A 56,754-nucleotide genomic window follows, 5' to 3' on the forward strand; every position below is an offset into this window, starting at 1 on the left:
GCCGAGACCGACGCGGCCGCCGCGCAGATGGCGGCGACGATGCCGGCGACCGGGAGCGTACTGACCAGGCTGCGCACGCACAGCAGCGGGTTCTTGGCGGTGTATTCGTGGACGAAGAGGATGATGATCAGCAGCAGCCCGCCGAGCAGCGGCCCGGACGCCCTGGCGTCGAGGAAGCGGTGGGTGAGCAGTTCCGAGGCGCCGAAGAAGGCGGCCACGCATCCGATGAGGGCCAGCCCGAGCGCGATGACGTCGACGGGGGCTTCCGGATTGGCCGGCGGGGTCTCCTGGAAGGTCAGCAGGGACAGGATGAGCGCCGCCACGGCGACCCCGGCGATGATCCAGAACAGCGGCCGCCATGCGTGGGAGTTCGCCTGGATGCCGCCGACCACCGGGCCGAGCGCGACCGCGCCGAAGATGCACACGTTCAGGACCACGGCGGTCTCGCGCAGCCGGGTCGCCGGATAGCCGATGATCAGCGGCGGCACGGCCGCGATGAGCAGCAGGCTGGTGCACAGGCCCTGGAGGATGTGCCCGACGATGAAGACAGCGGCGTCGGGCGCCGCCGCGGTGAGCACCGAGCCGATCACCAGCAGGGTGCCGTAGACGAGCAGCATCCGGCGCTGCGGCAGCCGCTGCGCGAACTGCACCGCCAGGACGGTGCCCACCGCGTAGCCGGCGTTGGCCATGCCCGTCGTCACGTCGATCGCCTGCCTGCTCATGTCCAGGTCATGGGCGATCTGCGGGGTGAGCGGGCCCAGGGCGGCGGAGAGTGCCAGGAAGGGCACCAGGGCGAAGACGACCATCGTCGCCACCACGGTGTAGCGCCCGGCGAGCGGACCTTGTCGCATGGGTCGGCTTCTCCTCATTTCGGCGGAAATAGCGTGTTGTCACAATGCTGGACCGCCGATGCCGCTCTTCCGCCAAGCGGAGCCGCTGAAGTCACCCGTTCGACGGTCGGCGAATGCGCGCCGTCTGGCGTATTCCGGCCCGCCGCGCCGGGGCGGGTGAGGTCACAGCTGCTGCTGCTTCACCCCCGGGGGCAGCAGGCAGGGGGTGAAGACGACGATGTGCCTGCCGCGGGCCTCAGCGCCGCGCGGCGGCGAGGCGCTGGACCTCCCGGGTGAGGAGGGCGGCCGGGAAGGGGGTCCGCCTGCCGACGTCCACCATGTCGAAGGCGGCGATGACGTCCCCGACCCGGACGACGACCCGGTCGGTGTACTTGACGTCCCCGTCTGGCAGGGTGGCCGCCTCCTGGAAGCGCACCGCCTGGTCGCCCGCCTTCGGGGCCGCCTCCCGGGCGATCGGGTCGGTGTAGCGGCTGCCGCCTGCGTCGACGCCGGAGACGGTACGGCACAGGGACAGGTCGGCGGTCAGCACGCGGAAGACACCGGCGGCGGTGCCGTGCGGGTAGGCGGTGAGGGTGGCGGCTCCCGGGAAGATGTCGGCCTTCCAGTTGATCAGCTGGCTGACGCCGGCCGGGGCGGCCTTGCCGTAGACGATGTCCCACACGTCCTGGCAGGCCGCCGGGGTGAGCGGCGGGCGCGTACGGGTCCCGGCCGCCTCCTTCGTCAGGGCTGTGACCGGCATGTCGTAAGTCCCGGGCGTGGCGCCGTCCTTGAAGGTGAGTGACGTCAGCGTCCGCACCGTGACCGCCGCCGCGGCCGTGAAGGTGGGCACCGGCACGGGCGGCGGGGCGGGGGCGGCCGCGGAGGCGGTGGCGGGTGCGCCCGCGCCGGCGGCAGTCGTGGCCGGGGACGTCGCCGGGCCGGCCTTCGTACCGCCCCCGCATCCGCTCACCACCGCGAGCACCGCGGACACGGCGGCGACAGCGCAGGCACGTCTCGTTCTGGTCATCCCGGTTCAACCCCCCTGGTGCCGGGCCCGGCTCGGGCCCGCTCCGGGCATTCTGGCGTGCACCATGGGCTGTATGGATACGAATTCCCCCACCGGACTCACCGGCAGGATCGCCCTCGTCGCCGGCGCCACCCGTGGAGCGGGGCGGGCGCTCGCCGTCGAGTTGGGGCGCGGCGGCGCCACCGTCTACGTCACCGGGCGCACCACCCGCGAGCGGGTCAGCGAGGTCGGGCGGCGCACGGAGACCATCGAGGAGACCGCGGAACTGGTCACCGCGGCCGGCGGCACCGGGATCGCCGTGCCGACCGACCACCTGGACGAGGACCGGGTACGCGATCTCGTCGCGCGGATCGACCGCGAGCAGGGGCGGCTCGACATCCTGGTGAACGACCTCTGGGGCGGTGAACACCTCGTCGCCGGCTCGGTCTTCGGCAAGAAGACCTGGGAGACGCCGCTCGCCGACGGCCTGCGCATCCTCGAACTCGGCGTGCGCTCCCATGTGATCACCGCCGCGCTCGTCCTCCCGCTGCTGATCCGCTCCGACGGCCCGCTGCTCGTCGAGGTCACCGACGGCACCGCGGCCACCAACCGCCGCTACCGCGAGAACCTCTTCTACGACCTCGCCAAGAACGCCCCGATCCGCATCGCCTTCGGCCTGGGTGAGGAGTTGGCGGAATACGGCGGCGCGGCGGTCGCCGTCACGCCCGGCTTCCTGCGCTCGGAGCAGATGCTCACCTACTTCGGTGTGACCGAGGACACCTGGCGCGACGCCGTCGCCCAGGAGCCGGACTTCGCCATCGCCGAGTCGCCGCACTACCTCGCCCGCGCGGTCGCCGCCCTCGCCGCCGACCCGGACCGGGCCGCCCGCTGGAACCGGAAGTCCACCTCCAGCGCGGAGCTGGCCCGCGCCTACGGTGTGCGGGACGTGGACGGCAGCAGGCCGGACGCGTGGGCGTACTTCGAGGACGTCCGCTACGGCGGCAAGGACGGCACGCCGGAGGACTACCGCTGACCTGCCCCTAGCGCATCTCGAAGACCGGTCCCCGCGGGCTGAAGGGCAGCCGGGCGCCGCGCGGCAGCAGGAAGGCGTGCTCGCGCCTGATCCGCAGCACGTCGCACTCGCCGTCGGTGATCAGCAGCACCGGGGCGCCAGGGGGGAAGTCGTCGGCGGCGAGGAGGAGTTCGACGCCGGGCTGCAGCACGGTGCCGCCGCGGCCGCGTACGCGCACCCGGGAGGCGATCTCGGTCGCCGGCAGGTAGCCCGCGTCGAAGGGCGCCGCGTCGCAGAAGACCACCCGGGCCGCGGGTACGTCGCGGGACTCGGCGTAGGAGGCGATGGCGCCCAGCGCCTTGCCGAGCAGGCGGCGGTCCATGGAGCCCGAGGTGTCCAGGACGACGCCGAAGGTGCAGCGCTCCAGCTCCTCGGGCGGGAAGTAGCGCCCCGCGCGCGGGATGTCGGGCGTCGAGGCCTGGCGGCGGGCGGGGCGGGCGAAGCTGCGCAGGGGCTGCGGCCGCGGCACGTACTCGTCGAACCAGCGGGCCAGCCGCACGTCCCAGGGCAGCGGCGGGTGCGCCAGGGCTGCGATCTCCTCGACCAGGCCGGCCGGCAGGGTGCCGCGGGTCCGGTCGTGCAGGTCGAAGCCCTGGAGCAGGCCGCGGCGGTAGAAGCCGTCCAGGTCGACGTAGTCCGCGGGCGCGGACGGGTGCGGCAGCGGCTCGCCCAGGATGTCGCCGCGGCCCTTGCCGCGCAGGGTCGCCAGCCGGCGCATGCGGCGCAGGTCGGTGGTGATGCGGTCGTAGACCTCCTCGGCGGACAGCCCGGCGAGCTCCGGGTCGTGGAGCAGGCCGGCGGGCATCGCGCCGACGCCCATCTCCAGCAGCCAGGCGTTGATGACGTAGTCGCAGGCGACGTTGAAGAGATACGGGTCGCGGGCGCCGCGCCGGTCGCCGTGGTGGAGGGCGGCGTGCAGCATCTCGTGGGCCAGGATGAACCGCCACTCGTCCTCGGTGTGCACGCGCAGCGGGTTCACGTAGATTTCGCCCGCGGCGGCGTTCACCGCGGCCACCAAGATGTGGTGGGCGCGGGCCAGGTCCGCGTCGGCGACCACCGTCATGCCGGCGGCGATACCGCCGAGCAGCGGATAGGACGACACGAACCAGTCGAGTGCCTTTGTCCACGGGCCCTTCGGGCGGTCGGGGGATCCGCCCGCGGCCGCCATCGCCTCGGACACCGTACGTGTCAGGGCGCGCGCGAAGGCCTCCTGCCAGTCCTCCGGGTCCCTTTCGTACCTCCACGGTTCGAGCCGCTGGTCCGGCTCCGAGCCGGCCGCGCCGCAGCGCGCGTACGCCTCCGGGATGCCGTCGCGCCGGAAGCGCTCGGCGAGTTGGGCCTCGTCGCCGCCCGGGAAGGACTCCGGCAGCTCGAACGGCGCGGTGCCCAGCGGGTGCGACTGCTGGAAGCGGTTCACCACCACGCAGCGCGCCGCCAGGTCGTAGCGGTCCGGCTGCGTGCGGTCGCCGCGGGCCGCGGGCAGGTGCCCGAAGCCCAGGTGCAGCACGCTGTGCGCCAACACCCAGGCCCACTCACCGGGTTCGGCCAGCCGCTTGGGGTTCACGTGCACGCAGCCGTCCGACTCCGCCAGCGCCCACCCCTCGCGGGGCGCGACCCGGCACGCCGAACGGCAGAAGCCCACGTCGAGCGCGCCCAGCGCGGGATCGGCCCGAACCATCTCCAGGCCGAGGTGGTAGTTGCGCGCGATGCGAGGGTCGGGCGGCGGTGGCTGCCGCTGCCCGCCCCCGCCGCGCCGCGTGCCGCTCACCGGCGGGCCTCCACCAGCCGGGGCATGTCCCTGGCGGCCTCGATCAGGAACCAGGCGGGCAGCACCGCGTTGCCGTCCTCGTCGTCCGCGATCACCGTCTGGGCCACCTCGACAGATATCTCGGCGAGCTGCACCAGCAGGGCCTGCGCGCGGTAGGCGGTCTGCCGCACCGACGGCGAGGCGTGCTCCTTGCTCGCCGGCAGCTCCTTGATCAGCCGCCCGCGGAAGGACTCGGCCAGGTAGTAGAGCAGGTCGCGGTCCTGGACCCGGTTGGGCCAGCGGGCGTCGCCCTTGATGACCGCGTCGATGCCGAACTCGCTGCGTACGACGCGGACATAGCCGCAGAAGGCGGCGGCGTGCGTCGGCGTGAGAGTGCCGTGCGCCAGCACCTTGAGCGTGTGCTCGTCCAGCGTCGGCCCGAAGGACCTGATCGCGTCCGACAGCATGTGCCACGAGCGCGGGGTGGAGAAGGGCTCCTCCGTCTTCGGCGGCTTGGACCACAGGTGGTGCGGCCGGTCGGTCAGGTAGTCCGTCACCCAGGGGTGGATGTCGGAACGCGCCGCCCACTTCAGCCAGTCGACGGCCGACGCCTCAAGATGCACGTGGGTGAGGCGGTTGACCAGTGCGGAAGCCAGCGGGCGGGCGAGCGCGCTGTCGGTGGCGCGGTTGCCCGCGCCGATGACGACGCTGCCCGCGGGCAGTTCGTAGTTCCCGATCCGCCGGTCCAGGATCAGCGAGTAGAAGGCCTTCTGCACGTCGGGCGTCGCCGCGTTCAGCTCGTCCAGGAACAGGCAGTACGGCTCGTCCCGCGCGATGGCCTCCGGCGGGCAGAAGACCGACCGCCCGTCCCGGATCTGCGGCACCCCGATGAGGTCCTCGGGGGCCAGCTGCGTGCCCAGCAGGCTCACGCACTCCAGGCCGAGTGCCTCGGCGAACTCCCGCACCAGGGACGACTTCCCGATACCAGGCGCACCCCACAGGAAGACCGGCCGGACGGTGGCCAGCCCGAGCAGCAGCTCGGACACCTGGGCCGGGCGGACGGTCACGGCAGCCTGCACGGAAGGATCAGCTCCTGAATCTGCGGAACGGCGGTCCGGGGGAACGTGGTCGGGCGGGCGGCCCTGACGGCGCACCGCCCGGCCTGCGTCCCGTCCGCATGGTCGCGCGACCCGGCGCGGGGGCGCACCTCGATTTCCGCGCGCCCGCGCCGGGTCGGCCGGTGTCGGAGTGCGGGGCTAGGGTGCGCCGCATGGGGAGACGTGCGGGGGCGACGTGCGGGTGCTGCGGGGGTGCCGTGCCGGGGGCGGTGCGGCGGGTCGATGTGCGGTTCGGATCGCCGGATCGGGTCGGGCCGCAGGGGGAGGTGCGGCATCCAGGCGGGCTGGGGGCCCTGGTGGAGGCCGACGGGGCGGGGTGCTTCGTAAGGTGCCTGCTGCCGGTCGCCCTCAGCGGGGGCACGGAGTTGGTCGTCGGGACGTGGGTGCGGGTCGGGGAGGCCGAGTTCGGCGCGGTGCAGGGGAGTTGGGAGTCCGCCGGGTACGACGGGCTGGCCTTCGGCGGGGCGCTGGGCAACGCGATCCCGCCCTGGGGCGAGGAGTTGCTCGACGCGCCCGTCGTCGTCGCGGTGCGGGACCGGGACGAGGTCCCGTACGTGACCGGGTCGGACCGGGCGGACGTGGCCGGGCTCCTCGCGACGACCTGGGACCGCGACCACGTCCTGAGCCGCTACGGCCACCCGCTGCCCGTGGCCGTACGCACCCTGGTCGGCGGCGGCCGCTGGTCCATCGAGCGCAGCGCCGGGCTCGCCGCCGCCGGCACGGGCGGGGGCGGCCACTGTTTCAGCGGCCCCGGCCGCACCGTCACCGCCGAGGAGGCCGCCGGGCCGGGGGCCGTGCCGCATGCCGGGTGGACCGCGGTGGTGCGCGGCGGGCGCGAGCGGTACGAATTCCGCGGCGTCGACGTCCTCCCGGGCGGCGCCGGGCTCTCGGTCGTCTGCACGGTCGACGACCGGGCCGACCTCGCGTGGGCCGGGCACGTATGGCGTTCGCTCAGCGCGGTGTGACGCGCGGCACCGGTCGGGTCGTCCGCCGGCCGCAGCAGCGGGTTGCGTCCCTCCGTCATGGCCGGAACGGCATCGGCCCGGCCGAAATCCCCTGCGGGCGCCGCCCGTTCGGACGCGGTCCCCCGGCGCGGCGGCACCGGTGGGCCGGGCGCGCAGCGCGAGGGGTGGGCGCCCGGGGCCGAACAACGGGGGGTCAGAAGCCGATGGCCTCGCGGAGGAGGAGGACGACACCGCGCCCGGGTACGGGCTCGGCGTTGAGGATGAGCAGCCGGTTCAACGCGCTGGGCTTGCCGTAGACGCCCTGCGCCCGGGTGTTCTCCAGAGGGAACGTGTGCTCTTCGAGGCGCCGCATCGCCGTCTCCAGGTCGGGAACGACCTTCTGCGCGCCGATGACCCAGATGGCGAGCCCGGCGCCGCCGGAGTACGGGGGCAACTGGCTGCCGCTCGCGGAGGCGACGAGCATGGAGCCGGTCTCGGTGACCGCGGCGACGCTGCCGATGACGACGTCGGGCGCGGCGAGCAGCTTGCGGATGTCGTGGCTCTGGGTGACGCGGTCCATGGCGACGACGACCGGCTTGAGGGCCTCGTAGCGACCGCTGGTGTTGATGTCCTGCTCGATGCCGGACAGGCGGGTGGTCTCACTGGCGGAGGTGTAGACGCTGGAGCCCTCGGGGACCAGCTCCTGCACGCGGGCGCGGGCGGCGGCGCCGTCGTCGAGGATCTCGACGATGAAGCCGTGGGACTTCAGCGCCGCAGCGGTCTGCTCCAGGCGCTCCTCGGACACGGGGTCGGCGAAGAGGGTGGCCGGGATCTGCGAGGTCATGATGTGTCTCCTGGACTGGTCGTCATGGGATGGGCCGTGCGCGGCGCACGCGGCGCCGGGGAGGGCGTCGTGGGCCGCTCGCGCGACCGGGCGCGGTCCGTACGGCCGGGCCCGCGGGGGGCGTTCAGGGAGCGGAGCGCGCTGGTCATCGTGCTGCTGGGCTTCCTGTTCGCTGGACGGCGGGGTTCCTCTCACCCAGTCCGACGACGCAGCCCAGCGGAATGTCAGGCGCCGCCCGTGTCACATTCGGGCGGGGGGAGTTGTCGTACGGACGAGGGCAGCCGGCCGCGAACGAGGGAGTCGTCACCGTCATGAGCACCCGACCCGGTTCGGGGTACGTCCGACACGACGCCGGCCCCGACCTGGACGCGATCATGAGCGAGCGGCGGCAGCTGCTCAATCTCGCCTACCGGCTGCTGGGTTCGCTGGCGGAGGCCGAGGACGCCGTACAGGAGACGTACACCCGGTGGTACGCGATGTCCCGGCAGCAGCAGGACGCGGTCGAGTCGCCGGGGGCGTGGCTGTCCCGGGTGGCCAGCCGTATCTGCCTCGACCTGCTCGGTTCCGCGCGGGCGCGGCGGGAGCGCTATGTGGGCGAGTGGATTCCCGAGCCGCTGCCCGCGCACACCGAGTGGGCGACCGTGCGGCCGGACGACGCGACGGCCGACCCGGCCGACCGGGTCACGCTGGACGAATCGGTCAACATGGCCTTCCTCGTCGTCCTGGAGTCGATGACGCCGGCCGAGCGGGTGGCCTTCATCCTGCACGACGTCTTCCGCTACCCCTTCGCCGAGATCGCCGAGATCACCGGCCGTACGGCGGGCGCCTGCCGCCAGTTGGCCTCCTCGGCACGCCGCCGGATCCGCTCGGCGCGGGCGTACGCGAACCCGGCGGCCCAACAGGCCGTCGTCGTACGCGACTTCATGCAGGCGTGGCAGGCCAAGGACATCGACGCCCTGGTCGGCCTCCTCGACCCCGACGCCACGATGACCGCCGACAGCGGCGGCCTGGTGGCCGCCGTCCTCCACCCGATCGACGGCGGCCCCCGGATAGCCAGGGCCCACATCGACATCGCCCACGCGGCCCCCGACCTGACCTTCGCCGAGACAACGGTCAACGGCCAACCCGGCCTGATCGCCCAGCGCGACGGCGTGACGGTCACGGTCTACGCCTTCCAGACCACGGCCCACCGCATCACCCACATCTGGGCAGTCCGCAACCCCGAAAAACTCCACCCCTGGACGTCCCGCTCCCCGGCCGTCCCCTGACCCATCGCATCCCCCGGGCCCTGGCCGCCGGCTGAGGTCCGGCGGGGCCCAGGGGCCGGGGAGCGGGGAGTGCTCACGCGGTGCTGGGTACGGACACCGCGCCGGCCGGCGGCGGCCGGAACTCCGACGTCGGCGGCCGCTGCGAGACCTTCGGCGGCTGAGCCGCACCCGCGCGGGTAGGGCCGGGGGCCGCTCGCGGCCCTACGCGCCGGTGAGCAGCGGGTCGTACGCCGTCGAATGGCGCCGGCCCGCCATGAAGGCGAGGAAGTCCTGCACGAACGCGCTGCGCGAATAGCGCCCTTCCGCGCCGGCGACCGTACGGCAGAAGCCGGTCCTGAACAGCGCCCGGTATTCGCCCGCGTCGATGGACTGGTCGCCGTCCGCGTCGGTGGCGTCGAAGAGGACCTCGGCGACCCTGATCAGCGCGGGCCCCGCGAGGGACGGGACGGCGGCCGCGTATTCCTCCTTGCTGACCCGGCCGTCGCCGTCGGCGTCCAGCGCCGTCTGCAACTCCCGCCACCAGTCGGCGAAGGCGGTGTAGAGCCGGGTCTCGGCCGGCTCGTCCAGGTCGAGCCGGGAGCACAACTCCCGGGCCATGGCGGCCAGGTCGGGCCACGACAGGAAGCCGTCGCCGGTCTGGTCGAGCACCTCGGTGAAGAACTCCTCCGCGCTGCGCCGCGGTTCGTCGCCCGCGCCCTCCGCGGAGCGCTGCGCGGGGAAGGGCGCGACCAGCCGGACGAAGGCACCGGCCCGCTTCATCCGCGCGCGCAGCGCGGTGATCGTGGCGAGCCGCGGGTCGTCGCTGTCCGGGGACAGCGACAGCATGCCGGTGAGGTAGTCGGTCTGGAGCCAGCCCTCGGGCAGGAAGCGGGCGAACCCGGCGGCGACGTAGGCGCTGTGCATCAGCGTCTGGGCGCCGGGGATCTCGGGCAGGCCGGCGCGCCGCCGGAAGGGCTCGGGCAGCGACGCCACGGTGATCGTGCCGATCGCGGGCCCGGCGAGCGCGCGCCCGGCCGCCCACACGGTGGGCAGGCCGCCGAGCAGCGGGGGCGCGGGGAGGTGGTCGAAGAGCCGGTAGAGGATGATGCGCAGCGCCTCGGTGCTCTCCAGCTCCTCGGCGACCATCCGGTCGTAGTAGGTCCAGAACTCCGGGAGCGTGGGCGGCAGATGGCCCGCCCGGTCCCCCAGGGCGCCCAGGAAGGCGCGGAATTCGGCGTAGAGCCGCTCCATCGTGGTGCGGTCCAGCGGCTGGCCGCTCAGCCGGCACATGGTGACGGAGCTCTCGAAGAGCGTCGCGACCACCCAGGCCCGCACCTGCGGGTCCATCGCGTCGTACGGCCGGTCCTGCTCGTCGGTGCCGCTGAGCCGTGAGTGCAGCCGGTTGAGCCGGGCGGCCTCCCGCTGCCGGGCGGCCTCGTCGGGGCCGAACATCCGCTGGAGGCTGACCAGGGTGTTGCGCAGCCGCCGCCAGGGGTGCGTCACGAAGGACGAGTTGTCGATCAGGGCCGCGCCGATCTGCGGGTGCGCGGCCTCCAGGACGGTGGCGCGCACCATCGCGAGCGCCCAGCGCGGGTCGTTGAAGAAGCGGTGGAACTGCGAGTCGGGTCCGAAGAGGGATTCCGGGGCGGCGGTCGTCGGGTCCGTCACGGGCGGGGGTCTCCGTTCGCGTGCGTCGGCACGCCGCCGAAGCGGCGGTCGCGTTGCTGGTAGGTGCGCAGGCATTCCATGAAGTGCGGGGCGCGGAAGTCCGGCCAGAGCACCGGCGGGAACATCCACTCGGCGTAGGCCACCTGCCAGAGCATGAAGTTCGAGATGCGCTGCTCGCCCGAGGTCCTGATGACGAGGTCGACGTCGGGGGTGTCGGGGAAGGGCAGGTGCGAGGCGAAGTGCCGCTCGTCGACGGCGTCGGCGGGCACCCCGCTGCGGATGAGGGAGCGGGCGGCCTCGACGATGTCCTGGCGCCCGCCGTGGTCGAAGGCCACGGTCAGCGTCATGCCGCGGTTCGCGTCGGTCAGCGTCATGAGGTCGGCGAAGTCGCGGGCGAGCGGGGCGGGGATGCGGGGGTCGGTCACGCCGAGGAAGCGGCAGCGGATGCCGCGCGCGTGCAGCAGCGGCGCGTGCTTGCGTACCACCCGGCGCACCAGGTGCATGAGGAAGTCGACCTCGGTGGTGGGGCGTTGCCAGTTCTCGGTGGAGAAGGCGTAGAGGCTCAGCCAGGTCACGCCGGCCGTGCGCGCGGCCTCGATGACGTCGATCACCGTCGTCTCGGCCGCCCGGTGGCCCGACGTGCGCGGGAGCGAACGCCGCTGGGCCCAGCGGCCGTTGCCGTCCATCACGCACGCGACATGGCGCGGCCGGGTACGTAACGAGGCTGCCGACACGGTCGCCCCTCCGTCCTGCTCCGGGGGGCCGGGCGGCGCCCCGCCAGGCAGCCTTCCGCGCCGGGGCGGCGGGCACGCGCGGAACCGGGCGGATTCACCCGTCGTACTTCCGTACGATTATCTGCCGGGCGCCGGACGTCTGACCGGTCCTCCCGCGGCAGGCCCCCGCTCAGGCCTTCGCGCAGGACGGGCAGAGCCCCCGGTAGGTGATCTCGGCGGCCGCCACGGCGAAGCCGAACCGCTCCTCGGCGGGCAGGTCGGTCAGCGGGTCCCGGTCCGGGTGGACGTCGCGGACGGTGCCGCAGCCGGAGCAGACCAGGTGGTGGTGGGGTCGGTGGGCGTTCGGGTCGTAGCGCCTGGCGCGGCCGTCGGTGGCCACTTCTATGACCTCGCCGAGCGAGACCAGCTCGCCCAGCGTGTTGTAGACCGTCGCCCGGGAGATCTCCGGCAGCAGCGCGGCCGCCCGCGCGTGCACCTCGTCCGCCGTGAGGTGAACATGGTCACCGTCGAGCACCTGCGCGACGACACGCCGCTGGGAGGTCATCCGCCAGCCGCGTCCTCGCAGTCTCTCCAGCAGGTCACTCATATCGGCTCACCTGTCACCTGTTCGTTCTCGCGCGTCACCAGGACTTTAGCAGCGGACATCCGTTTTTCGACGGTGTGTGCAGTTGGGCCGCTTCTTGACTTGGACTGTGTCCATTGTAGGATCGGTTCTGGCGGTAGCCAAGGGACAGGACGACTCCGGTACGGCGACCGCAGCCGACCCGCCTGGTCCGGAAGGATTTCCATGACTGAGAACCACGACGCAATCGTCACCGACCCGAAGACGGAGACGGAGGGCGCGGGGGGCTGCCCGGTCCCGCACGGAGCGCGGGCCCCGCACCCGACGAAGGGCGGCGGCAACCGCGGGTGGTGGCCCGAGCGCCTCAATCTCAAGATCCTCGCGAAGAACCCCGCCGTGTCCAACCCGCTCGGCGAGGACTTCGACTACGCCGCCGCCTTCAAGAGCCTCGACCTGCCGACGGTCAAGCGGGACATCGCCGAGGTGCTGACCACCTCGCAGGACTGGTGGCCGGCCGACTACGGCAACTACGGCCCGTTCATCATCCGCATGGCATGGCACAGCGCGGGCACCTACCGGATCAGCGACGGCCGCGGCGGCGCCGGTGCCGGGCAGCAGCGCTTCGCGCCGCTGAACAGCTGGCCCGACAACGCCAACCTCGACAAGGCCCGCCGCCTGCTGTGGCCGGTCAAGAAGAAGTACGGCCAGTCCCTGTCGTGGGCCGACCTGCTGGTGCTGGCCGGCAATGTGGCGCTCGAAGGCATGGGCTTCGAGACCTTCGGCTACGCCGGCGGCCGCGCGGACGTCTGGGAGCCCGAGGAGGACGTCTACTGGGGCCCCGAGACCACCTGGCTCGGTGACGAGCGCTACACCGGCGACCGCGAGCTGGAGAGCCCGCTCGGCGCCGTCCAGATGGGCCTGATCTACGTCAACCCCGAGGGCCCCAACGGCAACCCCGACCCGCTGGCCTCGGCCCGCGACATCCGCGAGACCTTCCGCCGGATGGCGATGAACGACGAGGAGACCGTCGCGCTGATCGCCGGCGGCCACACCTTCGGCAAGACCCACGGCGCCGGCCCGGCCGACAGCGTCGGCGACGACCCCGAGGCCGCCGCGCTGGAGGAGCAGGGCCTCGGCTGGCGCAACACGTACGGCACCGGCAAGGGCGGCGACACGATCACCAGCGGCCTCGAAGGCGCCTGGACCAACACGCCCACCACCTGGGACAACAGCTTCTTCGACATCCTCTTCGGCTACGAGTGGGAGCTGACGCAGAGCCCCGCGGGCGCCAACCAGTGGAAGCCGAAGGACGGCGGCGGCGCCGGCACCGTGCCGGACGCGCACGACCCGGCCAAGACCCACGCGCCGACGATGCTGACCACCGACCTGGCGCTGCGCGTCGACCCCGCCTACGAGCAGATCTCGCGCCGCTTCCACCAGAACCCGGCGGAATTCGCCGACGCCTTCGCCCGCGCGTGGTTCAAGCTGACCCACCGCGACATGGGCCCGGTCGTGCGCTACCTCGGCCCCGAGGTCCCGTCCGAGACGCTGGTGTGGCAGGACCCGGTGCCCGCCGTGGCGCACCCGCTGATCGACGCCGCCGACGCCGCCGTGCTCAAGGACCGGATCCTCGCGTCCGGCCTCACGGTGCCCCAGCTGGTCTCCACCGCCTGGGCGTCGGCTGCCAGCTTCCGCGGCAGCGACAAGCGCGGCGGCGCCAACGGCGCCCGTATCCGCCTTGAGCCGCAGAACGGCTGGGAGGTCAACGGGCCCGACGAGCTGGCCTCGGTGCTGCGCACCCTGGAGGGCGTCAAGGAGGCCTTCGACGCCGCGCAGACCGGCGGCAAGCGGGTCTCGCTCGCCGACCTGATCGTGCTGGCCGGCGGCGCGGGCGTCGAGGAGGCCGCGAAGAAGGCCGGCTTCGCCGTCGAGGTGCCCTTCACCCCGGGCCGCACCGACGCGTCGCAGGAGCAGACCGACGTGGAGTCCTTCGCGGCGATCGAGCCGACCTCGGACGGCTTCCGCAACTACGTCGGCAAGGACAGCCGGCTGCCGGCCGAGTACCTGCTGCTCGACCGCGCCAACCTGCTCACCCTGAGCGCCCCCGAGATGACCGTCCTGGTCGGCGGCCTGCGGGTGCTCGGCGCCAACCACGGCCAGTCGTCGCACGGCGTCCTGACCGCCACGCCGGGCACGCTGACGAACGACTTCTTCGTCAACCTGCTCGACCTGGGCACGACCTGGCAGCCCGCCGCGCAGGACAGCGGCGTCTTCGAGGCCCGCGACGCCGCGGGCGGCGCGGTCAAGTGGACCGGCACCCGCGCGGACCTGGTCTTCGGCTCGAACTCCGAGCTGCGCGCCCTCGCGGAGGTCTACGCGAGCGACGACGCGAAGGAGAAGTTCGTGCGCGACTTCGTCGCCGCCTGGACCAAGGTCATGGAGCTGGACCGCTTCGACCTGGTCTGATCCCGGCCCGAGCCACACACGCGGCCCCGCGGTTCACGGTGAACCGCGGGGCCGCGGTGCGCGTGCCGGATATCGGCGGCCGGCTTCGAGCAGCCGCACGCCGGTTTCCCTCCCGGCAGGCGGAACGAGCCGGACCAGCGCGGGACGACGCTCGTGCTCCGCGACGAGGAGGGCGACGGCGCCCCGCCCCGCTCCGAGGCCGACCTGGAGCAGGGGAAGGCGCTGATCCGCGTCGCGCGCCAGGACGGTCAGTAGCCGCCGTTCCCGCCGGTGCTGCTCCCGCCCGACTTGGTGATCGCCTTGCCGTCGGTGCCCAGGACGTACCACTTGGCGCCGAAGTTGTTCAGGCCCTGCCCGTTGACGTCGCCCGGCTTGCTGTCGCCGGCGAAGCGGTAGAGCGGGTGGCCGTTGTACGTCACCTGCATGCCGCCGCCGGAGCGCTTGGACGTGGACAGCAGCTTGCTCTGCACCCCGCCGGCCGCGGTCGGCTTCCCGGACGACGACACGGTCAGCGGCGGCCACGCGGCGGCGCAGGCGCCCGTGCAGGTCGAGGTCGACGTCTTGTCGGCCTGGAAGAGGTACAGGGTCATGTTCTTGTCGTTGACGAGGATCTTGCCCAGCGACACCGACTTGGTGGTGACCGTCGCGGTGGCCTTCGCCGCCTCCTGCAGCGCGACCGAGGCGGACGGGGACGCCGTGCTGTCGGCGGACGAGTTGGGGCTGCTGCTCCCTGAGCATGCGGTCGCCGCGGCGGCGGCGATCACCGTACCCGCGACGGCGGCGATGACTCGGACATGGGGCCTCACGGCGACTCCTCGGCTCTTCGGGTGTGTGGGGGCGGCGGCACGCCTCGTCGGTGCCGCAGGACCCACTACACGCTGCCGTCCACCCTCCGGCCACACGGGAGCGCCGTCCGGGTCACGCGGTCACGCGCGCGGCCGGGCGCGGACGTGCATGCGCTCGCCCTGCCGGCCGAAGAGGCTGAGGACCTCGGCGGGTTGGCCGCCGGCGCCGCTGAACCAGTGCGGCAGCCGGGTGTCGAACTCGGCCGCCTCCCCCGCCTCCAGCGTCAGGTCGTGGTCGGCGAGAACCAGCCGCAGCCGGCCGTGCAGCACGTACAGCCACTCGTAGCCCTCGTGCGTGCGCAGGTCGGGCTCGCTGCCGCGGTCCGGGACGATCATCTTGTACGCCTGGAGGGGCCCGGGTCCGCGGGACAGCGGGACGACGGTGCCGCCGTTCGGCAGGCTGCGCGGCGCCAGCCGCACCCGGGGGTCGCCCACCTCGGGCGCTCCGACCAGGTCGTCCAGCGGTACGCGGTAGGCGGCGGCCAGCGGCAGCAGCAGCTCCAGGCTGGGGCGGCGCCCGCCGGACTCCAGCCGGGAGAGGGTGCTCTTGGAGATGCCGGTGGTCTCGGAGAGCGCGGCCAGCGTGAGCTTGCGCTGGGCGCGCAGCCGCCTGAGCCGGGGGCCGACCTCGTCGAGCACGGCCTGGTGGGGCGCCGGGGTGTCGTCGTCCATACGGGTATTCCACAGGGCCGTCCCGGAAACGGCAACGTTTGTTGCCGTGGGCGCGAAGGCCGGTGCACGCTGCCCGGCATGAGCGCTGACGCACCGACCCACCCGCATGGTCACGGCCATGCCCACGGCAAGCACGACCACCACCACACCGACATCGACTGGGAGGCGATGGCCGACACCCTGGAGAACGCCGGTGACCTGCGCGTCCCGGTGCTGCGGGCGACCGCGGTCCGGCTGCGGGAGCTGCTCGCCCCCGGGCACGACGTCCGCCGCGTCCTGGACGTCGGCAGCGGCCCCGGCGTGATGACCTGCGTCCTGGCCGAGGAGTTCGCCGGAGCCGAGGCGGTCGCCGTCGACGGGACGCAGGCGCTGCTCGACCGCACCCTGGCCCGCGCCCGGCGCCTCGGCCTCGACGGCAGGGTCGGCGTCCGGCACGCCGAGCTGCCCGAGGGCCTGGACGACGCGCCCGGCAGCGCCGACCTGGTGTGGAGCAGCATGGCCGTCCACCACCTGGGCGACCAGCAGGGCGCGCTCGACGCCCTCGCGGGTGTGCTCCGCCCCGGCGGGGTGCTCGCGGTGGCCGAGGCCGTCCTGCCGACCCGCTTCCTGCCCCGCGACTTCGGCCTCGGCAGGCCCGGCCTCCAGGCCCGCCTCGACGCCGTCCAGGAGGAGTGGTTCGCGCTGATGCGCGCCGAGCTGCCCGGCTACGTGGCCGCGCCCGACGACTGGCCCGCGATGCTCACCCGGGCGGGCCTGACCGGCGTCACGGCCTTCACCACCCTGCTCGACATCCCGGCCCCGCTGCCCGCCCCGGCCCGCACCTACCTGCACGCCTTCCTGACCCGGCTCCGCGAGTCGATGAGCGAGTCCCTCCCGGCGGACGACCTGGCCACCCTGGACACCCTGCTCTCCCCGTCATCCCCGGACGGCGTCCTGCACCGCCCCGACGCCTTCCTGCTGGCGCCGACGACGGTCTTCGCGGGGGTGCGGCTGCCCGCGTAGTCCATCTCGCGGCGGCCCCGCCGGTGCTGGTTCCCGCCGACGCCGTCCCCGCTGGCGCGGTAGGCACCGCCGGCGCCGCCGCCGACGCCGACGCCGCCGACGCCGACGCCGTCCCCGCCGACGCCGTCCCCGCCGGCGCGGTGGTCCCCGCGGACGCGGGTCCGCACCGTCGATGCCGTCACGCTCGACACGGTCCTCACCCCCGACGCGGCCTCCTGCCCGTCATGGCCTCCGGACGACCCACTGCGGCCGGAGGCCATGCCGGGAGGGGGCCGCGTCTGCGCGCCCGCCTACCCGCCGCCGGTCCGCTGCCCGCCGAGTGGCGCCCTCCGGCCGGGGCCCCGGGTGGCGCTACCCGCCCTGCCCCCTCTGGGCGGCACCAGCGGCCCGGCGCCCGGCGCCCACCAGTGGCGCCCTCCGGCCGGGGCCCCGGCCGACCCCTTTCGGCCGACCCCTTCCGGCCGGCGCCGACCGGCGCCGACCGGGTGGTATCGGTCACGCCGCATCCATGTCACCGGCATATGCCGGAAAAATCTCGCCAGGTCGGCAGCACCGCGTGCCACGCCGGTGCTCCGCCGCCGCGATCATCCCCGCAGGCAGCGGCCGTTGGCGCGTGCACACCGCGAACGCGCCTGGCACGCGGTGCCGTTGATTCTCCCGCAGAGTCGATGCGCTACGCATTGTTACGCGTGACTCGCTCTCCGGCACCGCTACGATGTGCCCAACTGCCGGACTCCACACCGGAGATCACCCGAGCATGGCGCGGACCCCCCGGGGGTCCACGACTGCGTGGTCCCCGTTCAGTGGAAGAAGGGAGTTCCCTCCATGCCCGAGGACCGACAGGGCGATGGGGGTCGCAAGAAGCAGCAGTGGTGGGCACCGGCCGAACGGCGTATCGGTGCCGGCGTCCGGTTTCTGGTGGCGGTGCTGCGGGTCCTGAAGGACCTGCTCGACATCGCCGGATTCATCGGGCGCCACCTGTAGTGGTGTGGCCCCCACCGGGGTCACCCGGTAGGGGCCACATCTTGCGACCGGAAGCGCTTCGCCCTGTCTCAGGCGCCAACCAGCGGACGGGCGGGGCGCTTCCTCGCGTTTCGCGGGCGTGAGGTCGCGCGGTCGTGGACCGTTGTGATCTGCGTCACGTCACGAGGAGTTCGTCCCCATAGTGCCCTTTCCGTCACGCGATGCGCCACACGCTCGCGGCGGATCGGCGTTGGGCAGGGGCCGTACGCAGTGCCATCACCGCAGGCCGCGAGGGGGAGTTGTGACCGAGGTCACAACGAAAGAATGCCGTGAAGTCACCCGTCCGGTATCACCCGAACGGCAGAACTCCGTTGGCAGACCCCCTGGTCGAGGCCGACGAAGCATCATGATGCCAGCCCGCCGGGCGCGCTTCCAGGCCGCCCGGCACGGAAGACGTCCCGGCCGACCTGCGGAATTGCCGCAGGGGGTGACATTTCGCGGCCGCGGCGGCAATTGCGGATGCACGTGCAGCGGCTGTGACCTGCCGGTCGGCGGTTCGCGGCGCGGTGCCGCGCCGCGGGCAGGTGAAGTCGCGCGCCGTCCGGATGCTGGACGCCGGCCGGGCGCAGGGGCGCGCTACGAAGCCGCGTCGCCGCCCTCGTCAGCGGCGGCGGGCCCGCTGACATACGCGGTGATCCGGCCGGCGAGCGTGTCGTACTCGGACGCGGTCAGCCCGGCGCGGGCCTGCCGCAGGACGGCCTGCACCAGGTGCCACCGCTCGTCCACCCGGCTGCCCGGACCGCCGTCCCCGGTGTCGGCGCCCCGCCCGGCGGGTGCGGCCAGCTCCTCGGCCTCGGCCTCGCGCAGGGCGGCGGCCGCGCCGTCGCGCCCGGCCTCCTCCAGCTGCTCGGCCGTGACGCCGACCGCCCGCGCCATCCGCGCCAGCGTGTCGTCGGGGCTGCGGACCGGGACCTTCGCGCGGCTGACCACCTGGTAGCCCGACACCAGCTGCCGCCATCGCGTCTCGCTGATGTCCGCGCGCCGGGCGGCCTCCCGCTGGGAGAGCCGTGCGGCGGCTGCCGCGCGCTTGATCAACACACCCTCAGGCGGCGCTTCCAGACGCTCTGTCATGCGCCGAGCTTCGCACAACTACGCACTCTGCGTCCACCACTTCCAGGGAAGTGGAACCAGCGGCACCGCCCTCACCTGCACATATACGCGGCAGTACGCACTCGATATCGCGTAGTGCGCGCGTACTGCTTGTTTCACGCGCTACTACGCGCTACGTTTTCCTCATGGCACCACGCACCCGTTCCCGCCCCAGCAGGCTCCACCAGGAGCCCGAGGCGGTCACCTGGGCGCGGCAGAAAGCGGGCCTCACCAAGCGCGCCCTCGCCGACCGGATCGGCATCTCCGAGCAGTTGATGGGTGAGATCGAGTCCGGCTGGCGCAGCGCCACCCCGGCCAACCTCATCAAGATCGCCGCCGCGCTGAACTGCCCGATCGTCGTCCTGGAGCGCAAGCGGCCCACCGCCGAGGCCCCGGCGCCACCGTCCGCAGGCTGACCCCGCCGCCCCGCGGGCACACCCGCGCGAGGGGACGGTGGGGAAGAAGTGTCCCCTGACGGTGAACACCGGTGGGGGGCGGTACGTATCAGTGGCCGGCAGGCGTCCTCCGCCCAGCCGGCCGCCCGTGTGGGGCCGGGTCGTGGTTGGCCGCCGCCGACGCGTCCGTTCCCCCCACACCAAGGAGTGTCGTCATGGACACCGACAAGCGGCTCGATGCCGTACGCCCGTATGTCTTATCCGTCTTCCGCATGGTCGTCAGCCTGCTGTTCGCCTCGCACGGGGCGTCGACCGTGCTGGGAGTCCTCGGCGGGTCGTCGAACCCGGACCGGCCGTCTTTCGGGGTGTGGCCCGGATGGTGGGCCGGGCTGATCCAGCTGGTCTGCGGGATCCTGGTCTTCGTCGGGATCGGCGAGACGGGCACCAGGCTCGCGGCCCTCGCGGGGTCGGGCTCGATGGCCTACGCCTACTTCACCGTGCACCAGAAGCGCGCCCTGTGGCCGATCGAGAACGGCGGCGAGGGCGCGGCGATGTTCTGCTGGAGCCTGCTGCTGGTCGCCGTGATGGGCCAGGGCGCCTGGTCGCTCGCGCAGGTGGTCGCCAGGCGCTTCCAGCCGCTGGAAGCGGGAGCCGGCGAGCCGGAGCCCGAGGTGACCTGACCGGATGGGATAGCCCGGGGGCGGCCCGTCGAACGGGCCGCCCCCGGAGGGCGCCGAGGAGGTCGCAGGACGACCGGGCGGCCCGCGGCGCCGCTCGCACCCGACGAGCAGCCGACGCCCGGCATCCGGTCGGTGGCGGCGCCGCTGCGGGACGGCTCGGGGCAGTGATCGCCGGGGCCGACGTCGACTGCCACGCGGCGGAGACGACGGTGGACCGTCTGCTGGAGCACCGTCTGCTGCTCCAGGCGGCGGGCGGCATCAGCGCGGACTTCGCCCGGGTGCAGGACGTGCCGCACGTGGGCGTGCTCGCCGGGCCTTCGGACAGGCCCTGGCGGCTCATGTGACGGGCGTGGCACGGATGTCGTGGCCGTCCGCCGTCAGGCACCGGCCGGTGGTCAGGTCGTAGCGCCAGCCGTGCAGGGTGCAGGTGAGTTCGTTGCCCTTGATCTCCCCGAACCGGCTGAGGTCGGCGCGCAGGTGCGGGCAGCGGCGCTGTACCCGCCAGCCGTCGGCCAGGAAGTCCTCGCCGTCGTCGTCACAGGCGTCGTAGTAGTTCTCCACGTAGTCGATTCGCTCGTTCGACAGGCACTTGAAGAACACGAACACGAACTCGCTGTAGGGCCCGATCCTGCTGGCGCTGAACCGCAGTGACAGCAGCAGGCTGTTCGACCAGTCGACCTCGCGACGCGCGATGTTGGTGGCCACCAGGTCGCCGGCGGTGGACAGCGTGTATCGGCACCGCTCACCGTTCCACTCGCGGACCTCCCGCGCCGAGAAGTCGATCACGATCGGGATGTCGTCCACGTCCAGCCGCACCGCGCCACCGACTCCGGCGCAGATCCGGTCGGCACGCGCCAGCAGCGGTTCCCACCACTCTTTCAGCGCCGCCAGCAGCTGCTCGCGCGGCAGCGCCGGGGCCCGGGAAGCCCGCTCGGCGGCCAGCGCGGGCTGCTGCCTGCGGGCGTAGCTGCGCAGGTACTCGCGCTTGTGACCGAAGAGGTAGTCGATCTCCTCGGTGGTGTGGCGGTGGGTGAGTTTGCACGCGGTCCGCTCCGGTTCCGCGACGGTTCCCGGCAGCAACAGGTGCGCCGACACGTCGGGCCGCACCTGGGCGAGCTCGGCAAGGAACTCCTGCTGGTCGGTGAAGATGCTCTCCCCGTCCCGGCCCGTCCCGTTGAAGTCGAACAGTTCCTCGTCGAGGAAGCACGGCGGGCCCGCGGTGGGGAATACGTGCGCCGCCTGGACCGCGTCGATATAGAGCAGCGCGCGGTCGAACTGCCCCTGGCGCTTGCGGGCGGCGAACTCCCGCTTGGCCGCGTCCGGCAGCTGGTAGACCATCGGCCACCAGATGGCGCCGGAGAACTGCAGGAAGTGCGCGTCGACCTCACCGAACGCCCTGATGGCCGGGATGTCCAGCGGGTGCGCGTCGTTCTGGTTCAGCAGCGTCGTCGTGCCGTCGTCCAGCAGCAGCGCGGAGTCGCCGATGGGCCCGTCGCCGGGTCCCGTCAGGGCGGTGATCATGACGCGCAGCCCATCGCGCTCGACCGGTATGTCGCTGCGGGTGCGCAGGAAGTTCGTGAACCCGACGGCCCGCAGCTCACGCTCCAGCTCGTCGGTGACGAAAGCCGGCAGCAGCACCGTGATGCCCTTGCGCACGTTCCGGCGCAGGTTCTCCGGGTCGAAGTGGTCCCGGTGCAGGTGGGAGATGTAGAGATAGTCCGCCGCGTGGCCGTAGTGCGCCCAGTCCAGATCCGTGTTGTCCGGGAAGGGGAACCACGATCCGAAGAAGGCGGGGTTGACCCAGGGATCGCACAGCACCGATCCCGCCGCGCTCTCGATATACAGGCCTGCATGCCCAAGTCCGGTCACCCGCATACCACCGCACACCCTCTCGGCTGAGTAGTCACCCGAGCCAGCCACCATCGGATGGGACGGACCCGACATCCGTACCTACGCTGCCCGTGCCTTCGCCGCCGCGCACCCGCTGGGCGGCCCCTGCTGCCGGCGGAACGCATGGATGTGCTGGTCAGAGCGGGTCGTGGAGGTTACGGTTCGCCGGATTGGCCGTCGCCCGATTCCGCGCGCCGGTGCCGGGCCGGTCGGCGTTCCCGCCGTGACCGGCGGGCGCTCACCGGCGCAGACTCGCTCTTCGCGGACACTGTCCGCTGTACGGACATACGCGCCACTGCTTGTCGAACGGCCCGCCAACCGGGGGTGGCGGAGCGCTTCGGCCCCGACCCGGTCGTCGAGGTCGGCGAGGGCGACCGCGCGGTGCCCACCACCCGCAATCCGATCCGCCGCCGGCCTTCCAGCGCGAGTACGCCGAGCGGCTGGCCCGTACGGTGCTGCCCTACCCGGACATCGGCACCTGACGCCCACCGGGCGCGGGGGCGGCGGCCGGAACGCGTTCCAGGACGCCGCCCGCGAAGGTGTCGTAGAGCGGCAGCGTCTCCAGGTGGACGTAGCCGATGTGGCAGTCGCACACCGCGAGCGGGCAGGCCCGCGGCCGCAGGGCGGCCCGGTAGCTCCCGTCGTAGAGGTTCCCCAGCACGGCGGGGACGAAATGGCAGCGCCGCACCGTCCCCTCGCCGTCGACCGAGATCACCGACTCGCCGGTGCGGCAGGGCAGTCCCGCGCTGCGGTGCGGGTGGCGGCTGTAGGGGAAGAGCGGGTCCAGCGCGGTCCACCGGTCCGCCTCGGCGTCGGTGTACGTGTGCCCCTCGGCCGCGTTGACCCACAGGTAGACGTGGCCGGGCAGGTCCGCGCGCAACCGGCGGGCCGCGTCCAGGTGTTCCGGCAGGCCGACGACGCCGACGCTGTGCCGCACCCCGCGGGCCGCCAGGTCGTGGCAGGCGGCGCGGAAGCGCTCGTAGGGCACCTGGTCCGGGTGGTAGGTGCACCACAGGGCCAGGGTGTCCAGGTCGGCTTCGTCCAGCCAGCCGGTGCGGGCGCCCAGGTTGGTCTGGATCGCCACCCGGCGGATGTGCGGCAGCCGGCTCAGCTCGGAGAGCGTCCTGCGATACCAGGACCTGACCAGCGCCTCGCCCCACGGGGTGAACAGGATCGACAGCCGGTCGCCTGTCTGCGCCCCGGCCCAGTCCGCGAAGCGCTCCAACGCGAGCCGATCGGCATCCAGTTGGTCCCGGCTGTCGCGGCGCTTGGCGAACGGGCAGTAGGGGCAGTCGAAGTCGCAGGAGGCCAGCGGTCCACGGTAGAGGACGGTCAGATCCACGGCCGCCCCCTCACTTCGCGTCATAGGCGGCCATCGCGGCCCGCACCGCGGGGGAGAACAACTCGGGTCCCACCGCGTCGGAATGGGCGAGGCCCTCGGGCGACAGCCGCAGCAGCTCCGCGTCCTCCGCCAGCCAGCCGCGGGCGGCGAAGGCGGCCAGTTCGGGCCCGAAGTCGTCCTCAGGGCGGCAGCCGAAGCGTGCCGCGTAGTCGGCCACCGGCATGCCCCGCGCCTGGAGCAGCGACTGCAGCAGATGGCGGCGGCGGGCCTCCGTCCCGCCGACGGCCCGGCCGAAGTCGGCGTATCCGAAGTCCGCGGCGGGGCGCGTCACGTAGTCGTCGATGATCGCCCTGACCTCGCCGGGGCCCACGGCGTAGTCGAAGCTGTAGTGCAGGCCCGCGGTGTAGGAGCGGGCCCCGCAGCCCAGGCCGATCATGCCGTCGGTCTGGCACGCGTGGTCGGCGGGTCCCACCCCCTGTGGGCCCTTGGCACGGAACATCCGCATCGACACCTGCTCGTAGCCCGCTTCGAGCAGCAGGTCGCGGCCCGCGCGGTAGAGCCGCAGCCGCTGCTCGTCCCAACCCGCCTCCGTCCGGGCGGAGTCGAGGCGGTGCAGGCCGGTCAGCGGGCGGACGTAGAGCGGGTAGAGATACAGCTCCTCCGGCCGCCAGGCCAGCGCCGCCGCCAGGGAAGCGCGCCAGGACCGCTCGGACTGGCCGTCGATGCCGTAGATCAGGTCGATGTTGAGCACCGGGAAGCCCGCGTCCCGGATGCGCCCCAACGCCGTTTCCACCTGAACCCGTTGCTGCCCGGGGCGGACCGCCGCCCTGGCCTCGGCGGGGTCGAAGGTCTGCACACCCAGGCTGAGCCGGGTCGTGCCGTGCGCGGCGAGCACCGCGAGCCGGTCGGCGGTCGCGGTCGCCGGCGACGCCTCGACCGACAGCGGTACGGCCCGCAGGTCCGCGCCCATGCGGTGCTCCGCGATGCCGAACAGCCGCTCCAGCTCGGCCGGTTCGAGGAAGGTCGGGGTGCCGCCGCCGAAGGCCGCGGTGGTGAAGCGCGGCGCCGGGTCGTCGCCGAGCGCCTCCCGTACGGCGGCCGCCTGCCGCTCCAGCGCGTCGAGATAGCGGCCGGCCAGGCCGTCGGGGGCGCCGATCCGGGTGAAGAGGTTGCAGAAGCCGCAGCGGACCTCGCAGAAGGGGATGTGCAGATACAGCGCGAGCGAGTCCTTGGGCTCGGCCGCCCACAGGTCGCGCAGCGCGGGGCGCGGCCGCAGCGGGCCGTAGGCGGTCTTGTGCGGATAGGCGTAGACGTAGCTCTGATACGGCCGCGGCGCGGCCGCCGTGTCCAGGATCGTCATCCGGCCGGTGCCTCCAGGAAGAAGTGGGCGTAGGGCACGGTCCACACGGCGGGGTGGCCGATCCGGTGGCCGGTGTGGCCGTCCTCGCCGTAGGCGGTGCCGTGGTCGGAGCACACGACGGCGAAGCAGCGGCGGCGGCTGCTCGCCGCCGCGAAGAGCCGCCCGATGTGCCGGTCGACGTAGCCGAGCGCGGCGGCGTGGCTGGCCCGGGTGTCGCCCGACTCGCGGGTGGCGCCCGGCAGATGGAACCAGTTGGGCTGGTGCAGCGCGGACACGTTCACGAACAGGAAGAGCGGCTGGTGCCGCGGGGCCGCCGCCACCGCCTGCTCGGCGCGGTCCACCTGCGACGCGAACGACGTCGGCGACGCCACCCCGAATTCCGGCTCCCAGTGGCTCTCCTGGAAGAGCCCCGGCAGCACCGACCCGAGCGCCCCCTGACCGTTGAAGAAGCCGACCCCGCCGACGCAGACCGTGCGGTAGCCGACCGCCGCGAGCCCCGCCACCAGGTCGGGCGCGTCGAAGACCCACGTCCCGTCCGCCATCGTCTCGCTCCCCCCGAACCTCCCGGCGAACAGCCGCGGATGCGGGCCGGGCGCCGCGGGCGTCGGCAGGAACCCGGCGAAGATGGCCTGGTGCGAGGCGTAGGTGAAGCTCCCGGGCGCGTGCCGCTCCTCCCACCGCCCGCCGGGCAGGTGCGCGGCGAGGTTCGGCAGCCGCCCGGCCGCGGCCATCTCGGCGGCCACGTCGTAGCGGAGGGTGTCGAGGGTGACGAGCAGCAGGTCGTGGCTGCCCACGACCAGGTTCATGTCGGGTCCGCCCGGCCCGCCGCTCGGGCCCGGCGCCTCACGCGGCGGCATGCGCGCCCACCTCCCGCAGCACCGCCGCGACCTGGGCCGCGTAGGTGTCCCGCCCTTCCGCCGGTGTGCCAGGGAGGCCCGGCAGGCGGGGGAGGAGGTCGCCGAAGGCGTTGACCTCCGCGACGGCGAAGCGCCGCAGGCCGGCCGCGGGCAGCACGTCGACGCCGACGCACAGGGTGCCGGGGAAGCAGGCCGCGGCGCCCTCCGCCGCCGCCACCGCGTCGGACCAGCGGCCGCCCGCCGCGGTGATCGCGGACCGCAGCCGGGCGAGGTCGCCGCGGGCGCCGCCGAGGTGGAGGTTGGTCATGGGGTGGCGGCTGGTGCGGGCCACCGCGTGGGTGGCTCGGCCGCCGACCACCACCAGCCGCAGGTCGCACACCCGGCCGTCGAGCGCGGCCTTGGGCAGCCACCGCTCGACGTGCAGGCCGTCCGGCGCCAAGGCGTCGACCAGCGCGCCCACTTCCCGCTCCGCGCGGTATTCGCGGACCCGCAGCGAGTTGAACAGCCGCCCGTCCGGGGCGACTTCCACCGATGTGACGGCCTTCACCCGGCCTGGGCCGCCGAAAGCCAGCGCGACCACGCCCGAGGCCGACGACCCGTGCGCGGGTTTGACGAAGACCCGCGGCACCCCTGCCGCCGCCAGCCGCGCCCGCAGGTCGTCCCAGCCGGTCACCGGCGACAGCGGCGTACCCGCCGCCCACGGCACCGGCGGCCCGGCCGCCGCGAGCCGGGCGTGGCAGCGCCGCTTGTCGAACATCACCGCGATGTCCTCGGGGCCGTCCAGCAGCCGCGCCCCCGCGTCCACCGCCGCTGCCGCCAACTCGGCGACCACTGAGGTGAACCGCCCGTACCACCGGGCGCCGCCCTCCACCCGGGCCGGGTCGCCGGCGCCCCGCAGCAGCCGGTCGACCTCCGCGTCCTCGCCGGGCGAGTCGATCCGCACGACCTCGCCGGGGCGGAAGCCGTAGGAGCCGTGGAGCACGTCGCGCCAGCCCAGCACCCGTGGCGCGGGCAGGCCCGCGGCCTCTACGGCGTCGGCGAAGAGCGTCACGCGGCGGTGGCCGGGGTTGCCGACCACCGCGAACCGCACGCGGGCGGCGCCGGTCACTCCCCCACCGCGACGTAGCGGTGCTCTTCGCCGTCGTATCGCTCCTCGTCCATCCGCTCGTCGAGGTCGACCTCGACGCCGGCCGTCTCCAGCCGCTGCCGTATCCGCTCGGCGACCTCCTCGCTGAGGAAGTTGTGGTGCAGGTCGAGCCATTCCAGGTGGCTCAGCGACTGCCCTTCGAGCAGCGCCTCCGCGCCGTCGTCGCCCAGCGTCCCGAGGGACAGGTCGAGCGACCTGAGCCGCGCGACGACCGGCGCGTCCGCGAGCGCGTCGGCTATCTCGTCCTGGATCTCGCTGTTGCGCAGGCCCAGGTGCCGCAGCGCCGGCAGCCGCTCGCCGCTCAGCAGCGGCGCGAGGTCCTCCACGGAGGCGTCGCCGCCGTATTCCTCCTCGCCGAGCCACAGCTCCAGATACTCCAGCGCCGGCAGGTCGCTCGCGCCGACCGCGCGCACCACGGCCGCGGGCAGCCCGCCCGCCTCGATGGCCAGCGTCCGCAGGTGCTCGTGCCGCACCGCGTCGAGCACCAGGTCCGTACCGCCCCTGACGCCCAGCTCCTGGAGCCGCGGGTAGGCGGTGAGCAGCGGTGTCACGTCGCTCTGGGTGATCCAGGAGATTTCCGACTCCTCCATCACCAGGTCGCCGACGAAGACCGCGACCAGGCCGGTCAGCCGCCCGGCCGCCTCGGCCAGCAGCCGCACGACGTCACCGGAGTCCTCGTCGTAGACCTCGCCCCACTGGCCGACGACCACCGCCCGCACCCCGACCGGGTCGACGGCCCCCAGGAAGCGCTGCCACAGCTCCTCGTACGGCTCGGCGGCCCCGTCCCCGTACGGATCGACGGCCAGCCGCCAGGCCACCTCCCCGGGCTCGGGCAGCCCGGCGGCCTCCTCGCCGGCCGCGGGGAAGTCGAAGACGGGGAAGCCGTGCAGTTCCTTCAAGTGCTCTACGGCGGACATGTCGTGGGTCTCCTGACGCGGACGGCGTTGGCTGCGGGGGTGGACGGCCGGCCGGGGCGTACGCCGCGGTCCGGGCGGACGGCTCGGTAGGACGATTTCTACCAACGCCCACTGACACGGCCCCCGCCGGGTGGCCACCCCGCCCCGCCCCGGGCGCGCGATCCCGCGACCGCGGTGTCCTGCCTCCCCGAAGGCCGCACCGGAACGGCGGCCGGCGCGGAGAGGATATTCGCTGGTCGCTGCTTGCCGGCGGTGTCCATACTGCCGCGATGGACCCGGTGACCCTTGAGACCGACCGTCTGGTGCTGCGGGCCTTCGCCCCCGCCGACGTGGACGCGTTGTACGAAGCCTGCCAGGACGAGGACATCCAGTTCTACACGCCGGTGCCGGTGCCGTACCGGCGCGCCGACGCGGAGAAGCGCATCGGTGAGGACCACCCCGCGGGCTGGGCCACGGACAAGAGCTACACCCTCGGCGCCTTCCGCAGGGACAGCGGCGCCCTGGTCGGGTCGTACAGCCTGTTCGTCATCAGTCCGGGCGTCTACGAACTCGGCTACTGGGCGGTCAGGGAACAGCGCGGACGCGGGTATTCGGTCGAGGCCGCCCGAGCCCTGTGCGACTGGGGCTGGGCCACCCTCGACGTCCACCGCATCGAGTGGTGGGCCATGGCAGGGAACACCGGCTCGCGTGCCGTCGCGGAGAGGCTCGGCTTCACCGTCGAGGGGACGCTGCGCAATCGCGGCATCGCCAACGACGGCAAGCCGCACGACTGGTGGGTGGGCGGACTGCTCAGGCCCTGATGCCCGGACCGGTGCCACGCCGGCCGCGTCCGCGTGCCATGCCGCCGGACCGGCGTCGCCGTGACGCACCGCGCCCCGCCGGACGGGATCCGGCGGGGCGCGGTGGTGGCTGACGGCGGCAGCCGTCGTGGCAGCGGTCAGTGCAGGACGACCGGCACCGATGCCTGGTCCGTCTCGGACGTCGTGCCCGAGGGGCCGTCCGAGCTGGAGGCGACCTTCACCGTGGTGGGCTTGCCCGCGGTGATGAAGATCAGGGCGATCAGCGAGGCCGCGACCTCGATACCGAAGGCCCACCAGACGGCGTGGGCGTAGCCGTGCACCAGGCCCTGCGCCTCGGTGAGCTTCGCGGCCGCCGGGGTCGCCGCGTGGTGGGCGGCGAGGTAGGTGGCGGTCGCGGACGCGGCCACCGTGTTCAGCAGGGCCGTGCCGATGGCGCCGCCGACCTGCTGGGAGGTGTTGACCATCGCCGAGGCGACGCCCGCGTCACGGGGCTGCACTCCGGAGGTGGCCAGCGACATCGCCGGCATGAAGGCCGTACCCATGCCCAGGCCCAGCAGGACCAGGCCCGGCAGGACCACGCCCGGGTAGGACGCGCCGAGCGACAGGCGGGTCAGCAGCAGCATCGCGACCGCCGCCAGCGCGAAGCCGGGGGCCATCAGGACGCGGGCCGGCAGGCGGTTGACCAGCCGGGCGCCGATCTGCGTGGAGCCGATGACGAAGGCGGTGACCATCGGGAGGAAGGCGAAGCCGGTCTTGATCGCCGAATACCCCTGGACGACCTGCAGGTAGTAGGTCATGAAGAGGAAGACGCCGAACATACCGATGATGGCCAGCCCCAGCGAGGCGTAGACACCGCCGCGGTTGCGGTCGGCGACCACCCGCATCGGGAGCAGCGGGTGCCGCACCCGGGACTCGACGACCGCGAACGTCGCCAGCAGGACGACCGCGGCGACCAGCAGCCCGATCGTGGACACCGAGGACCAGCCGGCGGTCTCGGCGCGGGTGAAGCCGTAGACCAGCGAGACCAGGCCGAGCGTCGACAGCAGCACGCCGGGGATGTCCAGCGGGGAGCGGTTGCGGCCGCCCGCCGGCTCGCGGATCACGAAGTAGGAGCCCAGGGCGGCGATCACCGCGAAGGGGATGTTGACGAAGAAGGTCCAGCGCCAGTCGAGGACTTCGGTCAGCACACCGCCGAGCAGCAGCCCGACCGCGCCGCCACCGCCGGCGATGGCGCCGAAGATGCCGAAGGCCTTGGCGCGCTCCTTCGGGTCGGTGAAGGTCGTCGCGAGCAGCGACAGCGCGGCGGGCGCCAGCAGCGCGCCGAAGACGCCCTGTGCGGCACGCGAGCTGAGCAGCATCGCCTCGTTGGTGGCGGCGCCGCCGATCGCCGAGGCGAGGGCGAAGCCGGTCAGGCCGGTGACGAAGGCGCGCTTGCGGCCCCACAGGTCGGCGATGCGGCCGCCGAAGAGCAGCAGCCCGCCGAAGGCGAGGGCGTAGGCCGTGATGACCCACTGCTTGTTCGCGTCGGAAATGCCGAGGTCGTGCTGGGCGCTCGGCAGCGCGATGTTCACGATGGTCGCGTCGAGCACGACCATCAGCTGGGCCAGGGAGATGAAGACCAGTGCTTTCCATCGCCGGGGATCGGGAAGCGCTGTTCCGGTGGTTTGAGACATGGAGATATCCACTTCGGTACGCGGTGCACAAAGGGTGCGGGGCTCTGCGGGTCGTACAGGTCGTGTGGGACGGCTCACGGCCGTCGGTCTACGGCTTGCGGGTCACGGCTTCGGGTCCGGATACGGCGTCTTCAGGCCGTCGAGGAAGAGCTGGAGGTGGCGGTGGAGGTCGCTGCCGGTGCAGTCGATGCCGGGCAGCGGGCGGGTGAGCCGGGAGATGGCGACCATCAGGTCGTTGCGGGTCACGTCCGGCCGCAGCCGGCCGTCCTTCCTGGCCAGGTCCATCAGCTCTTCGAGCGCGGTCTCCAGCCGTGCGGCCTGCGCGGCGATCTCGGCGGAGTGGCGGTCGTCACCGTTGACGAACAGCCCGCACAGGGCGCCCATGTTGTCGTCCACGGCGGCGTGGGCGAAGCGGCCGAGCGCGGCACAGGGGTCGCCGCCCGCGGCGGCGGCCGCGGCCTGCGCCACGGCGTGGTCCGCGATGCGGGTCACGACGGACAGCAGGACGGCGTGCACCAGGGCGCGGCGGTCGGGGAAGTGCCGGTAGAGCGTGGCATTGCCGATGCCCGCGCGGCGGGCGATCTCGTCCAGCGGCGAGTCGGGGCCGTACTCGACGAAGATGTCGCGCGCCGCCGCGACGATCCGCTCCCGGTTGCGCAGGGCGTCCGCGCGGGTCCGGTGCGTACGGACCGCGGCCGGAGCCGTCAGCTCCGTCGCGTCGGCTACATCGACTGCGTCGGCTACATCGGCGACTGTGGTCACAGTGGTCACTCCTCTCGGCGGCCGGCACGGTAACCGGGGAACAGATCCCCGGTTTTGCATTCACGTGCATGTAACGGGGACGATGTCCCCGGATATTTCGGCCACCCATCGTGACCTGCGTCACCCGCTCCGTTTCGGCCCCCCGCCCCGGTCCGCACCGCCCTCGCGGTGACCCCGTGTGACGCCGCTCACCGCGCGCTACGGTGACCGGCGTGGCATTGCGCAGAAAGGGCTCCCGCCTGCTCACGGCCGCCGACGCCGCCTACCGCCGGCGGCACGCCCCCGTCCCGCCCGCGCGCGCGGAGCGGGGCGAAATCGGTGGAGCCGGGGCCTCGGGTGGCGCTACCGTGCTTGCGCCCGCAGTCACCCCGGCAAGGACGTGCCGTTGTACACCAAGTGAGACCCCCCGAGCGCTGAACCGTCGCGCGTCGCGCAAGTGCGCCGCGCTCCTTTCCGCTGCGGTCCTCTCACTGGAACCGGTGTCTGTCTGTGTCCACGACCTGGGTGGCTGTTCCCACCTGCCTGCCGATCGTTCAACGCCCCTGCCACAGGTGCGCCTTCGGGCGCTCCCGGGCGGACGGCGTATCCCCCGTATTCCCCGCCGGCGCGAACCACGGCCTCCTCGCGCTGTGTTCCGGCTGCGGGGACGCGCTCACGATGAACGTGCGCTCCGTAAAGCCCCACCTCCCGTCCCCCGCCCGGACGGCTGGGCTGCTCCGCGACGCGGGCGGCCCGGGTCGCACCGGGCGGCCGGCCTGGCAGTCGCCGTACGGTCCGCCGCCGCACCGGGCGCGCCGCGGCCGATGGGCGCCCGCGCCGGTCCCGGCGAAGCCGCGGCCCGCGCTGCGGCGCGCGTATCTGTGCGGCCGGTGCGAGTGAGGCGCTGAACCGCCCCGGCAGCGGGATGCGTATCGCCGGACAGCCCGGCACCGGGCCTGTCCGGCGGTACGCCTCCCGCCGGGCAGGCCCTATGCCGGCACGTGCAGCGACTCCGCCCCGACCGGGCGGAAACCCGCGGCCTGGAAGGCCCTGACGCTGCGGGCATTGCCCGCGGCCACCTGGGCCCAGACCGGCTCGGGCACCAGATGCCGGGCCGCGGTGGCCAGCGCCCGCCCGAGGCCGCGCTGCCGCGCGCCCTCCTCGACCTCGACGGCCGCCTCCCAGCGCCCGGCGACCCCCCGGCCGAGCACCAGCACCCCGCCGTCGGCGGCCCACACCCTTACGTCGTCCCGCCGGCCCCGGGCCCGTACGACCCGAGGGTGCGTGTCGTCGTCGATCTCCCGCAGGGCCACGGGCGGTTGGCCGGTCAGCGGCGATGCCACGCTCACCAGGTCGATGGTGTCCGTCCGCCGCCCCGACCGCTCCAACAGCGCGGTCAGGAAGCGCGGGTTCATGGCGGCGGCCAGCGGATCGCACCCGACGGCGGCCAACTCCCGCCGCACCCAGGCCGGGTCCTCGTCCGTGAAGACCACCGCGTGTGCGGTGAAGGCCATCACCCCGGCGTCCCGCACCCCGTCCTGTGCGACAACCGTCGTCCCTCCGTCGGCAGCCGGGAAAACCCCGACGGCGGCCGCCGCCATGATCTCTGCGAGCGCGCTCCCCATACCCGGCATCGTAGGCCGCGAGCCGTCCCCGCCCCGCCGCCCCGGAGGGCGGACGCGTCGGCCGTCTTGTCGAACATCGGGCCGGTCGACAAGATGTGTACATGACATCTTTACGGTGTCCGTCCCGCGAACCAGGTTGACGTACGTCGGCACCACGCGCCCTGGGGCATCCCACCCGAGGCGGCCCGAAGCGGCGTAGCGCACACGCAGAATCGTGCAATTCCCCCGGAGGTCAGACATGCGCTTGAATTTTGCAAGAGCACGGCGCGGCGGGTGGAGGAGGGCGCTCGTCCTGCTTCCCGCCGCCGCGGTCGCGATCGCGGCGGGCGGCGTCGTGGCGCCGGACGCCGGCGCGGCGGTGCCTCCGACGCCGTCGGGTTTCACGCTCACCTGGAGCGACGACTTCAACGGCGCGGCAGGCACCGGCATCGACCAGGGGCTGTGGAGGTACGACACCGGGCCGGGCAGCAATTTCGGCACCGGCGAGATCGAGACGATGACCAGCAGCACGTCGAACGTCTTCTACGACGGCCAGGGCCACCTGGTGCTCCAGGCCCAGCACTCGGGCTCCGACCCGCGCGGCGGCTGGACGTCCGGCCGGGTGGAGACCCAGGCGGCGACCTTCGGCGCACCGGCGGGCGGCGTCGTACGCATCGAGTCCGTCCTCCAGCAGCCCAACGTCACCACCGGCAACGGCGCCGGATACTGGCCGGCCTTCTGGATGCTCGGCGCACCGCTGCGCGACGGCGTGACCTGGCCGACGTCGGGCGAGATCGACATCATGGAGGACATCAACGGCCGCAGCTCCGACTTCAGCACCATCCACTGCGGTGTCAGCCCGGGTGGCCCGTGCAACGAGTCGACCGGCATCGGCTCGGGCGAGCGCGGCTGTTCCGGCTGCCAGACCGGCTTCCACGACTACGCGGCGGAGATCGACCGCTCGGTGTCGCCCGAGCAGATCCGCTTCTACCTCGACGGGAGCAACTTCTTCACCGTCAGCGCCAACCAGGTGGACGCGACGACCTGGTCCAACGCGATCGACCACCCCTTCTTCATCATCTACGACCTGGCGATCGGCGGCGGCTTCCCCGACGCCTTCGGCGGCGGCCCGAACGCGGCCACCGTCTCCGGCGGCAGGCTGGTCGTCGACTCGGTGGCGGTCTACAACAAGGGGCCCGGCTCCGGGGGCGGCGGCGGAGGCGGTTCCGCGAGCGGCCAGACGATCACCGGTCCCGGCGGCAAGTGCGTGGACGTGGCGGGAGACGACACCGGCGGCGACGGCACCGCCGTCCAGCTGTGGGACTGCCAGTCGGCGGCCAAGGACCAGCACTGGACCTGGAGCGGCCAGACCTTGCAGACCCTCGGCAAGTGCCTGGACATCGCCGGCGGCGACAGCGCCGCCGGGACGAAGCTGCAGCTCGCCACGTGCAACAGCGGCGGCTACCAGGCGTGGGTGCGGCAGGCCGACGGCTCGCTGCGCAATCCGGCCAGCGGCCGGTGCGTCGACTCGCCGTCCGGTGCCACCGCGAACGGCACCCGGCTGCAGATCTGGGACTGCAACGGCTCCGGCGCCCAGAACTTCACCATCGGCACCCCGATCTACGGTCCCGGCGGCAAGTGCGTGGACGTGGCGGGAGACGACACCGGCGGCGACGGCACCGCGGTCCAGCTGTGGGACTGCCAGCAGGCGGCCTCGCTCGACCAGAAGTGGACCTGGAGCGGCCAGACCCTGCGCAGCCTCGGCAAGTGCCTGGACATCGCGGGCGGCGTGAACGCGGCAGGTACGCAGCTCCAGTTGGCCACCTGCAACGGCGGGGGCTACCAGAACTGGGTCGTCGACTCCGACGGCTCGCTGTCCAACCCGACCACCGGCCGGTGTGTCGACTCGCCCTCGGGCGCCACGGCGAACGGCACGCGGTTGCAGATATGGGACTGCAACGGCTCGGGCGCGCAGAAGTTCGCCCTGGCGTAAGGGCCTTCAGGAAGCCCGACCGGCCCGCGGCCGGCACCCTCGGCACGACCGAAGGTGCCCGGTCGCGGGCTGTTCGGCCCGGCAGCGGGCCCGGAGCCGGCCCGGTCGCGGACCGGAGTCATCGGTTCGATCCCCGCTCCTGTTCCCCCGCACGCGCATCGCGGCGGAGACGGCCGAGCTGATCCTGCGCGCGCACCGCCCCGCCTGAGCGTCCGGCTCACCACAGCCCGTGGGCGTCGGCCCACTGCGCGACGGCCTTCGCGATCTCGGCGGGGCTGTCCTCGGGGGCGTGGTGGCCGGCGGGGCCGCACGGCACGGTCGTCAGGGCGGCGATGTGGTCGGCGCACCAGGCCGCGACCGGGGGAGTGATCAGCAGGGTGGGGGAGCCGGTGAAGGTGAGCAGCAGCTTGGGGACCCCGGGGGACGCGGCCAGCCACCTGTCGTAGGCCTCGATGCGCGGGATCAGCTCGGCGGGCTCGCCGTCGACGGGGATCTGGCGGGCCCAGGCGAGCAGCGGGCGGCGGCTCTCCACGGTGGGGTAGGGGGCCAGGTAGACGTCGAGGTCGGCGGCCGCGAGCGGGGTGCGGACGGCGGCGGAGTAGGCGGCGCGGACCAGCGGGTTGTCGCCGCTGATCATCTCCTCGCCGCGGCCCGGGGTGCGCAGCGTGCGGGTGCGCTCCAGGCCTTGCGGGGAGATGTCGTCGCCGGTCAGCGGCTTGACGATGGTCTCGAAGAAGGCGATGCCCGCGACCCGCTCGGGGTGCCGGGCGGCCCAGTCGAAGGCCAGGGCGCCGCCCCAGTCGTGGCCGATCAGGACGACCCGGTCCAGGCCGAGCGCCTCGAACCAGGCGTCGAGGTAGCGGGCGTGGTCGGCGAAGGAGTACGGGATGTCGGGCTTGCCCGAGCGGCCCATGCCGATCAGGTCGGGGGCGAGGGTCCGGCCGGCGCCGAGGCCGGGGGTGACATCGCGCCACAGGTAGGACGAGCCGGGATTGCCGTGCAGCAGGACGACCGGGGTGCCGGCGCCGGGCGTCTCCTCGTAGTGGACGGTCGAGTCGAGGACGTCGATGGTGGGCACAGGGGCCTCCCGGAAGAGTGTTAGTGGAACTAACGTTCATCGCACTAACGAAAACGTACATCGTTAGTGCCACTAACGCAACCGGATTAGAATTCCGCCATGACCGACTCCCCCCGCCCCACCCCCGACCGGCTGCTCACCCTCCCGAGCCGGCTGCTCGCCCACGCCGCCCAGCAGGGCGACCGCCTGGTCAGCGGCGGCCTGGCGGCGGTCGGCGCGCGCAAGTGGCACTACGCCGTGCTGGCCGCGCTCCAGGAGTACGGGCCCGCCAGCCAGGCGGAGTTGAGCCGGCGGGCCGGGATCTACCGCAGCGACATGGTCGCGGTGCTCAACGACCTCGCCGACGGCAGCCACGTCCGAAGGACCCCCGACCGGGACGACAAGCGGCGCAACGTCATCACCATCACCGAGGAGGGACGCCGCAGGCTCGACCAGCTCGACGGCCTGATCGACGGCATCCAGGGCGAGTTGCTGGCCCCGCTGAGCGCGGCCGAGCGCGCCGAACTCGTCCGGCTGCTCAGCGTCGTCGTCGCCCACCACGGCGACGACATGCGGGACCGGATGTGATCGGTCCGCATCCGTTCTGACCGGCGGCCTTACGGCGTACGGTCGTTCGTACGCCGCCGGTGCCGGTTCCGCTTCCGCCACTGAGAATCCGAGCGGCGCCGACGCCGTCGCGAGGAGAGCCGTGATATCGGAGCCGGAGCTGACCGGGGGTCCCGACGAGGGCGGGGCCGAGGTGATCAGCGACGCCGACCGGCCGCCGCGGTGGGGCGGGACGCGGGTGCGGCGGCCGTGGGTGTGGGGGGCCGGCGGGGTGCTGGTGGCGTCCGCGCTGTGGGCGGGCGGGCTGCGGGTGTGGGCCGTGCAGCACGACGGGCGGCCCGACCTGCACGGATACGTCCTCGGTGACAGCCCGTGTGCGGGCAGTACCCTGTCACCGCTGACGTCGGCGCTGCACGCGACGGACACCGCTTCGGTGTCGCCGGCCGCGGCCCGGCTCGGCTCGGCGATCGACCAGATCCGCTGCACCCTGTCGGCGGCCGCGCCCGACGGCGGGGGCGGCATGGCCCGCTTCGAGATCTTCGTCACGATCGACCTGCACAAACGGACCGACCCGCGGGCGGAGTTCGAGGACCAGGCCCAGGTCGACGGCTCCGACCTGACGCCGGTGAAGTCCGCGCGGGCGGTCACCGGGCTGGGTGACGAGGCGGTCGCGCAGATGCTGAGCAGGCAGAGCGAGGAGCTGAAAGTCCTGCACGGCGGCGCGGTGTTCACCCTCACGCTCACCGGTTACAGCAACGACTACGTCTCCGAGGACACGCTCGGCGCGCTGCACGGCGGCCCGCGCCATGCCGCCTCGGACGTCGGACGTTTCGAACCGGCGCTGGTCGACGCGATGCGGAATGTCATGGAAGCGCAGCAGAAGCACCGGAGGTGACCGGTAGCGGACGAATTGCGACGCTCGTCGCGTCGCCCGTCAGGAACGCAGAATCTTGCGCAAGAAAGTTACTTTCTAGCAATGATGAGCGTGGATATTGCGGACCAGTGTCCGCGACATTACGGTGCCCCTTGCGTTGACGCTCCACCCCCACCGGTGCAGAACCGGCATTCTGTGTCGAAAGGAGCACGTGATGTTCCGTATCCCCCAACCCCGAGGCCGCCTCAGACGAGCAGTAGCCGTCGTCGGCAGCACCGCACTCCTGACCAGCGGCGGTGTGCTCGCCCTGAGTGCCGCCCCCGCCTACGCGGCCGCCACCGGCGGCAGCGGTGCGAGCCTGCCCTACGTCGAGGTGCAGGCCGAGAACTCCGCCACCAACGGCAGCCAGATCGGCCCGAGCTGGGCCGCGGGCCAGCTCGCTGACGAGGCGTCGTACCGCAAGGCGGTGACCCTGTCGGGCAGCGGGAAGTTCGTCACCTTCACCACCCCGGTGGCGACCAACTCGATCGACTTCCGCTACAGCATCCCCGACGGTTCGGGTGGTTCGGTCTACACGGCACCGCTGTCGTTCTCCATCAACGGCGTCGCGCAGTCCGACTTCACCCTCACCAACGCCTACAGCTGGTACTACGGCAGCTACCCGTTCACCAACCAGCCCGGCAGCAACCCGCACCACTTCTACGACGAGGCCCACCGTCTGCTCCCGCAGACGTATCCGGCCGGCACCACCTTCACCCTGCAGACCAGCGGCGGCAGTGCCGCCACCACCCTCGACTTCGCCGACTTCGAGCAGGTCGGCGCGGCCCTGACGCAGCCGTCCGGCTCGGTGTCGGTCACCAGCAAGGGCGCCGACGCGACCGGCGTCGCCGACTCCACCTCGGCCTTCAACGCGGCCGTCGCCGCCGCCGGTTCGGGCGGCACCGTGTGGATACCGCCGGGCACGTACAACATCCCCCGGCACATCACGGTCAACAACGTCACCGTCACCGGCGCGGGCATGTGGTACTCGACCGTGACCGGCGCGGCCCCCGGCTTCTACGGCCTCGGTGAGCCCGACAGCTGCGGGGTCGGCGGCAACCGCGGGACCAGCAGCAACGTGCACCTGTCGAACTTCGCCATCTTCGGCAAGGTCGGCGAGCGCAACGACTGCGACCAGGTCAACGGCATCGGCGGCGCGCTGTCCAACTCCTCGGTCTCCAGCCTGTGGATCGACCACCTGAAGGTCGGCGCCTGGCTGGACGGCCCGATGGACAAGCTGACGCTCAGCGGCCTGCGCATCCGCGACACCACCGCCGACGGCATCAACTTCCACGGCGGCGTGACCAACTCGACGATCACCAACAGCGAGATCCGCAACACCGGTGACGACGGCATCGCGACCTGGGCGGACTCCGCACTGGGCGCCGACGCCAACGACACGATCTCCAACAACACCGTCGAGACGCAGATCCTCGCCAACGGCATCGCGATCTACGGCGGCCACGACAACACCGTCAGCGGCAACCTGGTGATGGACACCGGCCTCGCGCAGGGCGGCGGCATCCACGTCGGCCAGCGCTTCACCTCCACGCCGGTCGGCACGACCGACATCACCAACAACACCATCATCCGGGCCGGCGGCCTCGACCCGAACTGGCAGTTCGGCGTCGGCGCGCTGTGGTTCGACGGCAGCCAGGGCTCGATCAGCGGCCCGATCAACGTCACCAACGCGCTGATCCAGCAGAGCCCCTACGAGGCGATCCAGTGGGTCGAGGGCACCGTCAGCGGGGTCAACCTCAGCAACGTGACCATCGCCGGCGCCGGCACCTTCGCCCTGCAGGAGCAGACCGGCGGCGCCGCGAAGCTGACCAACGTCACCGCGACCGGCATCGGCGCCTCCTCGCCGGTCTACAGCTGCGAGGGCGGCAACTTCGTCGTCACCGACGGCGGCGGCAACTCCGGTGTCACCGGCACCCCGCTCTGCGGCGGCTTCCCGGCCCCGGTCTTCCCGCCCTACCCGGCCAGCGGCGTCACCGCCACCCCGGGAGCGCTCAACTTCGGCTCGGTCGCGACCGGTTCGACCGGCGGCGCGCAGACCGTGACCGTCTCCAACCCGACCGGCTCGGCCGCCGCGGTCTCCGCGCTGTCCGCCTCCGGCGACTTCGCCCAGACCAACACCTGCGGCAGTTCGGTGCCGGCCAACGGCTCCTGCACCGTCGCCGTCACCTTCAAGCCGACCGCGGCCGGGGAGCGTACCGGCACCCTGACCGTCACCGCGGGCGGCAACACCTCCACCGTCACCCTGACCGGCACCGGCACCGCGCCGGGCCCGGTGCTCAACGCCAGCCCGGCGAACCTGTCCTTCGGCGGCACCGTCGTCGGCTCGACGGCCGCCCCGCAGACGGTGACCGTCACCAACTCCGGCACCACCACGGCCACCGTCTCCGGTGTCGCGGCGACCGGTGACTACACCCAGACCAACAACTGCTCCTCGCTCGCGGTCGGCGCGTCCTGCGCGGTGACCGTGACCTTCAAGCCCACCGCGGGCGGCACCCGCAACGGGACGCTGACGCTGACCAGCAACGCCAACAACAGCCCGACCGCGATCGCGCTGAGCGGCGCCGGCATCGACAGCAGTACCGACATCGCGGCCGGCCGCCCGGCCACCGCCAGCTCCACCAACGGCACCTTCGTGCCGGGCAACGTCACCGACGCGGACGCGTCCACGTACTGGGAGAGCGCCAACGGCGCCTTCCCGCAGTGGGTCCAGGTCGACCTCGGCCAGAACTACAGCGTCGGCAAGGTCACGTTGAAGCTGCCGCCGTCCACCGCGTGGGCGACCCGCAGCCAGACGCTGTCCGTGCAGGGCTCCACCGACGGCAACTCCTTCAGCACCCTGTCGCCGTCCGCGGCGCAGACCTTCGACCCGAACGCCAACAACAACACGGTGACCGTCACCTTCAACGCGGCCACCGCCCGCTACGTCCGGATCAACATCACGGCCAACTCCGGCTGGAGCGCCGCCCAGTTGTCCGGGCTGTCGGTCTTCCCGGCCGGCGGCGGCACCAACCCGTCGTCGGCGACCCTGGCGGTCACCCCGTCCTCGCTCACCTTCGCCTCCCAGGCGCCCGGCACCACCAGCGGCGCCCAGAGCGTGACGGTGACCAACACCGGGACGGCGGCCGCCGCGATCAGCGGGGTCAGCACCTCGGGCGACTTCTCGCAGACCAACACCTGCGGCAGCTCGCTTGCCGCGAGCGCCAGTTGCACGGTCGCGGTGAAGTTCGCCCCGACCGCGTCCGGCACCCGCACCGGCACGCTGACCATCACCAGCAACGCCTCCAACAACCCCACCACCGTCGCCCTGACCGGCACCGGCACCGGGACGGTCAGCACGAACCTCGCGGCGGGCAAGCCCACCAGCGAGTCCAGCCACACCGACGTCTACCCGTCGTCCAACCTGACCGACGGAAACCAGGCCAGCTACTGGGAGAGCGCCAACAACGCCTTCCCGCAGTGGGCGCAGGTCGACCTCGGCTCCGCGCAGAGTGCCGCCAAGGTCGTCCTGCAGCTGCCGGCCGGCTGGGGCGCGCGCAACGAGACGCTGTCGATCACCGGCAGCACCGACGGCAGCACCTTCAGCACCCTCAAGTCGTCCGCGTCCTACGCCTTCACCCCGGGCGCGAACAACACCGTCACGATCACCTTCTCCGCGTCCACCCAGCGCTACTTCCGGGTGACCGTCACCTCCAACGACGGCTGGCCCGCGGCCCAGCTGTCCGAGTTCCAGGTGTGGAACAGCTGACGCGGCCGACCCGATAGGACGCCAGTGCCGCCGGGTGCATGGGCACCCGGCGGCACCGTGCCTTTCCCGCCGGCACCGGCGCGGACCGCCCAGGACCGTACGGGTTCACCAGGTCGGGATGAAGCCGCCGTCGATCGTGAAGTCGCTGCCGGTGATGTTGGCCGACCGGTCGCCGGCAAGGAAGAGGACCAGGTCGGCCACCTCGGACGGGCGGGTGAAGCGGCCGGTGGGCATGCCGCCCGCCGTCTGCTCGATCACGTCCTTCGCCGTGGTGCCCGCCGACGCCGACACGGTGGCGGCCACACCGCCGCCGCCGAGCCACAGGTCGGTCTCCACCGGGCCGGGGCTGACCGTGTTCACCCGCACGCCCTTCGGACCGGCCTCCTTCGACAGGGCCTTGGAGAAGGCGACCAGCGCCGCCTTGCCCGCGCTGTAGTCGATGACCAGTGGGTCGGGCAGCGTCGCGTTGACCGACGCGACGGTCACCACCGACCCGCGCCCGGCCTCCAGCATCAGCGGCAGCGCCGCCCGGGTGACCCGCACCGCGGCCAGCAGGTTCAGGTCGACCGAGCGCTGCCAGTCCTCGTCGGTGACCGACAGGAATCCGCCGGTGCGGACCGGGGCCACGCCCACGTTGTTGACCAGCACGTCGATACGCCCGCCGGCCGCGTCCACCAGCCGCCCGGCGGCCGCCGGCTCGGACAGGTCCGCACTCACCCACTCGACGCCGCCGGCCGCCACCAGCGCGTCCAGCTCCGCCGAGGTCCCCCGGGACCCGGCGACGACCCGTGCCCCCGCCTCGGCCAGCGCCGTCACGACGGCCAGCCCGATCCCCTTGCTCGCCCCGGTCACCACGGCGGTCCTGCCCTGCAGCTCGCCAGTCATCGTGCGTCCAATCCTCGGATCCGCGCTCTTGCCACGGACTCTAGGGCCTCCCCTTCGGATCTCCGTGGCGGACGCGGACAGCGGGTTATCGATACGCTCTGTCGCAGGCAGTCCACGGCGTCATGGAGCGGTCACGGTGTGGCCCGTAAACTGCCGATGTGCCGAAACTGTGGAACGAGACGATCGAGGCGCACCGCAGCGCGGTCAGGGACGCCACGCTGGACACCACGGCAGCCCTCGTCGCCGAGCGCGGGCTCACCGGCGTGACGATGTCGCAGATCGCCGAGCGCACCGGCATCGGCAGGGCCACGCTCTACAAGTATTTCCCCGACGTCGAGTCGATCCTGGCCGCCTGGCACGAGCGGCAGGTCGGCGCCCACCTCGCGCAGCTCACCGCGGCCCCGGCCACCCCCGGCGACCCGGCGGGACGCCTGGCCGCGGTCCTCGACGCGTACGCCCTGATCCAGTACGAGCACCCGGTGCACGACCTGGCCGCCGTGATCCACCGCGGCGGCCACGTGCCGCAGGCCGAGCAGCACCTCACCGACTTCCTGGCCGCGCTGATCGCGGAGGCCGCAGCCGCCGGCGACCTCCGCACCGACGTCCCGCCCGCCGAACTGGCCCGCTTCTGCCTGGCCGCCACGGCGGGAGCCCGCGCGCTGCGGTCGAAGGCCGCCGTGCACCGCCTGGTGCGGGTCACGCTGGCGGGGCTGCGCGCCACCGGCTGACCTGCCCGCGCGCGGGTCTGGGATGCTGACCCGCATGCTGCCGCCCGACTTCCTCACGCAGTTGCGCGACGGCGCCCGCGAGCGTCGCCGCACCCGCCCCAAGGGGCCGGAAATGGCCGCCGTCGAGGACCTCACGGGTCCCGGCGGGGTGCCGCTGCGCCGCTACCGGCCCGGGGGCGGCGGGCTGCCGCTGCTGGTCTTCCTGCACGGCGGCGGCTTCGTCTTCTGCGACCTGGACACCCACGACCGCACCTGCCGCCGTATCGCCCGCGCCTGCGACGTCGACGTACTGGCCGTCGACTACCGGCTCGCGCCCGAGCACCCGCACCCCGCCGCGCTGGACGACGCCGTCGCCGTACTGCGCCAGGCACGGCCCGCCGCCGTCGCCGGGGACAGCGCGGGCGGCTTCCTCGCGGCCGCCGCCTGCCTCGCCCTGCGCGACACCGGCGGCCCGCTGCCCGCCCTCCAGGCGCTGATCTGCCCCAACACCGACCTGACCCTCACCCTGCCGTCGATCACCGAGAAGGGCACCGGACACGGCCTCGACGCCGACGCGCTCGCCTTCTTCGCCGCGTCCTACGTCCCCGACCCGGCCGCCCGCGCCGCCGCGAGCCCCCTGCACGCCGCCGACCTCACCGGCCTGCCGCCCGCCCTGATCGTCACCGCCGAGCACGACGCCCTGCGCGACGAGGGCGACGCCTACGCCCAGCGCCTCGCCGCCGCCGGCGTCCCCGTACGCCACCGCCGCGAAGCCGGCCTTCCCCATGGCTTCATCCAGGGCATGGACCTCACCACCCCGGCCGCCGCCGCGGCCCACGACCGCCTCTTCACCGACCTCCACGAACTGATCCCGCGCCGCTGATCGTCCTCAGGCGCGCGGGGGACCGCACGACAAAGCCCCCACCGGCTGGGCGGCCGGCGGGGGCGGGTGACGGTCGGCCGTCAGAGGGTCGGCGTCGTCGTGGGGGCCGGGTGGCAGGTGAAGCCGAGGCGGGTCAGGGCGCGGACGACCTCGGTGGAGGTGAAGTCGCGGCGGTCCTGGCCGGTGATGATCGCGCCGACCTGCTTGATCGGGTACTGCTTGCGGCCGATGGTCACGGACGCCTCGGTGACCGCCTCCGGCTTGACCCCGCTCATGGACTTCTCGACCTCGTCCTTGATGAGGTCGAAAGAGAAGCGGGCGATGACGCAGCGCATGGTTGCCTCCGCAGAGTTCGAGAAGAGGGGGACGTTCAGGACCTTCGGCGTGCGGGGCGCCACCCCGGGCGGGAGGAGCGGGCCGGCCGGGCGGAAGCGGCGGACGCGGGTGCCGGGGTGGGAGGCACCGGGACGCCGGACGGGGCCTGCGCGCCGGTGATGCGCGACAGCTCCGCCTCGCCGGAGCGGACCTGCGTGACCTCGGGGGTGATGCCGGCCGCGGCCATCAGCCGGGCCATCTCCCGGCGCTGGTGCGGCAGCACCAGGGTGACCACGCTGCCCGACTCGCCCGCACGGGCGGTACGCCCGCCGCGGTGGAGGTAGTCCTTGTGGTCGCTGGGCGGATCGATGTTGACGACCAGGTCGAGGTCGTCGATGTGGATGCCGCGGGCCGCCACGTTGGTGGCGACCAGCGCCGTGACGTCGCCGGTCTTGAAGCGGGCCAGCGTACGGGTGCGCTGCGGCTGGGACTTGCCGCCGTGCAGGGCCGCGGCCCGCACTCCGCTGTTGAGCAGGTGCGTGGTGAGCCGGTCCACCGCGTGCTTGGTGTCCAGGAAGAGCAGCACCCGGCCGTCGCGGGCGGCGATCTCCGTGGTGGTGGCGTACTTGTCGGCGTCGTGCACGTGCAGCACGTGGTGCGCCATCGTGGTGACCGCGCCGGCCGCCGGGTCGACGGAGTGCACGACCGGGTCGTGCAGGTAGCGCCTGACCAGCAGGTCCACGTTGCGGTCCAGGGTCGCGGAGAACAGCATCCGCTGCCCCTGCGGGCGTACCTGGTCCAGCAGCTTGGTGACCTGCGGCATGAAGCCCATGTCGGCCATCTGGTCGGCCTCGTCCAGGACGGTGATGCCGACCTCGTCCAGCCGGCAGTCGCCGCGTTCGATCAGGTCGGCGAGCCGTCCGGGCGTGGCGATCACGATGTCGGCGCCGCGGCGCAGCGCCGTCGTCTGGCGGCCGATGGACATGCCGCCGACCACGGTGGTGAGCCGCAGCTGCAGCGTGCGCGCGTACGGCGTGAGGGCGTCGGTGACCTGCTGGGCCAGTTCCCTGGTCGGGACCAGGACCAGGCCGAGGGGCCGGCGCGGCTCGGCCTTGCGGCCGACCTCGGAGGTGCGGACCAGCAGCGCGAGCCCGAAGGCCAGCGTCTTGCCGGAGCCCGTACGGCCCCGGCCGAGCACGTCGCGCCCGGCGAGGGTGTTGGGCAGGGTGGCCGCCTGGATCGGGAAGGGCTCCGTCACGCCCTGGGCGGTGAGGACCTTCAGCACCGGGAGGGGTATCGGCAGCTCGGCGAAGGCCGCGACCGCCGGCAGCGCCGGGGTGATGGTGACCGGCATGGCGAATTCGCCCTGCCGTGCGGCGCCGCCGCCGGGGCGGGAGCCGGAACGCTGCGAGCCGCCGCCGCCACCGCGGCCGTAGCCGCCGCCGCGGGCGCCGCCCGAGCCCGAGCCCGAGCCGCCGGAGCCGCGCGTACCGCCTGCTCCGCGCGCTCCGCGCGAGGTCCTGGAATATCGATCGGTGTCACGAGCCTGACGATTCATGCAAGCCTTTCCTCGATGCGGCGCGTATCGAGGAATTCCCGGCGTGCGGCGGTCCGATGACGTACATGTATGAATACGTGTACGGATGCGGGCGGCGGCACGGGGAATTGCAGGAACGGGCCGGAAACACGAACCCGGGTCCGCACCCGAAGGTGCGGACCCGGATGTGCTGATGCGGGGTGCGTCAGGCGGGAACGATGTTCTCGGCCTGCGGGCCCTTCTGGCCCTGGGTGACGTCGAAGGTCACCTTCTGGCCTTCCTGCAGCTCACGAAAGCCGGAGGCAGCGATGTTGGAGTAGTGGGCGAAGACGTCGGCGCCGCCGCCGTCCTGCTCGATGAAGCCGAAGCCCTTTTCCGCGTTGAACCACTTCACGGTGCCAGTAGCCATTTTTCTAAATTCTCCTTGGGGCAATACCGCCGGGCCCGCACTGCGCAAACCCGGTGTCGCCGAGATGATTACCCCGTCCGGAGATGTGCACCGGAATCAAGCCTTTGGGAACCACGACTGCAACTGCTTCCACCGTAGCACGGCGCAACCGGACAGGCGCGGGATGTCATTTCGCTGAGCCCGCCGTGCCACAAACCCTCTGCGGGCATTCCGAAAATTTCTGCAGTGGCGGGGACAGAAATGCTCAGGCGGCCCCGTCGGGACGGCGCTCGGCGGCCGGCGGCCGGCCGCGCATCTCCTCGTTGAGGCGCCTGGCCTCCTCCAGCTGGTCCTCCAGGATCACGATCCGGCACGCGGCATCGATCGGCGTGCCGGAGTCGACCAGCTCGCGCGCCCGTGCGGCGATGCGCAGCTGGTAGCGGGAGTAGCGGCGGTGACCTCCCTCGGAGCGCAGCGGAGTGATCAGCCGGGCCTCGCCGATGGCGCGCAGAAAGCTCGGGGTGGCGCCGATCATCTCGGCGGCGCGGCCCATCGTGTACGCCGGGTAGTCGTCGTCGTCCAGCCGGTCGGCGGCCCGCGGCGGGGGTTCAGGGGGCACGTACACCTCTTGGGGAATGCGCCGGGCTTGGCCCGGCCGCACAAAGAACCCTACCGGGCTCACGACAGCATTTCACGCCCGCGCGGCTCCTGGTCCGCCCGGTGCCGCACCGTCCCTTGTCTCGCCCGGTTGGACGGTGTCGCTCAGGCCGGCGTCCGCGCAGACGCGCCGGAGCAGGCTGACGAAGGCCGCCGCCTCGTCCACGTCGAGCCCGCCGAGCAGCTTGGCCTCGAAGCGGTCGAGCTGCACGTCGGCCTCGGCGTGCAGCTGCCGGCCGGCCGGCGGCAGGTGCAGGGCGTGCGCGCGGCGGTCGGCGGGGTGCCGCCGGCGCTCGACCAGGCCGCGCTCCTCCAGCTCGTCGACCAGGTCGACCATCACATTGCGGTGGATGTTCAGCGACCGGCACAACTGGTGCTGGGTGAGCCCGTCCCGCTCGCTGAGCAGGCTGAGCATGCCGAACTGGCGCGGGTTGATGCCCAGTGGCGCCAGCAGGGCGGTGACCTGATGCTGGACGTGGACGTCGAGCTGGGTGAGCAGACACGCGGGGTGCCCGATGAAAGGCTGCGTATTCACACCACCAGCATAGCCGCCATGATTATCACCGCGACGGATAGTCATATCATGGGCGCGATGGTGGGTCGACTCGCACGGCAGCAGGCCCCGACCGCGGTGCGAGCGGTCGGGGCCTGCCGGGCGTACTGCGTTCTCCGGTGGTGCGTCCTGCGTGCCGGGGCCTCACGCGTCCTGCGTGAGGGCGGGACGGATCAGTGCTCGACCCACTGGGACCACGCCATGTTCCAGCCGTTGATGCCGTTGTCCGGCGCGATGACCTTGTCCGGGGAGTTGACGACCTGGACGACGTCGCCGAGCAGCGAGTGGCTGTAGAACCAGGCGGCCGGGGTGTTCGGGTCGCCGCCGCCCTTGACGTCGTGCAGGCCGACGCAGCCGTGGCTGGTGTTCACGTGGCCGAAGGTGGACACGGGGCGCCAGTAGTTGCCGTGCGCGTAGGTGCCGGAGTCCGACAGCCGCATGCCGTGCGGGACGTCCTTGATGTGGTAGGCGTTGCCCAGCCCCACGGACTGGGAGTCCATGTCCACCACCGGCTCCTTGCTCTCGATCACCATCTTGCCGTTGTAGGTGGTGTGCTGGGCGTCACCGAGGCTGGCGGGGAAGGTCTTGAAGAGCTTGCCGTCGCGGAAGATCTTCAGCGTCTTCGACGTGTTGTCGGCGACGGACGTCTGCGAGCGGCCGATGGTGAAGGACACGTCCTTGTACTGCGCCCCGTAGGAGGTCTTGGACGTCTTCACACCGTCGAGCTTGAGGTGCAGCGTGACCTTGGTGCCGGGCGCCCAGTACTGCTCGGGGCGGAAGTCGATGCGCTGCGAGCTGAACCAGTGGCCCTCGACCGGGACGCTGGGGGTGGAGGTGACGGTGATCGCGTGGCGTACGTCGGCCTGGTTGGTGACCGCCTTGTTGAAGCGGATCGACACCTCCATGCCCACGCCGTAGGTCGCGCCCTGGTCGACGTTGAAGACGCCGTAGTTGGCGGCGGAGGCCGCCGGCTTCAGCGTGGTGAAGGCCGACTGCCTGCTGGCGGCCTTGCCCGCGCTGTCCGTGGCGGTCGCGGCGACGCTGTACTGCGTGTTGGTGCGCAGGCTGCCCGTCGGCGTCCAGGTGAGGCCGTCGGCGGATATCGCGCCGTCGACCGCGGTGCCGTCCTTCGCGGTCACGGCGACCTTGGTCAGCTTGCCCTTGGCGGCCGAGACCTTCAGCGCGCCCGAGGTGTCCACACCGGTGGCACCGTCCTTGGGCAGCACGGTGACCGTCGCCTGCGAGCCGTCGGTGGTGGCCGCGCCCTTCGACGACCCGTTCTTCCCGTCCTGCGGCGAGCTGGAGTGCGCGTCCGCGTTACCCCCGCAGGCCGCGGCGCCGAGCAGCACGGCGCCCAGCGCGAGTGCCATCAGCCCCCGCCGGCCCCGCTTGCCCCGTACGCTCCAGGCCCCCCGGCCGCCAGGGGCCGCCGCCTCCGCCCTGGTGGCGGTGTCGGCCGCCGTCTGCTCCGTCATCACTCGTGTCTCCCCATTTCCGCAAAGGTCGCACTCTAGGAGACCGCATCCCGGGTCCGCGGTTGCGGCTGTTGCATGACTGATACGCCACATTCCTGGGCGCCGTTCAACCGGGGTGCCGATTTGGGCGCCTTTGCCGTCCTGGCCGGAGGGCGGGGGCGCCGCCGGGGCCCGTGGGGGTGCCGCCGGGTCCCGGCCGGAGGGCCCGTTCGCGGCGGGCGGCCCGCTCCGGTCGCCGCTGCCGGACCCCGCCAGGCCACCCGCGGGGTGCGTCCGGGCGGTTTCCCACCCCCCGTGCGTTTCGGGAGGCGCGTTTGTTCCGTAAACGTTGCCGGTTCTCTTGACACTGCGGAGGGCGGGGGAAGACTCTCCTGAGAGCGCTCTCACCTCCCCCCAATCCGGTATCGCGGCAAGGCCAGTTGCGGTACCGACCCCCCACAGGAGAAGGAGTACGACCGCATGTCGATCAGAGGCAAGCGATTGCGCCCTCCGGGCCGCGGGCCGCTCAGGCGGTTCGGGATCGGGCTGCTGGCCGCCACGGCGGTGGCAGCCGTCACCCTGGCCGGCTCGGGACAGGCGTCGGCGAACGGCTCGGCGTCCTCCCAGGCCGCGGCCCAGCCCGCCGCCGCCGTACAGCGGGCGGCCCAGCCCGCCGCCGTACAGCCGGCAGCCGTCCCCGCCGCTCCGTCCGGCTTCACCACCACCTGGAGCGACGACTTCAACGGTGCCGCCAACACCGGTCTGAACACCGACACCTGGCGCTACGATGCCGGGGCCGGCTGGACCTTCGGCACCGGCGAGATCGAGACGATGACCAACAGCACGGCCAACGTCTACCAGGACGGCAGCGGCCACCTGGTGCTCAAGGCCCTGCACACCGGCACCGACCCGGCCGCCAACTGGACATCGGGCCGCGTCGAGACGCAGGCCGACGGCTTCGGCGCCCAGCCGGGCGGCGTCGTCCGCATGCAGGCGTCGATCCAGCAGCCCAACGTGACCACCGCCAACGGCGCCGGCTACTGGCCCGCGTTCTGGATGCTCGGCGCGCCCCTGCGGGTCGGCGTGCCGTGGCCCGGGTCCGGCGAGGTCGACATCCTGGAGGACATCAACGGCCGCAGCTCCGTCTTCGGCACCCTGCACTGCGGTGTCGGCTCCGGCGGCCCCTGCAACGAGACCAGCGGCGTCGGCAGCGGCGAACGCGCCTGCTCCGGCTGCCAGACCGGCTACCACACCTACGCGGTGGAGGTCGACCGCTCGACCTCGCCCGAGCAGATCCGCTGGTACCTGGACGGCGCCAACTACTTCACGCTCAACTCCAACCAGGTGGACGCGGCGGCCTGGGCCAACGCGGTCGACCACAGCTTCTACATCATCTTCGACCTGGCGATCGGCGGCGGCTTCCCCGCGGCCTTCGGCGGCGGCCCCAACGCCGCCACGGTCTCCGGCGGCCAGATGAACATCGACTACGTGGCCGTCTACAACAAGTCCCCCGACCACGGCACCAACATCGCCAAGGGCAAGCCGACCACGTCCTCGTCCAACGAGAGCGCGACCTTCCCGGCCTCCAACGCCACCGACGGCGACATCACCACCCGCTGGTCGAGCGGCTTCTCCGACCCGCAGTGGCTCCAGGTCGACCTCGGCCAGAACTACAACCTCAACCACGCGACCCTGACCTGGGAGGCGGCGGCATCGTCCGCCTACCAGTTGCAGACGTCCACCAACGGCACCACCTGGACGACCGTCTACACCAACAACAACAGCCCGGCCGACATCCAGGACACCAGCCTGTCGGCGACCGCCCGCTACGTCAGGGTCTACTCCACCGCCAGAGCCTCGCAGTACGGCAACTCGCTGTACGAACTCGCCCTGTTCGGCAGCCCGTCGTCCGGCGGCGGCGACCCGGGCGGCGGCACGGCCACCCTGCTCTCACAGGGCAAGACGGCCACCGCCTCGTCCTCGGAGAACGCCGGCTTCACCGCCTCCATGGCGGTGGACGGCAACGCCGGCACCCGCTGGTCGAGCGCCTTCTCCGACCCGCAGTGGCTCCAGGTCGACCTCGGTGCCGGCCACACCATCAGCCAGGTCGTCCTCAACTGGGAGACGGCCGCGGCCAAGTCCTTCCAGATCCAGACCTCGGCCGACGGCGCCAACTGGACCACCGTCTACAGCACCACGACCGGCACCGGCGGCAACCAGACCGTCCCGGTCACCGGCACCGGCCGCTACGTCCGGATGAACGGCACCGCCCGCACCACGCAATACGGCTACTCGCTCTGGGAGTTCCAGGTCTTCGGCACCTGATCCCCGGCGCTGTCCCCGGTACGCCCGCCGCTCCGACGCGGCGGGCGTACTAGCGTGCCACGGCCTTACGCCGCCTGAGCAGGACGACGTTGCCGATGGCGGCGGCGGTCAGCACCAGGACGTTCAGCGTCCCGCTGCCGGCCGTCAGCCACCCGGCGTCGCTGCCGTCCGCGACCGTACGGGACGCGAACAGCCCGCCGACGCCGGACAGCAGCGCGTAGCCGCCGTAGATCGCCACCACCGCGGCGATGCCGCACGGCAGCGCCAGCACGATCGCGGCCAGATAGTAGTGGCCGTCCGCGCGCACCGCCCCCAGCAGCGCGAGAACGGCGACCGCGCCCACGTACACACCCTCGATCGAACTCCGCCACCCCATGAGCGCAGTGTGGCACCCGACCGGAACCCTCCTAACCCCAGGGCCAGTCGGAGCCGCGGCCCGCCTCCAGCAGCGGGATCATCCGGAAGGCGTGGTCGGTCAGGCCGCCGAAGGTGTGCCGGTGGCCGCGGCCCGCGGGGGTCGCGCCGGCCACGTACCCGGCCATGTTCCACATGTAGACAGGGACGTCGTGCGGCACGAGCGCGTCGATCTCCGTCGGCGGCATGCCGCCGTGGGCGGCCGCGTTCGACGGGAACCAACCCGCCCTGGTCTGCTCGTCGGTGACCACGACCACCCGGTCGTGCCCGGCGAAGTGCGCCTTGACCGCCGACGGGATGTCGGTCCCGTCGTGCCGCCCGAAGGCCTCCACCAGCCGCAGCACACTGCCGCCCTTCGGCACACGGACGACCTTGTTGCGTATCCCGAACTCGACCAGCGTCGGCGCCTCCGCCCGCACCGCGAGCGCCGCGCCGAAGACCGCGGCCTGCTCGGCCAGCGGGATGTCCGAACCGTTCGCCGTCGAGAAGGAGTAGCCGGGGAACATCGACAGCGACCTGTCCACCAGGATCAGCGAACGCCCCTTCAGCGCGGGCACGTTGGCCAGCGACAGATTCAGCGCCTTCTCCAGCGCGTGGGCCCAGCGCAGCGAGTCGGTGTGCTTGTACGCGGCCCAGAAACGGAAGGGCAGCATCCGCGAACCCGCCACCTCCCGCGGGTCGCCGATCCGCCGCGCGACCTGCTCGGCGACGTCGTCACCGACCCCGGCCTTGTCGAAATTGCGCAGGTTCCGGACCAGGGCGAAGATCCCCATGGACGGGATGACCGCCTCCCAGGCGGCCGCGTCCATCGGCCCCTGCAACCACCCCGCGAGCGCCTCCCAGGTCATCCCGGCCGCGGCGAGCCGCTCCCCGGCCGCCGCGTCCCGCACCAACGCGCGCCGCCGCTCGACAGGTTCGGCCAGCAGCCCGGCCCGCGCCGCCACGACGCCCAGCAGTGCGGGGATCGCGTCCCCCCGCCCGTGCCGCCGGTCGATCGCGTGCCGGAACAGCTCCCCCTGCCAGGGCGCCCGCGGCGCCGGGTGCACCAGCTCCACGACGTCACCGAAGCGGAAGCTCGCGGCGGCGGAGTCGTACTTGAGCAGCGCCTTCTCCGTGTACAGCCCGCCGATCGCGTCCGCGACCCCGCGCTTGACCGGCTTGGGCACCTGGCGCCCGTAGCGCGACATCCAGTACGCCAGCAGCTCCCCCGGCTCGTCGGCACGCCGCAGCACCGACGCGACGACCTCCCGGTTGCTCACCCCGTCCCCGGCGGCCCCGGCCGCCAGCCGCGCGCTGACGAACTCGGCGGCCCCCACGATCGCGGCCGTCCGCATGTTGCCCTCGCCGCGCAGCCACCCCAGCAGGCCCGCGGTCCACTTGGCGTCGGCCACCGCCAACTCCCGCACCAGCGCCCGGAAGCGCTCGTCTCGGTCCCCGCCCTTCTCGTAGAAGGTGTCACTCCCGACGAGGTTGGCGACCGCCAGCAGGAACAGCTCCGACCTGGCATCCCGCCGGTACCCCGACGCCCCCTCCGCGGTCGCCACCCGCTCCCCGGTGCTCCGCACGGGCGACGCGGCCGCCGCGGCGCGCACGCGGCGGGTATTGAATCGGGACATACGTATCTCCCCCTCACGGGATCAGGAAGCCGCAACGCCCATGAATGCGGAGGGAGTACGCAGCCCGCACCGCCCCCCGCACCCGGGGGGCGAACCTGCGGCTGAGCCTCCCGAGATCAATACGGCTGCGGGTCGCGGGGTTCGATCCCCGCTCGCCCGAGGGCGATTCGCCAAAGAAGTAACCGCGGCCTGCGCACCGGGAGGTGCAAGACGTTGCGCCCTGACCATATCCCGCGCCCCACCCGTGGTGTCGGCGTATTTCCGCCGAGGGCCCGGCCAGGCCGTTCGCGGCTTGGGCCGCCGCCGGTGCGTGCGGCGGCCCGGCCTGCCCGTTCGCGGCTGCCCGTGCGGACGCGCCCGCCGCCGGGGCGTGCGGCGGCCCGGTCTGCCCGTTCGCGGCTGCCCGTGCGGACGCGCCCGCCGCCGGGGCGCCCTCCGGCCCGGCTTGGCCGTCCCGCTCCCGCCTCCGGCCACGCGGCCCAGGCCTGCGCTACCGCCGCGCGGGCGGCGACGCGATCCGCCTGCCTCCGGCCGCTCACCGCGTAGGAAGGCGGCAGGCCGCCTCCGGTCGCCCGGTCGCCCGGCCGCCCGGCCACCCGGGCGCCGATGCCCGGCCGCACGCCGCGCGGACGCGGGTCCGCGCCGCCTCCGGCCGCCCACGTGTAGGGAAGGCGGCACGCCGCCTCCGGTCGCCCGGCCACCCGGGCGCCGATGCCCGGCCGCACGCCGCACGCCGCACGCCGCACGCCGCACGCCGCGCCGCCGCGCCGCCGCGCCCGGCCGCCCGGACGGCCCGCGTCCGCGCCGGACGGGCTCCGCCCCGTCCGGCGCCCCGCGCTGGCGCGCGGGCCGGCCGGCGCTCAGGATGGGCACGGAGGCAGCCGTAAGGGACAGGACACCGACCCGGGAGCGCGATGTGGACGTCTTTCCGAGCCTGCCGCTGGAGTCGTGGCGGGACACGAAGGAGACGCTGCACCGGTTCCTGCAGATCGTCGGCAAGATCCGGCTCGCGGGCAGTCCGCGGCGCAATCACTGGTGGAACGTGCCGTTCCACCTGACCGGGCGGGGGATCACCACCCGCCCGATGGGGCCGATCCACGGCGGCGACGCCTTCTGCGTCGACTTCGACTTCGTCGCGCACCGCCTCGTCGTGCGGACGCTGTCCGGCCGGGAGGCGTCCTTCCCGCTGGCGGAGCGCTCGGTCGCCGACTTCTACCGTGACACCGTGACCGCCCTGGTCGCGCTGGACATCGACGCGGCGCCGCAGCACCCGTACCCGTACGACCTGCCGGACGCGCGCCGGCCCTTCGCGGAGGACCACGAGCACCACAGCTACGACCAGGCGGCGGTGAGCCGCTACTGGCACGTCCTGAGCCAGGTGAACCTGCTGCTGGAGCAGTACGCGGCCGGGTATTCGGGCAAGACGAGCCCGGTCCACCACTTCTGGCACACCTTCGACATCGCCGTGACCCGCTTCTCCGAGCGCGAGATCACCCCGCCCGCCGAGGCGGACCCGGTCACCCGGGAGGCGTACTCGCGCGAGGTGATCAGCGCGGGCTTCTGGTTCGGCGACGACACCGTGCCCGCGCCCGCCTTCTACTCCTACACCGCCCCTGAGCCGCCGGGCCTGGTCGACCGCCCGCTGCAACCGGGGGCGGCGCGGTGGTCGGAGGCCCGCGGCAGCCACATCGCGCTGCTGATGTACGACGACGCGCGAGCCGCCGCCGACCCGTGGGCGGCCACCCGCGGCTTCCTGGACAGCGCCTACCGCGCGGGGGCGGAGCTGACGCACTGGGAGCGGCGCCGCGAGTGCCCCGGCGGCATCACCGACCCGCGGCTGCGCAGGGACCCGGTCTGACCCGGGGGGCGCCTACGGCCGGAAGTAGTCCGCCATCATGCGGCTGACCCACTCCGGCTGCGAGACGTCCACCGGAAGGAATTCCGCCATCGCCGGCTTCAGGTCGACGACCGGGGTGCCGGAGACCGCGTCGAGGCCCACCACGGTCAGCTCGCGGCCGCGGACGGACTCGATGGCGCAGCATGTCACGCCGATCCGGTTCGGCCTGCGCGGGCCGCGGCCGGCGAAGACGCCGACGGGCGGGAGGCCGGGCAGGCCGCGGTAGGGGCGGGGTTCGCGGTAGTCGTCGCGCTCCGCGAACTGGTCGAAGACGAAGAGGACTTCCACGTGGGAGAAGCCGTCAAGGCCCTGGAGGCACGCGTCGCCGAAGCGCTCGTCGACGGTGATCGTGCTGCGGACGGCGCCCCAGTCGTCGGAGTGCTGGACGTCCGTCCGGTCGTTCAGGACCGTCCCTATCGGTGTGACCTCGAAGCTCGCCATGGCCAATTTCTATCCCCCTGGCCGCCGCCGTGCCCAGCCGGGAGGCCCGGACGTCGGCGGTCAGCGGACGCCCGCCGGGCCGGGCCGGTTCGACTCAGTAGTGCCAGTGCGGCTTTCCGGACACCATCTCGCAGGTGAGGGAACGGCCCTTCGCGTCGGTGGTCGTGGCGCCGAGGTCCGCCTTCCTGCAGAACTGGCCCGCGGTGTAGCAGTTGCCCGCGTTGGAACGGATGCTGCACACGCTGGCCTTGGCGGGCGGCGGGGTCGTGCGGTGGACCGCCGGCGCCTTGGTGTGGTGCACGGCGGGTGCGGTGGTGTGGTGCGCCGGGGCCTTGGGCTTCGTCGTGTGCGGCGCGCTCGTCGGCTTCTTGGCCGCGGTGGTGCTCGGCGGCGAGGACGGCGAGGACGTCGAGGCCGAGGGGGTCGGCGAGGTCGGCGAGGCCGACGGGGATATGGAGGCGGACTCGGAGGCCGAAGGCGACGTGGCCGTCACCGCGCTCGTCGTCGGCGCCCCGCCCGCGTCCGAGACCCCTGCCGGGCCGCACGCGGCGAGCGTGATCGCGGCGATTCCGGTGGCGACTGCGACAGCTGTGCGAACGATCTTCATGCCCCGCACGCTAGGGGTGCCCCGAAGCCGCGCGCGGCGGAACGGGCACAGCTACGCTGCGTGCACCTGCCCGTATAGACGAATCGTGCGAACCCGGCGTATGCGTGCAGGCGCTGAGGTACCGGGTCAGCTCATACCGGCGGGACCTCAACTGCCCCGGGAGCCAACGCCGTTCTCGCCGGGGCGGTGGCGACGGCCGCTCGGCCATCCGCCGATCCGCACCGAATGCCCTGATCAGCTGATAGGCGTACATCTTGTGGGATGTAACGGTGTATGCCCGCGAAAAGACCGGTTCCCGATATCGCCGTCGTGGCCGTGGCCGAGAACACCGTGCGCGCGCAGGCGCGGGCCTGGGTCAGGGGCTCCCGGAGCGCGGAGCGCCTCATCACCGGGCACCAGGCGGCGGCGGCGTACGAGTTGCCTGAGCGACAAGGCCATGGCGGGACTCGCCGCCCAACGGCTGCGCCTGGCCGCGTCCCTGGGGTTGTATCCGGCTGCGGCGGCCACCCCTCGGGCGGCTACGCCTCGGACGTCCACTTGATCATCCAGGTGTCGTTGAGCACCGAGATGACGTGCTCGCACCTGTCGACCAGCGCGTCCTCGGCCTGCGGCGACCTGTCCCCGCCCAACTGCCAGCCGGACAGCAGGCGTTCCAGCTCGTCGGCGGTGCGGAGGAATTCCAGCTCCTGGTATTCGTACTTGGCCGCGGTCGCGTAGGCGAGGAGCGTGGCCGAGACCGTCGCGACCACGGCGACCCAGGCCGCGGCCTGCTCCGCGCGGAAGGCCCCGCTGCCCGCGGCGAGCAGCACCCCGAGGCACCCGAGCACCATCTCCGCCCGCCGCACGACCACCAGGCGGCGGTGCATCAGCGTGGCCTTGGGCCGGTAGTAGCCGTCGATCTGGCCCTGCAACCTGATCCGTACGTAGGAGTCGACGTCGCCGACCGCCGGCAGCGGGCGGGCGGCGTCGACCGGGATGCCCGCGACATGCGGCAGCAGGTCGGCGGCCTCGGTGCGTATGCCGTTCACCGCGCACTGGAGCCGGGCCGCGGCGTCCGGCGAACGGTAGGCGCCGACGCCGGCGAGGCAGGAGTACACCTCGGCCTTGTAGGCCTCGCTCACCGAACGCAGCCGGGTCCAGTCCTGGATCTGCCGCCGCCCCACCCGCCCGTTGAGCAGCGGTACGGCACCCGCGGCGACGGCGGCCGCGAAGGCGGTCCACTGGCCCGCGGAAGGATGGCTTCCCCCGATTTCCGCCGCGGCCGTGCCCAGCACCGCCGCCAGGACCCCGCACAGCAGGACGCCCACCCTGATCCGGCCGATCAGCGCCTTTTGGCGGTTCGCGGCCTTCGACCAGCCCGCCTGCTGGGCCCACGCGTCCGATAACGGCTGGGGTGCGGGCGGGGGCTGCATGGGCCGATTATGCGCAGGGGCTGGGGAGTTCGGCGGCTGGACGGGGGAATTCGCCTCTTCTCGCGAGACGGCGTCGAGCCGCTCGCTTCCCG

52 protein-coding genes (1 of these 52 running past the window's edge) are annotated in these 56,754 nt (G+C 73.0%); 19 read left to right on the forward strand and 33 right to left on the reverse strand.

Features of this window, described 5'->3' with window-relative positions; translation table 11 throughout:
- Both OG900_22155 and OG900_22160 read right to left on the reverse strand, forming a co-directional pair.
- Window positions 1-851, reverse strand: partial view of an MFS transporter gene (locus OG900_22155; GenBank protein ID WUH92539.1) — the 5' portion only. It extends 622 nt beyond the left edge of the window; only the first 851 of its 1,473 coding nucleotides appear in the window; it begins with the start codon at window positions 849-851; its stop codon lies beyond the left edge, outside the window.
- A gap of 235 nt (window positions 852-1,086) precedes the next feature.
- Window positions 1,087-1,857, reverse strand: coding sequence for a hypothetical protein (locus OG900_22160; protein WUH92540.1), 771 nt, complete (start codon window positions 1,855-1,857; stop codon window positions 1,087-1,089).
- Window positions 1,858-1,930: 73 nt separating this feature from the next.
- Between OG900_22160 and OG900_22165 the strand changes: the two genes are divergently transcribed.
- Entirely contained in the window at window positions 1,931-2,869 is a 939-nt protein-coding gene (locus OG900_22165) for an SDR family oxidoreductase (GenBank protein ID WUH92541.1), read from the forward strand.
- Window positions 2,870-2,876: 7 nt separating this feature from the next.
- Here the strand turns inward: OG900_22165 and OG900_22170 are convergent, their stop codons facing one another.
- Both OG900_22170 and OG900_22175 read right to left on the reverse strand, forming a co-directional pair.
- A complete protein-coding gene (locus OG900_22170) occupies window positions 2,877-4,616 on the reverse strand; it encodes a hypothetical protein (protein ID WUH95873.1) in 1,740 nt (579 codons plus the stop codon).
- Between the two features lie 56 nt (window positions 4,617-4,672).
- The gene (locus OG900_22175) at window positions 4,673-5,734 is read right to left on the reverse strand and encodes a MoxR family ATPase (GenBank protein ID WUH92542.1); all 1,062 of its coding nucleotides are present in this window, start codon (window positions 5,732-5,734) and stop codon (window positions 4,673-4,675) included.
- A gap of 305 nt (window positions 5,735-6,039) precedes the next feature.
- On the opposite strand from OG900_22175, the gene OG900_22180 reads away from it, so the two are divergent.
- Entirely contained in the window at window positions 6,040-6,738 is a 699-nt protein-coding gene (locus tag OG900_22180) for a DUF2199 domain-containing protein (protein ID WUH92543.1), read from the forward strand.
- Window positions 6,739-6,931: 193 nt separating this feature from the next.
- Here the strand turns inward: OG900_22180 and OG900_22185 are convergent, their stop codons facing one another.
- Window positions 6,932-7,561, reverse strand: coding sequence for a lactate utilization protein (locus OG900_22185; protein WUH92544.1), 630 nt, complete (start codon window positions 7,559-7,561; stop codon window positions 6,932-6,934).
- Between the two features lie 311 nt (window positions 7,562-7,872).
- Between OG900_22185 and sigJ the strand changes: the two genes are divergently transcribed.
- Window positions 7,873-8,829, forward strand: coding sequence for an RNA polymerase sigma factor SigJ (gene sigJ / locus OG900_22190; GenBank protein ID WUH92545.1), 957 nt, complete (start codon window positions 7,873-7,875; stop codon window positions 8,827-8,829).
- A gap of 201 nt (window positions 8,830-9,030) precedes the next feature.
- Here the strand turns inward: sigJ and OG900_22195 are convergent, their stop codons facing one another.
- The 3 genes from OG900_22195 to OG900_22205 form a co-directional block, all read right to left on the reverse strand.
- A complete protein-coding gene (locus tag OG900_22195; protein ID WUH92546.1) occupies window positions 9,031-10,476 on the reverse strand; it encodes an oxygenase MpaB family protein in 1,446 nt (481 codons plus the stop codon).
- Window positions 10,473-11,210 carry a polyprenyl diphosphate synthase gene (gene uppS / locus OG900_22200; GenBank protein ID WUH92547.1) on the reverse strand — a complete coding sequence of 246 codons (738 nt, stop codon included), beginning with the start codon at window positions 11,208-11,210 and terminating at the stop codon, window positions 10,473-10,475. The genes OG900_22195 and uppS overlap by 4 nt, the downstream gene beginning before the upstream one ends.
- A 169-nt stretch (window positions 11,211-11,379) precedes the next feature.
- Window positions 11,380-11,796 (reverse strand): transcriptional repressor, encoded by a 417-nt coding sequence (locus OG900_22205; GenBank protein WUH92548.1) that lies wholly within the window; start codon window positions 11,794-11,796, stop codon window positions 11,380-11,382.
- A 201-nt stretch (window positions 11,797-11,997) separates the two neighbouring features.
- Here OG900_22205 and katG point away from each other — a divergent pair, with 201 nt between their 5' ends.
- Together katG and OG900_22215 are read left to right on the forward strand one after the other, a co-directional pair.
- On the forward strand, window positions 11,998-14,238 hold the full coding sequence (gene katG / locus OG900_22210) for a catalase/peroxidase HPI (GenBank protein WUH92549.1): 2,241 nt from the start codon (window positions 11,998-12,000) through the stop codon (window positions 14,236-14,238).
- 69 nt (window positions 14,239-14,307) lie between these two features.
- Window positions 14,308-14,493, forward strand: coding sequence for a DUF6191 domain-containing protein (locus tag OG900_22215; protein ID WUH95874.1), 186 nt, complete (start codon window positions 14,308-14,310; stop codon window positions 14,491-14,493).
- Here the strand turns inward: OG900_22215 and OG900_22220 are convergent.
- Together OG900_22220 and OG900_22225 are read right to left on the reverse strand one after the other, a co-directional pair.
- On the reverse strand, window positions 14,487-15,044 hold the full coding sequence (locus tag OG900_22220) for a hypothetical protein (protein ID WUH92550.1): 558 nt from the start codon (window positions 15,042-15,044) through the stop codon (window positions 14,487-14,489). The genes OG900_22215 and OG900_22220 overlap by 7 nt on opposite strands.
- Window positions 15,045-15,164: 120 nt before the next feature.
- On the reverse strand, window positions 15,165-15,755 hold the full coding sequence (locus OG900_22225; protein WUH92551.1) for an XRE family transcriptional regulator: 591 nt from the start codon (window positions 15,753-15,755) through the stop codon (window positions 15,165-15,167).
- A 78-nt stretch (window positions 15,756-15,833) separates the two neighbouring features.
- Between OG900_22225 and OG900_22230 the strand changes: the two genes are divergently transcribed.
- Both OG900_22230 and OG900_22235 read left to right on the forward strand, forming a co-directional pair.
- Complete coding sequence (locus tag OG900_22230) at window positions 15,834-16,757, forward strand: class I SAM-dependent methyltransferase (GenBank protein WUH92552.1); 924 nt, start codon at window positions 15,834-15,836, stop codon at window positions 16,755-16,757.
- A gap of 825 nt (window positions 16,758-17,582) precedes the next feature.
- Window positions 17,583-17,741: a hypothetical protein gene (locus OG900_22235; GenBank protein WUH92553.1), complete on the forward strand. Its 159-nt coding sequence runs from the start codon at window positions 17,583-17,585 to the stop codon at window positions 17,739-17,741.
- Window positions 17,742-18,356: 615 nt separating this feature from the next.
- Here OG900_22235 and OG900_22240 read toward each other — a convergent pair.
- The gene (locus tag OG900_22240; GenBank protein WUH92554.1) at window positions 18,357-18,851 is read right to left on the reverse strand and encodes a helix-turn-helix domain-containing protein; all 495 of its coding nucleotides are present in this window, start codon (window positions 18,849-18,851) and stop codon (window positions 18,357-18,359) included.
- 164 nt (window positions 18,852-19,015) lie between these two features.
- On the opposite strand from OG900_22240, the gene OG900_22245 reads away from it, so the two are divergent.
- The 3 genes from OG900_22245 (at window position 19,016) to OG900_22255 (ending at window position 20,288) form a co-directional block, all read left to right on the forward strand.
- Window positions 19,016-19,285, forward strand: a complete 270-nt coding sequence (locus OG900_22245) for a helix-turn-helix transcriptional regulator (GenBank protein WUH92555.1) — start codon at window positions 19,016-19,018, stop codon at window positions 19,283-19,285.
- Between the two features lie 194 nt (window positions 19,286-19,479).
- A complete protein-coding gene (locus tag OG900_22250; protein WUH92556.1) occupies window positions 19,480-19,944 on the forward strand; it encodes a DoxX family protein in 465 nt (154 codons plus the stop codon).
- Between the two features lie 164 nt (window positions 19,945-20,108).
- On the forward strand, window positions 20,109-20,288 hold the full coding sequence (locus OG900_22255; protein ID WUH92557.1) for a hypothetical protein: 180 nt from the start codon (window positions 20,109-20,111) through the stop codon (window positions 20,286-20,288).
- On the opposite strand, the gene OG900_22260 is transcribed toward OG900_22255, so the two are convergent.
- The 6 genes from OG900_22260 to OG900_22285 form a co-directional block, all read right to left on the reverse strand.
- Window positions 20,281-21,819 carry a Rieske 2Fe-2S domain-containing protein gene (locus tag OG900_22260; GenBank protein WUH92558.1) on the reverse strand — a complete coding sequence of 513 codons (1,539 nt, stop codon included), beginning with the start codon at window positions 21,817-21,819 and terminating at the stop codon, window positions 20,281-20,283. The two genes, OG900_22255 and OG900_22260, sit on opposite strands and share 8 nt — an antisense overlap.
- Before the next feature lie 475 nt (window positions 21,820-22,294).
- A complete protein-coding gene (locus OG900_22265; protein WUH92559.1) occupies window positions 22,295-23,176 on the reverse strand; it encodes an STM4011 family radical SAM protein in 882 nt (293 codons plus the stop codon).
- A gap of 10 nt (window positions 23,177-23,186) precedes the next feature.
- Window positions 23,187-24,536 carry an STM4012 family radical SAM protein gene (locus OG900_22270; protein ID WUH92560.1) on the reverse strand — a complete coding sequence of 450 codons (1,350 nt, stop codon included), beginning with the start codon at window positions 24,534-24,536 and terminating at the stop codon, window positions 23,187-23,189.
- Entirely contained in the window at window positions 24,533-25,342 is an 810-nt protein-coding gene (locus OG900_22275; GenBank protein ID WUH95875.1) for an STM4013/SEN3800 family hydrolase, read from the reverse strand. The genes OG900_22270 and OG900_22275 overlap by 4 nt, the downstream gene beginning before the upstream one ends.
- A gap of 37 nt (window positions 25,343-25,379) precedes the next feature.
- Window positions 25,380-26,501: an STM4014 family protein gene (locus OG900_22280; GenBank protein ID WUH92561.1), complete on the reverse strand. Its 1,122-nt coding sequence runs from the start codon at window positions 26,499-26,501 to the stop codon at window positions 25,380-25,382.
- Window positions 26,498-27,457, reverse strand: a complete 960-nt coding sequence (locus OG900_22285) for an STM4015 family protein (GenBank protein ID WUH92562.1) — start codon at window positions 27,455-27,457, stop codon at window positions 26,498-26,500. The genes OG900_22280 and OG900_22285 overlap by 4 nt, the downstream gene beginning before the upstream one ends.
- A gap of 269 nt (window positions 27,458-27,726) precedes the next feature.
- On the opposite strand from OG900_22285, the gene OG900_22290 reads away from it, so the two are divergent.
- Window positions 27,727-28,257 carry a GNAT family N-acetyltransferase gene (locus OG900_22290; GenBank protein ID WUH92563.1) on the forward strand — a complete coding sequence of 177 codons (531 nt, stop codon included), beginning with the start codon at window positions 27,727-27,729 and terminating at the stop codon, window positions 28,255-28,257.
- Window positions 28,258-28,394: 137 nt separating this feature from the next.
- Here the strand turns inward: OG900_22290 and OG900_22295 are convergent, their stop codons facing one another.
- The 3 genes from OG900_22295 to OG900_22305 all read right to left on the reverse strand — a co-directional run bounded on the left by OG900_22295 (window position 28,395) and on the right by OG900_22305 (window position 32,296).
- Complete coding sequence (locus OG900_22295) at window positions 28,395-29,930, reverse strand: MFS transporter (protein ID WUH92564.1); 1,536 nt, start codon at window positions 29,928-29,930, stop codon at window positions 28,395-28,397.
- A gap of 102 nt (window positions 29,931-30,032) precedes the next feature.
- Complete coding sequence (locus OG900_22300; GenBank protein WUH95876.1) at window positions 30,033-30,638, reverse strand: TetR/AcrR family transcriptional regulator; 606 nt, start codon at window positions 30,636-30,638, stop codon at window positions 30,033-30,035.
- Window positions 30,639-31,660: 1,022 nt separating this feature from the next.
- Window positions 31,661-32,296 carry a GNAT family N-acetyltransferase gene (locus tag OG900_22305; protein WUH92565.1) on the reverse strand — a complete coding sequence of 212 codons (636 nt, stop codon included), beginning with the start codon at window positions 32,294-32,296 and terminating at the stop codon, window positions 31,661-31,663.
- Between the two features lie 238 nt (window positions 32,297-32,534).
- On the opposite strand from OG900_22305, the gene OG900_22310 reads away from it, so the two are divergent.
- Window positions 32,535-34,268, forward strand: a complete 1,734-nt coding sequence (locus OG900_22310) for a ricin-type beta-trefoil lectin domain protein (protein ID WUH92566.1) — start codon at window positions 32,535-32,537, stop codon at window positions 34,266-34,268.
- Between the two features lie 217 nt (window positions 34,269-34,485).
- On the opposite strand, the gene OG900_22315 is transcribed toward OG900_22310, so the two are convergent.
- A complete protein-coding gene (locus OG900_22315; GenBank protein ID WUH92567.1) occupies window positions 34,486-35,346 on the reverse strand; it encodes a haloalkane dehalogenase in 861 nt (286 codons plus the stop codon).
- 99 nt (window positions 35,347-35,445) lie between these two features.
- On the opposite strand from OG900_22315, the gene OG900_22320 reads away from it, so the two are divergent.
- From OG900_22320 to OG900_22330, 3 genes are all read left to right on the forward strand, one after another.
- Complete coding sequence (locus tag OG900_22320; protein ID WUH92568.1) at window positions 35,446-35,913, forward strand: MarR family transcriptional regulator; 468 nt, start codon at window positions 35,446-35,448, stop codon at window positions 35,911-35,913.
- 121 nt (window positions 35,914-36,034) lie between these two features.
- On the forward strand, window positions 36,035-36,787 hold the full coding sequence (locus OG900_22325; GenBank protein WUH92569.1) for a hypothetical protein: 753 nt from the start codon (window positions 36,035-36,037) through the stop codon (window positions 36,785-36,787).
- Between the two features lie 193 nt (window positions 36,788-36,980).
- Window positions 36,981-40,571, forward strand: a complete 3,591-nt coding sequence (locus OG900_22330) for a choice-of-anchor D domain-containing protein (GenBank protein ID WUH92570.1) — start codon at window positions 36,981-36,983, stop codon at window positions 40,569-40,571.
- A gap of 105 nt (window positions 40,572-40,676) precedes the next feature.
- On the opposite strand, the gene OG900_22335 is transcribed toward OG900_22330, so the two are convergent.
- The gene (locus OG900_22335; GenBank protein ID WUH92571.1) at window positions 40,677-41,456 is read right to left on the reverse strand and encodes an oxidoreductase; all 780 of its coding nucleotides are present in this window, start codon (window positions 41,454-41,456) and stop codon (window positions 40,677-40,679) included.
- Window positions 41,457-41,614: 158 nt separating this feature from the next.
- Between OG900_22335 and OG900_22340 the strand changes: the two genes are divergently transcribed.
- Both OG900_22340 and OG900_22345 read left to right on the forward strand, forming a co-directional pair.
- Entirely contained in the window at window positions 41,615-42,184 is a 570-nt protein-coding gene (locus OG900_22340; GenBank protein WUH92572.1) for a TetR/AcrR family transcriptional regulator, read from the forward strand.
- 34 nt (window positions 42,185-42,218) lie between these two features.
- Complete coding sequence (locus OG900_22345; GenBank protein WUH92573.1) at window positions 42,219-43,046, forward strand: alpha/beta hydrolase; 828 nt, start codon at window positions 42,219-42,221, stop codon at window positions 43,044-43,046.
- Window positions 43,047-43,126: 80 nt separating this feature from the next.
- On the opposite strand, the gene OG900_22350 is transcribed toward OG900_22345, so the two are convergent.
- From OG900_22350 to OG900_22375, 6 genes are all read right to left on the reverse strand, one after another.
- Complete coding sequence (locus OG900_22350) at window positions 43,127-43,381, reverse strand: SCO5918 family protein (GenBank protein ID WUH92574.1); 255 nt, start codon at window positions 43,379-43,381, stop codon at window positions 43,127-43,129.
- 35 nt (window positions 43,382-43,416) lie between these two features.
- Window positions 43,417-44,919, reverse strand: coding sequence for a DEAD/DEAH box helicase (locus tag OG900_22355; GenBank protein ID WUH92575.1), 1,503 nt, complete (start codon window positions 44,917-44,919; stop codon window positions 43,417-43,419).
- Between the two features lie 184 nt (window positions 44,920-45,103).
- Window positions 45,104-45,307, reverse strand: coding sequence for a cold-shock protein (locus tag OG900_22360; protein ID WUH92576.1), 204 nt, complete (start codon window positions 45,305-45,307; stop codon window positions 45,104-45,106).
- A gap of 244 nt (window positions 45,308-45,551) precedes the next feature.
- On the reverse strand, window positions 45,552-45,905 hold the full coding sequence (locus OG900_22365) for a MerR family transcriptional regulator (protein ID WUH92577.1): 354 nt from the start codon (window positions 45,903-45,905) through the stop codon (window positions 45,552-45,554).
- Window positions 45,906-45,977: 72 nt separating this feature from the next.
- Entirely contained in the window at window positions 45,978-46,478 is a 501-nt protein-coding gene (locus OG900_22370) for a MarR family transcriptional regulator (protein ID WUH92578.1), read from the reverse strand.
- A gap of 191 nt (window positions 46,479-46,669) precedes the next feature.
- Window positions 46,670-47,866 (reverse strand): Ig-like domain-containing protein, encoded by a 1,197-nt coding sequence (locus OG900_22375; protein ID WUH95877.1) that lies wholly within the window; start codon window positions 47,864-47,866, stop codon window positions 46,670-46,672.
- A 564-nt stretch (window positions 47,867-48,430) separates the two neighbouring features.
- Between OG900_22375 and OG900_22380 the strand changes: the two genes are divergently transcribed.
- Entirely contained in the window at window positions 48,431-50,275 is a 1,845-nt protein-coding gene (locus OG900_22380; protein ID WUH92579.1) for a discoidin domain-containing protein, read from the forward strand.
- Window positions 50,276-50,324: 49 nt separating this feature from the next.
- Here OG900_22380 and OG900_22385 read toward each other — a convergent pair whose 3' ends face one another.
- Window positions 50,325-50,651 (reverse strand): hypothetical protein, encoded by a 327-nt coding sequence (locus OG900_22385; protein WUH92580.1) that lies wholly within the window; start codon window positions 50,649-50,651, stop codon window positions 50,325-50,327.
- A gap of 31 nt (window positions 50,652-50,682) precedes the next feature.
- The gene (locus OG900_22390; protein ID WUH92581.1) at window positions 50,683-52,305 is read right to left on the reverse strand and encodes a TROVE domain-containing protein; all 1,623 of its coding nucleotides are present in this window, start codon (window positions 52,303-52,305) and stop codon (window positions 50,683-50,685) included.
- Between the two features lie 916 nt (window positions 52,306-53,221).
- On the opposite strand from OG900_22390, the gene OG900_22395 reads away from it, so the two are divergent.
- Window positions 53,222-54,163 carry a DUF5996 family protein gene (locus OG900_22395; GenBank protein WUH92582.1) on the forward strand — a complete coding sequence of 314 codons (942 nt, stop codon included), beginning with the start codon at window positions 53,222-53,224 and terminating at the stop codon, window positions 54,161-54,163.
- A 12-nt stretch (window positions 54,164-54,175) separates the two neighbouring features.
- Here OG900_22395 and OG900_22400 read toward each other — a convergent pair whose 3' ends face one another.
- The 3 genes from OG900_22400 to OG900_22410 form a co-directional block, all read right to left on the reverse strand.
- Window positions 54,176-54,643, reverse strand: coding sequence for an SAM-dependent methyltransferase (locus OG900_22400; protein WUH92583.1), 468 nt, complete (start codon window positions 54,641-54,643; stop codon window positions 54,176-54,178).
- 94 nt (window positions 54,644-54,737) lie between these two features.
- Window positions 54,738-55,250, reverse strand: a complete 513-nt coding sequence (locus tag OG900_22405; GenBank protein ID WUH92584.1) for a hypothetical protein — start codon at window positions 55,248-55,250, stop codon at window positions 54,738-54,740.
- A gap of 518 nt (window positions 55,251-55,768) precedes the next feature.
- Window positions 55,769-56,662, reverse strand: coding sequence for a DUF4231 domain-containing protein (locus tag OG900_22410; GenBank protein WUH92585.1), 894 nt, complete (start codon window positions 56,660-56,662; stop codon window positions 55,769-55,771).
- Window positions 56,663-56,754: the final 92 nt, after the last annotated feature.

This window comes from Streptomyces sp. NBC_00433, assembly GCA_036015235.1.
Lineage (GTDB): Bacteria > Actinomycetota > Actinomycetes > Streptomycetales > Streptomycetaceae > Actinacidiphila.

Excerpts from the sequence above, each read along its gene's own strand:
- OG900_22320 (WUH92568.1), top strand. The coding sequence starts at position 35,446 with ATGACCGACTCCCCCCGCCCCACCCCCGACCGGCTGCTCACCCTCCCG.
- OG900_22160 (WUH92540.1), bottom strand. The coding sequence starts at position 1,857 with ATGACCAGAACGAGACGTGCCTGCGCTGTCGCCGCCGTGTCCGCGGTG.
- sigJ (WUH92545.1), top strand. The coding sequence starts at position 7,873 with ATGAGCACCCGACCCGGTTCGGGGTACGTCCGACACGACGCCGGCCCC.
- OG900_22235 (WUH92553.1), top strand. The coding sequence starts at position 17,583 with ATGCCCGAGGACCGACAGGGCGATGGGGGTCGCAAGAAGCAGCAGTGG.
- OG900_22225 (WUH92551.1), bottom strand. The coding sequence starts at position 15,755 with ATGGACGACGACACCCCGGCGCCCCACCAGGCCGTGCTCGACGAGGTC.
- OG900_22375 (WUH95877.1), bottom strand. The coding sequence starts at position 47,866 with ATGGCACTCGCGCTGGGCGCCGTGCTGCTCGGCGCCGCGGCCTGCGGG.
- OG900_22275 (WUH95875.1), bottom strand. The coding sequence starts at position 25,342 with ATGAACCTGGTCGTGGGCAGCCACGACCTGCTGCTCGTCACCCTCGAC.
- OG900_22385 (WUH92580.1), bottom strand. The coding sequence starts at position 50,651 with ATGGGGTGGCGGAGTTCGATCGAGGGTGTGTACGTGGGCGCGGTCGCC.
- OG900_22285 (WUH92562.1), bottom strand. The coding sequence starts at position 27,457 with ATGTCCGCCGTAGAGCACTTGAAGGAACTGCACGGCTTCCCCGTCTTC.
- OG900_22360 (WUH92576.1), bottom strand. The coding sequence starts at position 45,307 with ATGGCTACTGGCACCGTGAAGTGGTTCAACGCGGAAAAGGGCTTCGGC.
- OG900_22305 (WUH92565.1), bottom strand. The coding sequence starts at position 32,296 with ATGGGGAGCGCGCTCGCAGAGATCATGGCGGCGGCCGCCGTCGGGGTT.
- OG900_22230 (WUH92552.1), top strand. The coding sequence starts at position 15,834 with ATGAGCGCTGACGCACCGACCCACCCGCATGGTCACGGCCATGCCCAC.
- OG900_22380 (WUH92579.1), top strand. The coding sequence starts at position 48,431 with ATGTCGATCAGAGGCAAGCGATTGCGCCCTCCGGGCCGCGGGCCGCTC.
- OG900_22245 (WUH92555.1), top strand. The coding sequence starts at position 19,016 with ATGGCACCACGCACCCGTTCCCGCCCCAGCAGGCTCCACCAGGAGCCC.
- OG900_22250 (WUH92556.1), top strand. The coding sequence starts at position 19,480 with ATGGACACCGACAAGCGGCTCGATGCCGTACGCCCGTATGTCTTATCC.
- OG900_22410 (WUH92585.1), bottom strand. The coding sequence starts at position 56,662 with ATGCAGCCCCCGCCCGCACCCCAGCCGTTATCGGACGCGTGGGCCCAG.
- OG900_22350 (WUH92574.1), bottom strand. The coding sequence starts at position 43,381 with ATGCGCTGCGTCATCGCCCGCTTCTCTTTCGACCTCATCAAGGACGAG.
- OG900_22390 (WUH92581.1), bottom strand. The coding sequence starts at position 52,305 with ATGTCCCGATTCAATACCCGCCGCGTGCGCGCCGCGGCGGCCGCGTCG.
- OG900_22205 (WUH92548.1), bottom strand. The coding sequence starts at position 11,796 with ATGAGTGACCTGCTGGAGAGACTGCGAGGACGCGGCTGGCGGATGACC.
- OG900_22405 (WUH92584.1), bottom strand. The coding sequence starts at position 55,250 with ATGAAGATCGTTCGCACAGCTGTCGCAGTCGCCACCGGAATCGCCGCG.
- OG900_22240 (WUH92554.1), bottom strand. The coding sequence starts at position 18,851 with ATGACAGAGCGTCTGGAAGCGCCGCCTGAGGGTGTGTTGATCAAGCGC.
- OG900_22295 (WUH92564.1), bottom strand. The coding sequence starts at position 29,930 with ATGTCTCAAACCACCGGAACAGCGCTTCCCGATCCCCGGCGATGGAAA.
- OG900_22400 (WUH92583.1), bottom strand. The coding sequence starts at position 54,643 with ATGGCGAGCTTCGAGGTCACACCGATAGGGACGGTCCTGAACGACCGG.
- OG900_22270 (WUH92560.1), bottom strand. The coding sequence starts at position 24,536 with ATGACGATCCTGGACACGGCGGCCGCGCCGCGGCCGTATCAGAGCTAC.
- OG900_22355 (WUH92575.1), bottom strand. The coding sequence starts at position 44,919 with ATGAATCGTCAGGCTCGTGACACCGATCGATATTCCAGGACCTCGCGC.
- OG900_22310 (WUH92566.1), top strand. The coding sequence starts at position 32,535 with ATGCGCTTGAATTTTGCAAGAGCACGGCGCGGCGGGTGGAGGAGGGCG.
- katG (WUH92549.1), top strand. The coding sequence starts at position 11,998 with ATGACTGAGAACCACGACGCAATCGTCACCGACCCGAAGACGGAGACG.
- OG900_22335 (WUH92571.1), bottom strand. The coding sequence starts at position 41,456 with ATGACTGGCGAGCTGCAGGGCAGGACCGCCGTGGTGACCGGGGCGAGC.
- OG900_22290 (WUH92563.1), top strand. The coding sequence starts at position 27,727 with ATGGACCCGGTGACCCTTGAGACCGACCGTCTGGTGCTGCGGGCCTTC.
- OG900_22345 (WUH92573.1), top strand. The coding sequence starts at position 42,219 with ATGCTGCCGCCCGACTTCCTCACGCAGTTGCGCGACGGCGCCCGCGAG.
- OG900_22165 (WUH92541.1), top strand. The coding sequence starts at position 1,931 with ATGGATACGAATTCCCCCACCGGACTCACCGGCAGGATCGCCCTCGTC.
- OG900_22330 (WUH92570.1), top strand. The coding sequence starts at position 36,981 with ATGTTCCGTATCCCCCAACCCCGAGGCCGCCTCAGACGAGCAGTAGCC.
- OG900_22185 (WUH92544.1), bottom strand. The coding sequence starts at position 7,561 with ATGACCTCGCAGATCCCGGCCACCCTCTTCGCCGACCCCGTGTCCGAG.
- OG900_22260 (WUH92558.1), bottom strand. The coding sequence starts at position 21,819 with ATGCGGGTGACCGGACTTGGGCATGCAGGCCTGTATATCGAGAGCGCG.